The sequence below is a fragment of the Microcoleus sp. Aus8_D2 genome (assembly GCF_036702665.1).
Taxonomy (GTDB): domain Bacteria; phylum Cyanobacteriota; class Cyanobacteriia; order Cyanobacteriales; family Microcoleaceae; genus Microcoleus.
This window is the reverse complement of record NZ_JAUBUN010000050.1, coordinates 1-50,656: the sequence shown is the minus strand read 5'-3', so window position 1 is coordinate 50,656 and position 50,656 is coordinate 1. Positions and strand designations below refer to the sequence as shown.

Here is a 50,656-nt window from a genome sequence, read left to right as displayed (position 1 = left end):
GCCGCTAAAGCTGTTAAATTGTTGTTTAAAGAGTTGGTTCGAGAGCTGAGTTCGGTTAAGGGATTGCTAGAGTGAAAGTCTTGTTGCTTTCTGAGTCAGGATGCCCGCCGATGCGTTAGTTTAGATTGTCTCGCGAGGTTCAGTATGCAGGCCAGAAATCGGAAATTAGTCAGCTTGGGATTGATGGCTGGCTTGAGTTGTTATCTTGTCTTGGGTTCGGCAACACCGGCCTGGGCTATGCACATTTCGGAAGGTTTTTTGCCGGTGCAATGGGCTGTGTTTTGGTGGATGGTGGCGTTGCCTTTTTTTGTATTCGGTTTGCGATCGATCGCCCGTATCACAAAAGAACACCCGGAACTTAAATTATTGCTTGCTTTGGCGGGTGCGTTTACTTTTGTGCTTTCTGCTTTGAAAATTCCTTCGGTAACGGGGAGTTGTTCTCACCCGACGGGGACGGGTTTGGGTGCGATTTTGTTCGGCCCTTCGGTGATGGCGGTACTCGGCGCTTTAGTGCTGCTTTTTCAAGCGGTTTTGTTAGCCCACGGCGGCTTGACAACGCTGGGCGCGAATATGTTTTCGATGGCTATTGTTGGCCCTTTCGCCGCGTATTTTATCTATCATTTGCTGTTGCGAACTGGCAGCCAACGGGCGGCAATCTTTTGCGCGGCGGCTTTGGCTGATTTGCTGACTTATGTGACGACTTCGATTCAATTAGCGTTAGCTTTTCCGGCAGCAAGCGGCGGTTTTATGGCTTCGTTTCTCAAGTTTGCGGGCATCTTTGCAATTACTCAAGTGCCTCTGGCTATCAGTGAGGGATTGCTGACTGTGTTGGTCTGGAATTGGCTGCATTCTTACGGGAAGCCGGAGTTGGAAACTTTGAAATTATTGAGACAGGAGTCATAAAGTCGTGAATCAAAAACCTACTAAAAATCATCAAGCTACTTCGCGGCAAAATTGGATTTTGGCTGGTGCAGTGATTATTCTGGCTGTGATTCCCCTAGCATTTGTGCGGGGTGAATACGGCGGTTCCGATGACCAAGCTGAAAAAGCAATTACCGAAATTCAACCGGGGTATGAACCTTGGTTCAAGCACTTCTTTGAACCTGCTAGCGGCGAAATTGAAAGTTTGCTGTTTGCGTCTCAAGCGGCGATGGGGGCTGGCGTAATTGGCTACGTGATTGGGTTGTATAAAGGCAGATCGCAATCTCAGCAACAATCTGACAAGAAATCTTCGGAATGAACCATCAGATTGATAGTCTGGCTTATACAAATCGCTTGCGGGGGTTGCCGCCAACTCACAAACTATCCTTTGCGATCGCCCTATTAATCCTGTCTCTAGTTTCCCATGTCGCGGTGCAGTTGGCGATCGCCCTTTGGTTGACAATCTGGATCGTTGTTTATGCAGGAATTCCGGCGAAACTCTATCTGCGCTTGCTGTTGCTACCTTTGATATTTTTGCTGACGAGTTTGCCGGCGTTGGCTGTGAGTGCGGTTGCGGGCGATCGAATCTCGGCAATTCAATGGGATATTTGGCAAGGTTGGGGCATTCGCACCGGCAGTTTTTATCTGTATGTGAGTCGCACTGGCATATATCAAGTGAGCTTTCTATTTGCCCGCGCCTTCGCATCGACAAGCTGTATGTACTTCATCCTGTTGACAGTACCGTTTACCGAAATCTTGCAAATCCTCCGAAAATTAAGGTGTCCAGAGTTAGTCACAGAACTGCTATTACTAATGTATCGCTTTATTTTTAGCTTATTGGCGATCGCCGATGAAATTTGGATCGCCCAAAACTCGCGCGGCGGCTACCGCACTTGGAAATTAGGAATGCGCAGTTTAGGTATTTTAATCGGACAATTGCTGCAACGAACCTTGGAAAACTACCGTCAAGTTTCCCTGAGTTTAGCATCGCGCGGCTTTAATGGAGAACTGCGCGTTTGGCATTCTTCCCCTTACAAACCTTCACGAAGATACACATTTGAAGCCGTGTTTGGTTGCACAGTTTTAATACTGTTAAGTGTGGTATTTTACTGCTAATTTTATGCTATTAGATGCCAGACTTACTCGTCCCCAGGCAGAGTGCGAGCGACAGTCAACCAGTCAAATAAATGTCGCTTATTGTCAAGTTTAGAGCCCCCTCGCATCCCCCTGGTGGGAGGGGGACTTTGATAAGAATAACGCATAGCTTAATAAAGGGGACTTTAAGAAGAATCTTGTTCCCCCCTTATTAAGGGGGGCTAGGGGGGATCTAGACTTTGATGCAAACAAGAGAGACTGAAGGGCTTTCCGCTATAAATATGACTTTTATGAATATAATTAAGGATTTTTATGAATTGACTCCAAAAGAAACCTGTTGAATAATTGTAGTCAACAGTTATCTTGTGGAAATCCTATGATAAATAAACGACTCCTCAAAAAAATAGTCTTTTCATTGATGGCTTCATTAAGCCTATTTTTAGTCACAGTCACTCATGCAACAGCGCAACAACTACCATTCTACTGGGATAACATCAACGTCGCGATCGACGTTCAGACAAATGGAGATATGTTAGTTACGGAAACCCAAAAATATGTATTTACAGCAGCATACAACAACGAACGCTACCGCTATATTCCTTTAGATAAAGTCGATGCAATTAAAGATGTCACCGTCGCCGAAAATAATCAGATAATTCCGAGTAGCACTGGAACTGAAAATAATCAACTTTGGATTCGTTGGCAACATGAATTAAAACCGCCAGACACACATACTTTTGTCATCAAATATCGCGTAGTAGGTGGATTGCAGTTAGATGGTGGAAATACTCTAGTTTATTGGAAAGCGATTGCAGCGGGTCGGAAAGCGCCCGTTAATACTGGAAAAGTTACGGTGAAATTACCAGAAGCTTTGTCAGGAAAAGTTCTCTCATTTACAAATTTTGGTGCAGCAGCAGTTCCCCGTCAAGTAGATCCGAAAACTTTTGAATTTGTGGCAAGTCAGCCTGTTCAACCGGAACAAGAATTAGAAGTGCAGATTGCATTTCCCCAGGCGATTTTGAATGTGCCTCAACCTGGTTGGCAACAAAGTGGAAACCAATCTCAATCTGCTTCGGGATGGCTAGACCTTTTGCTTTCCCTAATGGGTTCATTGTTGTCAATAATTTTCTTACTTATAGCATTCATAATATTTGCGATTATTGTGATTGTGCCTTGTTCCATTTTAGTGTGGATTTACTGGCATCTTATACACTTCTGTTTTAGATGTAAAAAATTTACACTAGACACCAATAGAGAAGTAATCTCTACAGCTACTCCAAAGACTAAAGGGAGGAATAAAGTTATCCGTCACTGTAGTAATTGCGGTTATCACCATGAAAAAATAGTTGTGACTCATTACGTAGATCCGAGTAGTGATGGCGGTGGCGGTGGTGGCGGTGGCGGCGGCGGTGGCGGCGGTGGCGGTGGTGGCGGTGGCGGTGGTGGCGGTGGCGGTGGCGGTGGTTGATATCAACGAGACTTACGCATCACAATCAAAGAAACCGGGTTTTTACTGAATCTGTGGACTATGGCGAAGTATTGTCGCAAAAACCCGGTTTCTGACCATTCGTTGGACGCATCACAATCAAAGAAACCGGGTTTTTACTGAATCTGTGGACTATAGCAAAGTATTGTCGCAAAAACCCGGTTTCTGACTATTTTCATGGACAATCGATCGCACTCGCTACAAAATCATCTTCCAAATATGACTTTTATGAACATAATTCATGACTTTAATGAATTGACCTTCAAAGAAATCTATTGAATACTGATTGTAGTAAACAAATTTCCCGTACATTTTCGCTTAAAGCAGGTTAAAAACTATGACTAAATCACGTTGGCTTCGCAAGCTTTTACCCTTAGCAGTATCTGTAGCAACCACGATCGCACTAGCAGGCGCGATCGCACCACCAACTTCAGCCCAAGTCAAATCGCCACCTCCGCAACCCCAAGAAGTCCAACCAGCGCCAGCAGAAGGGTTTAGCATCCCGATTTGGATTTATCCCGTAGGCGCAATGTTCCTTGTGTTCATCTTTATACCCAAAATTGGTTGGACTTTGGGCTTAATTGCGATCGGCGAACGAGAAGTCGGAATTGTTGTCAAGAAGTTCTCCAGCAAAAACTTGCCATCCAGTAGATTGATTGCACTCGATGGCGAAGGAGGTTTGCAAGCAGATACCCTTCCTCCCGGCTGGCATTTTGGTTATTTTCCCTGGCAATATAGCGTTCGCAAAGAACCTGTTGTCGTGGTTCCTCAAGATGAAATTGGGTTAATTATTGCCAATGATGGAGCCACTATTCCCTCCGATCGCATTTTAGGCAAAGTCGTCGATTGTGACAACTTCCAAAATGCCCGCAAATTCCTCACTGACGGTGGCGAAAAAGGACGGCAACTAGCAATCATCACAACTGGTACTTATCGGATCAATACGGCTGTATTTGAGGTTATTACTTCAGCCAATGCTGCGGCAAAAGGTATGCAGCCATCAGAACTTCACTTATACAAACTTGCTCCCGATCGCGTGGGAATTGCCAACGTGCTCGACGGAGTTCCGATTGATGAAGGTGAAATCGCTGGGCCGATTATTCCCGGTCACGACAATTTCCAGAAAGCGCAATCTTTCATCAAAGGTGGCGGGCGCAGGGGCTTGCAAGAACAGGTAATTTTATCCGGTTCTTGGAACCTCAATCCCTGGTTTGTGCAAGTTGAAGAAGTGAAAATGACCGAAGTGCCGATCGGCTATGTTGGCGTAGTCATTTCCTATGTAGGGGAATCGCACAAAGATGTAAGTGGTGTGGCTTTCACCCACGGAAATCTAGTCAACAAAGGCGATAAAGGTGTGTGGGTAGAACCGCTTTATCCCGGTAAACATCCGATCAATACAAAAGTGATGAAAGTCGAACTTGTTCCCACTACTGATGTAGTTTTAAACTTCACATCGCGGTTCAGTGGAGAACACGGCTACGACTCAAAATTAAGCGCTATGAAATTACTTTCTTTTGACGGATTTACCTTTGAGTTGGAAATTTTTCAAATCATTCATGTCGGTACTTTGGATGCACCGAGAGTCATTTCGCGGCAAGGTTCGATGCAAAATCTGATCGACCAAGTGTTGCGTCCAATTGTCGGCAATTACTTTCGGAATTCCGCTCAAGAATATACGATCCTCGACTTTTTGATCGCACGCAGCGAACGCCAAGCAGAGGCCGCCGAACACGTCCGTCAAGCCCTACGCGCCTATGATGTGCAGGCTGTAGACACGCTGATCGGTTTGATTTCGCCGCCAGCAGAGTTGATGCAAACATTGACCGATCGCAAAATTGCCCAGGAACAGGAAAAAACCTACGAAGTACAGATGATTTCAGAGTCGCAGCGTCAAGAATTGGTGCGCGCAACTGCGATCGCAAATATTCAAAATCAGGTGGTGGCGGCGGAACAAGGGGTGAAAATTGCCCAATTGAGTGCAACTGCTGCGATCGAACACGCAAGTGGTGAAGCAGAAGGGATTCGGCTGATGGGACAAGCAAAAGCGGATGCTTATCAAGTTGGTGTAAACGCTCTCGGTACGCAGAGTTACACGCTACTGCAATTGATGCAGGCTGTCTCAGATGGTAGCGTTCGCGTTGTTCCCGATGTCACAGTCAATGGTAACGGCGGTAGTGGGGGTTTGCTGGACGGTTTGATGGCAATGTTGCTGCGGAATGAAACCAGTAAAAATGGAGAAAATGGAGTACATTCACCTGTAATTAATGTCAAGAAATCTAAATCTATTGTTGTGGAACCTGTGGCAGAATCACCAGTAGTAAACGTGCGATCGGTGGAGTCTCCTAATCATTCACCAGTTGCTCAGTCTGTGGCTGTTGCTGAAACTGATATTGATTCTGCCTTTGGTGAATTGTCTGACGATATTTGAGCTGAGTGCAATTTGTAGAGAGGACGACTGTCCTCTCTAAAGGCTTTTTGTCTAAAACTTTACTGTTCATAAAATCACAGGTGCAAAATTATGAAATTTATGGTTATGCAGAAATACGTGAATTTGTCAAGATTGATGGTGGTAGTTGCTTTTAGTGCGATCGCCCTTACACTATCTGGAAATGGACTTTCAGTTTGAGCAGCAGAAACGCAACCCGCAAACAAAACATTTGGTGATTGGTGTCGCGAAAAAGCTGCTTTGAGTCCTGGAGCTAAACATACTGTTGAAGTGCTTTTGAAGGAAGCAGGGACTACTGAGTGCGATGCAGCTAATCAAAAAATTTCGAGTATAACAGAACTCACCCTCGATCACAATCAAATCAGCGATATCACACCCTTACAATCCTTGACTAACCTGACTATGCTCGGTCTCAATAATAATGAAATTACCGATATCAAACCCTTGCAATCCTTGACTAACTTGATTGCGCTCAGTTTCGGAAATAATAAAGTCAGTGACATTAAACCGCTAGAATCATTGACACAACTGATGTCGCTCGGTCTCAGCGAAAATCAAATCAGCGATCTCACACCATTGCAATCCTTGACCAACCTAAATCTGCTCTTTCTCGACAACAATCAAATCAGCGACATCAAACCATTGCAATCCTTGACTAAACTGGGTGTACTCTTTGCCAGCAACAATAAAATTAGCGATATCAAACCGCTAGAATCTTTAATTAACCTGGGCTGGCTCGCCCTCAACAACAATCAAATCAGTGACATCCAACCCTTGGAGTCTTTGACTAAACTGACTGATCTCTTCCTCAGCGAAAATCCGATCGATCCCAAAACTTGCCGTCTCAAGCCAGAGTCTCGCTGTAACTGGGAACCAGTATTTGTCTACTAAAACTTTATAGATCTCAAAATTAGAGGCACAAGATGATGACACTTATAGTTGCACAAAAAGCACGGTAATTGACCAAAGTCGATCGCAATTACTTGTAGTGTCATCATCGCCCTAGTATTATTGTGAATTGGATGGCTTTATTAAATGCGATCGATTAATAGTTGGTAAAAGTCGTCCACAGACATTACAGTGAGTTGAGCGGCTTGATCGAGACGGAGGCTGTGTTGCTGATAAAGTACGATCGCAAGTTCGAGTCGCACATCGGCTTCAGTCAGGGGGAGATTGTCGGGAAGGTCGATCGTAAGAAGCATGACTTAAGGTTTAATTTCAGAGATATAAGACGATCGAACTTATAGCTGTACAGAAACACATCAATCCACCAAGGTCGATCGCACTTACTTGTTCTACGACTCTAGCATTATCGGAAAATGTACTGTGTGCGATCGCACCAGAAACGCGATCGTCCAAGAGTGGACGAAAATTTGGTGATGGGTGTCGCGAACAAGCTGATTGCAACAATTCTGCAAAATATGACTTTTATGAACTAGAATATTATGACTTTTATGAAATCAATCAATGAATTATATGAATTGACTTTTACCAATAATTTGACTAGGTTAATAGTATTATTCATCTCTCTCTTCTCTAACTCTGCGTCCTCTGCGCCCTCTGCGGTTAAATCATTCATTCAGAAACAAGCGTCAACGATATTACTCATGAAGGAGAATACAAAATGACTCAACAAAAATCAAATAAAAATAGTTCCAACCCAACGGCTTTTATTGTCTTAGGCGTAGTCGCACTGGCCGCCATCAAATTAATTCACGGACTGTTCGGCGATCGCAACAGTTACAAACTTAAAGCCGTGTGGAGTTGGCTGTGGGGATTGCCCATTGAAGCTGACAACAAAATTGCCGTGCAAGTTGCCCAAGAATCGCTGCAATCCATGCAGAAGTCCGTGCTTAAGTTAACTGAATCTGTTGCCCAAATTTCTGCAAGTTATCAACAAACAAAACAGAAATATGATAGCAAAAAGCAAGAATTTATCCAACTAGAACAGCAGGCAAGTCTAGCTAATTATCACGGTAATCAAGCAGCGGCACGTTTAGCAATGGGAAAAGCGATCGCCCTTGAAAGATTGCTGCCAACACTAGCAGGACAAGTTGCTCAATCCGAACAAATTTTGACTGCCAATAAGGATAAATTGAATCGGGAACGCGAGCGTTTAGAAACTTACAAAATGGAACTGCAAAACCTCAAAGATTTGTCAGAGGTAAATGAGGCATTAGCGAATATAGCCAAAGTCAACAGCAGTGTCAATACAGATTCAGCGCAATCGCAATTTGAAGAGGCACAGTCATCTATCCACAAGCACTACTTGAAAACCAATGCCTTGGTAGAATTATCCGAAAATCCGGCTGAAAAACTGACAGCAGACCTCGACAACATGATGCTGGACGACGAGATTTCTCGCCGACTGCTAGAACTAAATTCGTACAATCAATCGCACGTTTTACCCGTTGACGAGAAGAGGCACTGAGCCAATAATTCTAGATGTTTTTTATCGTCCCAGGATCTCCCTAGGAATACCCTGACCCTCTGCCTCTAAACAGTAAACAATATCGCAATAAGGAGAACAAATTATGGCTCAAGATACTAACAAAATCCCAAGTCCGCCGCCCATTGTTTTTATTATTCTGTTCGGCTTAATTGCGTTGGGCGGATACAAGTTTATTCCCGGTTTATTCAAGGGCAAAAGTTCAGAAATCTCGGGTGCGATCGCAACTCGCATCAGTTTAGGAAATCAGATCTTAGTGACATCCCAAACCACAGCCGAAAAGCAAGCAGGCGTTACAGCTTTTGCCAAAGGAGATTATAAAGAAGCCGTGCAAAAATTTCAGGCTTCGTTGCAAAGAAATCGCAACGATCCAGAAACAGTCATTTATTTGAATAATGCGAAAGTAAGCGATCGCACTTTCCTGAAAATTGCCGTCAGCGTGCCCAGCGGCAGCAACCCCAACATCGCCCAAGAAATTCTCCGAGGTGTCGCCCAAGCTCAAGATGAAATCAACACTAGGGGAGGAATTAACGGTGCCGGTTTGCAAGTTGAAATTGTCAATGACAACAACCTTCCAGAAGTCGCCAAAGAAGTTGCAGCAGCATTAGCAAATGACCCGAAAATTCTAGCGGTAATCGGACACAATGACAGCACTGCGTCTTTAGCAGCCGCTCCAATTTATCAGGAAAAGAAACTGGTGATGGTGACACCTACCAGCAGTACGAATAATTTGTCAGGTTTTGGCAGCTATATTTTTCGGACTGTCCTAAATAGTGGCTCGACGACTGCTCCTTTAGCAGAGTATATCGTCAAACAAGCAGGCAAAGCCAATATTGCCTTCTGCTATGACTCTCAAGCTGCTGGCAGCGCTTCATTTAAGGATGAATTTATTGCCTCTCTTTCAGCATCAGCCGGCAGATTAGTTCCTATTGTCTGCGACTTGTCAGCGCCAACATTTAATCCCAACAATGCCCTTGCCGATGCTGTTAGCAAAGGAGCAGAAGGATTGATGCTAGCACCCTACATCGAGCGCCTCGATCGCGCGATCGATCTAGCCCGTGCCAATCAAGGCAAATTAGCGCTCTACAGCAGTTCAACTCTTTACACCTTTCAAACGCTAAAAGATGGACAAAAGAGCGTTGACGGGCTTGTTTTGCCTGTTCCCTGGCATCCTGACACTAATTCCAACAATCCATTTCCTAAGAATGCCAGTCAGCGCTGGGGAGGAGTAGTAAATTGGCGAACCGCAACGAGTTATGATGCGGCTCAAGCTGTCATCGCGGGCTTGCAGCAAAGTAATACGCGGTTCGGGTTACAACAAGCACTGAAAAGCCCTAATTTCTCGGCACCGGGAGCTAGCGAGGATGTGAAGTTTTTACCAAGTGGCGATCGGGCGGGTTCGCCGATTTTAGTGCAGGTTAAAGCAGTAGGAAAAACTGGCTATAACTTTTCCCTGTTGCGGTAAATTTATTCGGACTGTAGGGGCTCCCCTCACCAACAATATTTGCCAAAAACCGACAATCTCATAAACCCGCCCCGGCCTGTTTTTAAGCGATTTTTAAGATAAACTGAAATAAGTAGATTAAAGGAGAGCCTTGTATATGATCGCGCAAGTTGAAACCAAAACCTACACTGCCCAGGAATATCTAGAATTGGAAGTCAATTCTCAGGATCGACATGAATTTATTAATGGGGAGATTGTTCTGATGGCTGGCGGCACACCGGATCACAATGAAATTACTACTAATTTAGTTGTTACGCTGAAACTGGTGTTAAAAGGGAAACCATATCGGACTTTTAGTTCCGATCAGCGGCTTTGGGTTCCCCAGCTTAATAATTATACTTATCCAGATGTAATGGTGGTTGCGAAACCGATCGAACTCCAATCTGGACGGACGGATACAATTACCAATCCTCTGCTGATTGCTGAGGTGCTATCTAAGGGTACTAGAGCTTACGATCGAGATGACAAGTTTGCGGCTTATCGCAGTATTCCGAGCTTTCAGGAGTATTTATTAATCGATCAATATCGGTTACAGGTGCAACAGTATTCTAAAACTGATGCGAATAAGTGGATTTTTTCGGAATATAGCTGTGCGGGCGATCGGCTGATGTTAAGCTCTATTTCTGTAGAAATTTCCGTAGCAGATTTGTATGAAAATATTGAGTTTATTGAATAATTTGTTTCCTCTTTATCACTCGGCGGTTGAAACCGCTACTACACAAACTTTCGTCCGCGCGGACTAAGAAATAAAGATAATTAATTGATTCCTGTTTTATTCGCTAATAGTTTGGGAATTTCTCGCCCTAACCAACAAACCATATTTCGGGGCAAAAACCATCGCCAACACAAACAGCAGCGTTTGCAGCACAACAATACATCCGCCTGTCGAACCATCAATGTGATAGCTGATATAAGTTCCCATTACGCTAGAAAATACTCCCGAAGTCATCGCAATTAGCATCATATGGTCAAAATTATCGCTCAACAAATAGGCGGTTGCTCCCGGAGTTACCAACATTGCTACTACTAAAATAATCCCGACTGTCTGAAGTCCCGCAACTGCTGTCAGCGATAGTAAAGACAGCAACACGTAATAAAGGAAAGTGATGTTTAAACCGATCGATCGCGCGTGAGTCGAGTCAAAACAAAACAGAATTAAATCTTTGCGTAAAATTGCCAGCGTCACTAGGGTAACGACACTAATAATCACAGTTTGAACAATATCCGAATCGGAAATACCTAAGACATTGCCAAATAAGATATGCGTGAGATCGATCGAACTTCTGACTTGAGAAATTAACACCAAACCAAAGGCAAAAAATCCGGTAAACACTAAACCGATCACCGTATCTTCTTTAACGCGAGTTTTGGCTTTGATAAAGCCGATCGCAATTACCGAACCCACCCCAAACACAAAAGCCCCCACAGCCAAAGGAATATTCAAGATATAAGCGATCGCAACCCCCGGCATCACCGCATGAGAAACCGCATCGCCCATCAATGCCCATCCTTTCAAAGTCATGTAACACGAAAGCGCCGAACAAACAATCCCTACTAAGGCGCTGACTAAAATCGCCTTCACCATGAATTCATGCTGCAAGGGTTCCACAAACAACGAAATTAAATCCATTATCTTTGCTCCCGATTCACTTTAGTCAACCCACTTTTAGCAGACGAAAAATCACCCACCGAACCGCCAAAAGTGCGGGAAAGATTTTCCTCTGTAAACACTTCTGAAGTGTTGCCGTAGGCGAGAATGCTGCGATTAATTAAGACTACTTGATCGCAAAATGTAGTAATCGATTCTAAATCGTGAGTAGAAACTAGAATTGTATGTCCTGTTTGCCGCAATTCCATCAGCAAATCAATCATCATTTTCTCAGTTTTAATATCAACTCCGGCAAAGGGTTCATCCAGCAGCAAAACCGTGCCCTGTTGCGCCAAAGCCCGCGCAAAAAAGGTGCGTTTCTTTTGCCCGCCCGATAATTCTCCGATTTGCCGATCGCCCATGGGCCACATTTCCACCCTTTCCAAGCTTTCTCGCACCGCTTGTTTGTCGATCGATCCTGGAATCCGCAACAGATTCATGTAGCCGTAGCGCCCCATCATCACCGCATCATACACGTTAATCGGAAAATTCCAATCTACCTCTTCCGACTGAGGCACATAGGCAACCAGATTGCTTTTTTGCACTTGACGGATCGGCAAGCCATTAATTAAAATTCGTCCGGTGTTTGGCTTCACAAACCCCATAATTGCCTTAAACAGAGTCGATTTTCCCGCACCATTCATCCCCACCAAACCGCAAATCGTCCCCGCTTTAAGTTGCAGAGAGGCGCTGTGCAAGGCTACTTTACCGTGATAAGCAACCGTGACATTTTCAAGATCGATGCCGATTTCCTTCATCTGATTTTCTCCCAATTATCAATTACCTAAAGAACTTATTACGCACGAGGCTCAAAACCCATTACCATTCCCCATTTGTGTCAACTTAACGTCAAACCTACTACCAGTCTTTTGTCTGACGATTAGGGTTCGATCACCCAGGCGCCCCCCGATCGAAGGGCTACCCTGTACACACAAGTCGAGTTGGAAATCAAATGACCCAAAAAAACGGAAATTTATTTTTTTAATCCTTGATTTCCCGTCAACCATTATCAATAATTTAAAACTATTGATAAAAACTTCGCTCATCTCAAAACCTTGCCTAAATGCGGGTTGTGTCAGACACAGCCAGGTTTGTAGGAGTTGTGTGTACACCGTAGTTCTTAAGGGGGGAACAGGAGTCTTCTCTTTCGTCCCCGCAACGATTCGGGGGAGTAGGGGGTATGCGAGGGGGATCTAAACTTTGCCTAAAAGCGACATTTATATGGATTCAGGCTTAACTTGACACCAATACCAATTCCCCATTCCCCGTTCCCCATTACCTATTACCGATTGCCCTGTAAACCTTTTATCAAAGTATTGACGTTGTATTCAAGCATCTTAAGGTAGGTTGATGCAGGGCCTTCCGGTGGAGAGAGGGAATCGACATAAAACACCCCGGCAAATTTAGCCCCGGTTTCCTTTGCTACCTGAAGCTGTGCTTCGTTGCTGACGGTACTTTCGCAAAATACGGCGGGTATTTTGTTTGCTTTGACTGTATTAATCACCCGTTCAACTTGTTTCGGTGTAGATTGCTGTTCGGCATTTACAGGCCAAATATACACTTCTTTCAAGCCGTAGTCGCGCGCAATGTAAGAAAATGCGCCTTCACAACTTACTATGTAGCGTTTGTCTGGCGGAATCGCTGAGATAGCTTGTTTGAGCTTTTCATCGATCGCCTGAATTTCGTCACTGTATTTTGTCGAATTGGCTTCATAGGTTGCAGCATTAGCTGGATCGAGATTTGACAAAGATCTGCGAATATTTTTCACGTAAATTAAAGCATTTTTAGGGGACATCCAAGCATGAGGATTCGGTTTACCTTTGTAGGAATCTTCGGCAATATTAATCGGTTTAATTCCTTCAGTTAAGGTAATGCGGGTAACTTTGGGAAAACTGTTATAAAAACGAGTTGCCCAGCGTTCTAAATTCAATCCGTTATCCAAAATTAGACTGGCATTTTGCCCTCGTTTTAAGTCGCTGGGAGTGACTTCATAGCCGTGAATTTCCGCCCCAGGCTTTGTGATGGATTGAACAGTTAGCTTGTCACCAGCGACATTCTGCGCCATGTCTGCCAACACCGTAAAGGTGGTGAGAACGACTTTTTTGTCTTTTCGGAACCCATCGGTGGCAGTAGGGCTAGAAGCTCGGATTTGATTGGTTTGAGGCTCCGCCGTTGTCTGAGTGTTGCACCCGGTGACGCAAACTCCCAGCAACAGCCCCAATCCAATTATCTGATACAGTTTCCAAACGGGAGAGGAGAGGAGAGATAGGGGGAAAGGGCGAGATAGAGGGAGAATTTGACGCTTTTTGAGCATATATTCCAAAATTCTAGCTAAATTTGCCACAGATTACGGCAGACAGCCCGATCGACTATCGCTAATTTTCATAATATTTTCATTATTTAAATTTATCACAGAATCGGAGAAAATGAAAGAATCACGAACAGCGAGGCTAAATGGGCGATCGTCCCAGCAGAATCAGTATTTTGTGAAGATCTCCAATAGTGGTAATATCTCGGCAGATCGATCGGCTCTGATGCAGAAGAGCGATCGGACGTAAGGGGGAAAGTTCGGTGCGAATCCGGCGCTGTCCCGCAACTGTAATGAGATTATTCCATCTCTGAGTCAGGATGCCCGCCGATTTGTTTACCTGTTGTTTTCATCTGCGAGGTATGGATGATGGTTAGTTCAGTATTTTTACAGTTAATCTGCTGTTGGGTTCCCTTGGGCGATCGACAAAAACGCAATTTTGAGTTAAAACCGCTTTTCGTCGGCGCCACGGGAAACTAAAACAAATGCGAATCAAAGATAGTGTTTGGTGTTTGGCAGTTTTGGCTACTGGCAGAACTTGTTTATTCACCAGAATATTTTGTCCATCGGATATACTGCTTGGAATGGCTTTTGGCATCTAGGACGAGGTATTGTTGTTTGCAAAATAGATACTCAAATTAATGGCTCTATCAATTGGAGTGTGGATCATGTACAGTATGATTTGCAGTTTATTTCCCGCTCGCACGCAACTGCTTATTTCCAACAATTAGAACTAGAGGAAAATACTGTTGCCAATCTGCTGGGAGTTATTGATAGCTATGAACCTGAAAAAGCAATTATTTTTCTACTGCTTGCCAACGGTCAAATCGATATCAATTTATTGCAAAACTTGGCAATTTCGCCCGTTGAGTGCTACGAACAGGTATGCAAGCGCTGGGAAGAATTTCAACTCTACCCGAAATCCTAAAATTTACTAAATTTATCCAATGTCGCAGCCAAAATCAATCGAAATTTCCCAAGTAACTCGTTACCAAAACGCAGCGCTTAATTACTATTTGGGGCTGACAGAATCTCCCTATCTTCACTATGGCTATTGGGAAACCTTACCTGTACCCGCTGATGAATTAACTCTGGCGCGGCTACGAATCGCCCAGCAAGCTTATACGGATAAGTTGTTAGATTTTATCCCGAAAGACATCAAGACTGTCCTGGATGTAGGATGCGGGATTGGGGGAAATGCGGCTTATTTGCTCGATCGCGCTTTTGGAGTCGAAGGCCTCGCGCCCGATCCGTTCCAACAACAGCGCTTTCTCAAGTGTACAGGCGATCGCGCCATCTTCCACCTCACCAAATTTGAAGACTTCCAAGCCACCCATTCCTACGATTTAGTCCTTTTTAGCGAAAGCAGTCAATATATGTCTGCTGTCGATATTGCTAAAGGTGCGGCGGCGGCGATCAATCCCGGAGGCTACGTACTACTTGCTGATATGTTGCGCTCTAATCCTGATTATACAGAAGGAATGTTTTCTAATTGTCATGTTGTGGAAGAACTGGAAGCTGCATTGATGCAAGCGGGATTTAATTTAGTAAAAGCTGAGGATATTTCTGCTCATATTGTACCAACAATTGATTTATATGTCGATACTTTCCGCAGGTATGGACTGAACACAATGATTTATGTTGCGGATTTAATTTCGATCGCGGTTCCGCCGATTCATAAAATTCTGCGTTGGATATTTCGCCGCTGGTTTAAGAAATTGGTGGTTGAAGGATTGGAAGCTAGTCAACTTTTTGAGCAGCATCTTTGTTATGAGATTCAACTTTGGCAGTTGACCTGTGACCTGTGACAGTTGATAGTTGACCTGTGACAGTTGAGAGTTGACCTGTGACAGTTGATAGTTGATAGTTGATAGTTCCCACCAATAACCAATAACCAATAACCAATAACCAATAACTAATGCCCTATGCCCCATGCCCAATTCTAGAATTCGATCGCACTTTTTACTCATATCCCTGCACTTCGCGAGTAGCCATCCACGATTTAAGCCTAAAAATCCCCGCTGGTAAACGCTGCGGGCTCATCGGTCAAAACGGCTGCGGCAAAACCACCTTATTTCTGCTAGCTAACGGCTTGTACCAACCGCAACAGGGGACGATTAGCTGGGAAGGTGAACCCTTTCGCTACGATCGCAAATCTATCATGAAACTGCGCCAACAAATCGGACTCGTCTTTCAAAATCCCGAACATCAGTTAGTTGCTTCCACAGTCGAAGAGGATATCTCCTACGGATTGTACAATCTAGGATTGCCAGAATCCGAAATTGCTCAACAGGTGCAACAGGCGATCGAGCAATTCGAATTAAACGAGCTCGCCCGCGAACCAATCCACAACCTCAGTTTAGGACAAAAGAAGCGCGTTTCGATCGCCGATATCATGGTGCTCAAACCCAAACTGCTGCTGCTAGACGAACCTACCGCCTATCTCGATCCGCGCCACACCCGACAACTCATCGGTTTATTGCAACAAATTCACAGCAGTGGAACCACCATACTTTTAGCAAGTCACGACCTCGATTTTATCTATCGCTGGGCCGATTGGGTGTTTGTGATGGATGGCGGAAAGCTGATTCTAGAAGGAACACCGGAAACCGTTTTTGCCCAGCGGGATGTATTGGAACAATTGCAGCTTGGCGTACCGCTGGCGATCGAGCTAATCGACCAAATAAAGGATCTCGTTGAGAAAAATGATAACTCAAAAATGCCCGCTTTCGAGGAATTGCAACAACAAATTTTAGACGCGCGCCGACAGCTTTAATAAGCTGATGAATTACGCACTTCTACTCCAGAAACCGGGTTTTTACCAAATTTACCGACTCCGACGAATAATTTCGCAAAAACCCGGTTTCTCGCCACATCCCAGAAACCGGGTTTTTACCAAATTTACCGACTCCGACGAAGTATTTCGCCAAAAACCCGGTTTCTCGCCACATCCCAGAAACCGGGTTTTTACCAAATTTACCGACTCCGACGAAGGATTTCGCCAAAAACCCGGTTTCTCGCCACGAAGTAATTAAGTGCGATCGTACCAAATTTGCAGCGCCAACCGATGAACTTCGCGCCAACTAACATTTTTAAGTCTGGCAATTTCCGCACAATCTTCGTATTCCGGCTGCACGTTAACAATCGTTTCTCCTGACTTAGCAACTTTTATTTGCACTTCGCCGTACTCTGTTTGAACTTTCTGGATTTCTCGATCCAAAATAGTTCTCTGTTGAGTCGATCGCCTAATTCCCAGAGTAGTAGTCTCTCGAAACATTACAGCTTCGCAACAATCCTGAAATTCGGGATGACAAATCACACTTAACAAAACCCCCAAGCGCGACTTTTTCATCACAATTGGTGTCGTAAAAACATCCAGAGCTCCAGCGAGAAACAAAGCATCAAAAACATAACCGATCGCCTGCGGGTTTAAATCATCAATTTGCGTTTCCAAAACACAGACTGTTTCCTGCGAATTGGCGATCGGTAACGAGTAATTACTTACATCTCCCCTCTTTCTTACATCCGCTACATCCGTTACAAAATCCGCTGCCGAACCTTCCTTCTCCCCAATCCAGAGGCGCAAAATATTAGGAATTGCCAGATTGCGCGAACCTGCACCCAAACCAATTAGCTGAACTTGCATCGATGGTGGCGGGCCAAAAGCAGAGGCGAGAGTACAGGCGATCGCAGTACCCGTAGGAGTGCACAACTCGCGATCGATCCCATTGCTATAAACCGGCACTCGGTGCGTTTCCCACAACCGCATCACAGCAGGCGTGGGCACAGCTAACCTACCGTGAGCCGCCTTCACCGTACCCCCACCAGTCGGCATCGGCGAAAAGTAAAACTCCTGAATATCCAACCAATCCAAACCCAAACAAGTACCGACAATATCAATAATTGCATCCGTAGCCCCCACCTCGTGAAAGTGAACCTCGCTGGGGGGGATACCGTGTACGGCACCCTCTGCATCTGCTAAGGAGCGAAATACCGCCAAACTCCACGCTTCCACGCGCGCAGGCAATTTTGCAGCGATGATAATCTGCTCAATTTCCGGCAAATGGCGGTGATGAGTGTGGCTAATTTGGGCATCTGCTTCGCCGTGACTGTGAGAATGTTCTTCCCCATCATGATGATGGTGATGGTAGTGGCGCCTGTCGAAAGTTGGGGATTCCGTTTCCAAGGGATCGAGGGCGGAGTCAGCAGCCAGATTGTTTAATTTTAAAGGCAAATCTCCTGTTAAATCGACATAAAATTTAGTTGCTTGTTGAGTATTGCGGTGGACTAATTCGGCCCGCAATTGGTATTCTGTCGAAATGCCGAGTAAATGGAGTTTTTCGATTAGGTAGTCTAAGGGAACACCAGCGTGTACAAGAGCTCCTAGGCACATATCGCCAGCAATGCCGGTGGGACAGTCAAAATAAGCTATTTTATTCATTATTAGCAATTAATTTTCAACATTGATTGTTTTAGCACATTTGTCGATCGCCCACTTAGCCTGCAATATCTTAACATGGCAATTATTTACGGAATCCATCCAGTTGCACCCCAGAAAGACCGGATCGAGAAGATTACAAAAGCTCTCAAAGATGGGGCAGTGATGCTTTATCCCACAGATACAGTTTACGCGATCGGCTGCGATCTCAACTCCAAATCTGCCGTAGAACGAGTCAGGCGGATCAAGCAACTATCCAATGATAAGCCCTTAACCTTTCTGTGTTCCTCATTGTCAAATATCACCGAATATGCTGCCGTCACCGATGAAGCATACAGAATCATCAAGCGGTTAATCCCCGGGCCCTACACATTTCTGCTACCAGCTAGCAAGTTAGTGCCCAAATTGGTAATGAACCCAAAACGCAAAACCACGGGAATTCGCGTTCCCAACCACCCGCTTTGTTTTACACTGCTAGAATCTTTGGGAAATCCGATTATTTCCACATCTGCTCACATTACCACAGATGATGAAGGTGCAGCACCAGTGCCGGAATCTAAAGCAGAAAGCTTTGGCAAGGCTGAACTATTTGACTGTTTTTTAAAGTTAGTAGATATCATTGTCGATGATGATTCAGATCCGGGCTATCAAGTTTCTACCATTCTTGATTTAACAGAAAGCGAGCCGATTGTGGTTCGTCGCGGTTTGGGATGGGAAGCAGCCGCCGCTTGGGAAAAAGATTAAAATTGCAGGCTTCTTCCGCTCATCCATAAGTCCGCCGGGGGTTCAAAACCCCCGTCTCATAGCGAAAGTCCTCTTAAAGAGGACTGCTAAATATAGCGGTTATGCTGTTAAATTTAATTTATATATAGCGGTTCTCAAAAACATGAGGATAGCCCGGTTTGGCCTATGCCCGGTTTGGCCTATGCCTTATGCCCTATGCCCGGTTTGGCCTATGCCCGACATACCTCACCTTTTTGAGAAAGGCTATAAATCCTGTATTTTAACTGGTTCCAAGGCTCTGCCTGGGAACCTATATCCAGAGGCTCTGCCTCGCCTGGAAAAATGGAGGCTCTTCCTCCGGATCTGCGTTACCAGGCTAAGCCTGGTAACGAGTTGTGAGGTGAACCCACGGAGGTGGGTTTTGTTTGTATCGACGCGGTTTCAACCGCCCGGTATTCTATCCATTCTTCAACCCACGGAGGTGGGTTTTGTTTGTATCGACGCGGTTTCAACCGCCCGGTTGCCTAAAATTAATTAAACTTAAATAACCCGTAGGGACACAACACTGTTGTGTCCTCTATCTTGACAGGCGGCCTGTCAGAATCGCCACCTAACAAACCTGGGAAAACAAATTAAGCTTCTACCTTAACTCCTTTCCAAAAAGCAACATATCCTGCAATATTTTTAGCAGCATCTTTCGGAGTAGGATAGTACCAAGCAGCATCCTTATTGACTTGTCCGCCGACTTCAACACTGTAGTAACTAGCAACACCTTTCCAAGGGCAAGTAGTGTGAGTGCTGCTGTCCTTGAAATACTCGCGATTGATGGCATCCGCCGGGAAATAATAGTTGTTTTCTACAACTTCGCACTTATCGCTCTCGGCCAAAACGGCACCATTCCAAATTGCTTTCGGCATCGGTTTATCTGCTTAAATTGAGATTCTCAAATATTGTAACTGTATTTGTGCTCAAAAGACCTAGAATAAGGTAGAAGTCAACAACCAATTACTGCAAATGTCAGGGTCGAATCCGCCAACATCTCTCGCGCCCTCATCCCTCGAACAATCCCTCAAACATTTCTTTGGCTATGACTCTTTCCGCCCGGGGCAGCGGGAAATTGTCGAAGCTGCTCTCCAACAACGCGATATGATGATTGTCATGCCGACTGGCGGTGGCAAGTCTTTGTGCTTTCAATTACCGGCTTTGTTGAAACCGGGATTGACTGTGGTGGTTTCGCCGCTGATTGCCCTGATGCAAGACCAGGTGGAAGCTTTGCAGGATAATGGGATTGGGGCGACTTTTCTCAACAGCACTTTGAGCGCGATGGAAACCCGATCGCGCGAAACAGCAATTCTCGAAGGTAAAATTAAACTGCTGTACGTTGCCCCGGAACGGTTGCTGGGCGAGAGATTTTTACCGTTTTTAGATATAGTAGCAAGTAGATTGGGAATTTCGGCATTTGCGATCGACGAAGCCCACTGCGTTTCGGAATGGGGGCACGACTTTCGACCAGAATACAGGCAAATGCAGCGAGTGCGCGATCGATATCCCGACATCCCCATTATGGGACTAACCGCCACCGCCACCGAGCGCGTCCGCCAAGACATCATCCAGCAGCTAAACCTGCGAAATCCCTACATCCACGTCGCCAGCTTCAACCGCCCCAACCTATACTACGAAGTCCGCCAAAAAACCAAGCACAGTTTTGCCGAAGTCTTGCAAATCATCCAAAAAAAAGGCGGTTCAGGAATCATCTACTGCCTCAGCCGGAAAAAAGTTGACGAAGTTGCCTACAAATTGCAGCAAAGTGGCATCCAAGCCCTACCATACCATGCCGGAATGAGCGATGTAGATCGATCGACCAATCAAACCCGCTTCATTCGCGACGACGTGCAAATAATGGTAGCAACAGTCGCCTTCGGTATGGGAATCAACAAACCCGACGTAAGATTTGTAATTCACCACGACTTACCCAAAAACCTAGAAGGATACTATCAAGAATCCGGCCGCGCCGGCAGAGACAACGAACCATCCCACTGCACCTTATTTTTTGGATTCGGCGATGTCAAAACCATCGAATACATCATCGAACAAAAACCCGACGAACAAGAACAAAGAATAGCCCGCCAACAGTTAAGGCGAGTAATCAACTATGCAGAATCCAGCGATTGCCGCCGCACAGTCCAGCTAAGTTATTTCGGCGATTCATTTCCCGGCGATTGCGGCAACTGCGACAACTGTTGCAACAAAAAACCCGTAGAAGACTGGACGCTTGAAGCCATGAAATTTCTTTCCTGCATCGCCAGATGTCAAGAGAAATTCGGGATGAATCATATTATAGACGTGCTGCGGGGTTCAAAAAGTCAAAAAATATTGCAATACCAGCACAACCAACTTTCCACCTACGGCATTGGCAAAGATAGAAGTGCAGACGAGTGGAAAAAGTTAAGTCGTTCGCTGATCAACCAAGGTTTGTTAGACGAAAAAACAGACGGCTTTCCCATTTTAAAACTCAACGAGAAAAGTTGGGAAATCATGAAACGCCAGCGCACAGTCGAAATTGCCATTGAAGCGCCGCGAGAAGTACAGGGAAGAACTCGCTCTTTGGCAGTAGAAGTCGAAGGTTTATTTGCCATCCTGCGGACACTTCGCAAACAAATTGCCGACGAACAATTTGTACCGCCTTACGTAGTTTTTGCTGATAGAAGCTTGCGAGACATGGCAGAAAAACGCCCGCAAAATCTCACCGAATTTGAAGAAGTTTACGGCGTCGGCAGCAACAAACGAGATAAGTACGGCAAAGTTTTCTTAGAGGCAATTCAGGCTTTTTGCAAAGAACAAGGATTGCCAACAGGTGCAGCATCTTCTGCTGCCGCCAATCTTCCCACTCTTGCTAACGTTCCATCTTATTCGCAGATGCAAACCTGGGAATTGTACCGCCAAGGTTTGACAGTTCAAGGTATAGCCAATGCGCGGGGCATGAGTCCGACTACTATTGCGGGACATCTGGTAGAATTGATGGATATGGGCAAGGAAGTTGATCTAAATTTGTTGGTAGAATCGGAACGCCAGCAGGCTATTGTCCAAGCAATTGAAGTGATTGGAGATGAAAGGCTGAGAGCAATTTACGAGTATTTGCAAGAACGTTATACGTTTGAGGAAATTAAGTTTGTGCGCGCTTGGTGGCGGCAAAATTATGTCAGTTTTTAACCGCATATGTTGGCGGATTAACGCTGAGGGACGCCGATGATTAATGGATAGGAGGGGTAAATGAGAATTAAGAAAGTGAGAGGGAGAAATATTTAAATCAACGCGCCAACGATATTAGGCTTCTCTGCGCGCAGTGCGCAGCCTACACTTTTGAATTGTGCAATAAATAGTTCACCTCATTAGCCAGCCATTCGTTAAACATATTGTGCAATATTTCTTGATACCTTTCTGGGGTTAATTCCGCCGGGATAAACTTTTCAACCATGCACAAGTGATATCCTCCCTCGGTTTCAATTGGACGAATCACTTCTCCGGGTTTAGCGCCAAATACGGCGACGGCTAAGTCTGGTTTTAAACCCCACCGATAAACTTTGCCTTCGCAACCGCATAAATGCCGACGATTTTCGTCGATGTCGTAAAGGTGGGCGGCATCAAAAAAGCTGATTTCTCCTTCTTGAATTTCATAAAATATTTCTCGCGCAAGCTGTAGGTTGGCAACAATTATTTGATAAAAAATTATTTGATCGAATTGCAATTTGTTTTGCACGAAATTCTTTTCTACTTCTTTGGCAAATAAGTGTTCGGCTAGTTTTTGGGCGAGGAGCCGATCGCAAATTCCGGCCTCTAAGTCTTCTACGGAAATCATCTGATCCGCCAGCCAAGCAATCGTATCCGCCGCTTTTTCCAAACGCTTCTCGCGCCGCAGCTTGTCGCCTGCAACTTGAATTTCTGCGGGAGTGACACTTAACCCCCGTTCCTCGGCTGCTTTGTCAATAACTTTTTTCTGCAAAACTTTTTGACAAAATGGCTTTAATTGCAGCTCTTGTCTGAGTAGTTCGGTGATTTCAGTTGATTCAACCAATGGCTGGGACAAGTCTTTCATCTTTCTCTCTCAAGCTATATAAGTTTATTAAGCTCCTCCCCCTCAGCTTCCTGCGGGGGAGTTCGCGTTAACGGTTAACGGTTAGCTAAAATATGTTATGCAAGCAAACTCATAAAATCAGCATTGCTCAAAGTTGTTGCACCCGCTGCGTTAACTGTTCCCAAAACAACGGCTAAAATTCGATCGCCATTATTTGAACTAAACTTGACCAGAGTCGCGTCTGCCGTACCGTTACTGTCAGTATCAAACGCGACGAGTACAATGTCTCTGGCAGAAACTCCCCCTGTCAGACCAATTTTATCACCTTCAGCGGCATGGAAATCAACGACTCGATCTGCTAAAAATGGATTAGTCGCAGAACTCGCGCTCTCACGTCTAAATCCAAAGGTATCAGCGCTGCTACCTCCAATCAATGTATCGGTGCCTAATTCGCCACAAAGAAAATCGTCGCCGTTGCCGCCAATCAGCAAATCTTGACCTCTTCCTCCCCGCAAAGTGTCGTTGCCATCGCCTCCTTCGATCGTATCATCACCTCCGTCACCTTTGACAATATCATCGCCGCCTCCTGCAAAAACTCGATCGAACCCGCTACCGCAAGTAATCACATCGCTGCCGCTGGTGCCGAGCCAATATCCGCCGCCGTTGAGATAGTCGTAAGTGACAGTTAATTCCGCAGGATTGTTGGCTGGGGCGGTAACTTTTGGAGCTGGCGTTGTGTCTAGTATTGGTGCTGCTGGGGCCGAAGCTAGCGAATATCCGCCGCCGTTGAGATAGTCGTAAGTGACAGTTAATTCCGCAGGATTGTTGGCTGGGGCGGTAACTTTTGGAGCTGGGGTTGTGTCTAGTATTGGCGATCCTGTGGCCCAAGCTGTGGCGCTACTGGTTGGGGGCGCGAGTGTAGAAGCACTCGCTGACGCGCTGCCACTGCTAGATGTAGCCCCCGCAGCGTAAGCAGTCTCACTGCTGCTACTGCTTCCCGTCGGGGAAGTCGCTGTCACGCTGCTGCTACTGCCCGCACCGCTGCTATTTGCAAAGGAACTGAAATTGCCGGAAATGCTGCTGCTCGCACCGCTGCTGTCTCCTAACGGTGCAAGTGTTGGCGCAGGTATTGGCGCAAGTGTTGGTGCAAGTGTTGGCGCAGGTATTGGCGCAGGTGCTGCTGCTGGAACCCAAGCTATGCCGCTAGTGGTTGGGGGCGCGAGTGTAGAAGCACTCGCTGACGCGCTGCCACTGCTAGATGTAGCCCCCGCAGCGTAAGCAGTCTCACTGCTGCTACTGCTTCCCGTCGGGGAAGTCGCTGTCACGCTGCTGCTACTGCCCGCACCGCTGCTATTTGCAAAGGAACTGAAATTGCCGGAAATGCTGCTGCTCGCACCAGGGTTATTCGTCGCCAACGAATTCAAGGTGTTTAAAATATTGCTGTTTCCAACAATATTATTTAAGCTCTGAGGAGCTAATGAATCTAAGGAAGGCATAGCGATTTATCTCCTTTTACCTGTAGGGCTGTCCAGCCTGATTTTTAGTGAATTTGATTTAGCCATCATAATCATCATCAAAACGCCTTTGAAAATTTGCAACGAACCTGACTCTCGCCGGCACTGTAGCAGTTTTCAATTGGGTGAGTATATAGCCTGACAATTACCTTTTTTCCCATTACCATTTCTGATTCAACTGCCAACCGCGATCGCAAATCATTAGGGCTGACCGATACAGATGAACAAAGATCTGCTATGGTTCAAGGACACAGAATAACTGTTTCCAGTGCCAGCGTAAGAGTTAGCTGTAGCTGAGGCTTCAGTAAAAGCCATATAAGGGCGAACATAGACCTTGGTGTAAGTGTTAACCAGAGTCGAGGTATTTTCGCCAATAGCAACAGCATTAGCATCAGCACTACCAAATCCATAGGTGGCAAAAGTGTGAGCGCTACCAGTCGCGATCGTAGAACCAGCACCTACAAGCTTGCTCGATCCTAAAACTGCCTCTACATAATCTAAATTATCAATAATCATGTTTTTTTTTCCGGCATAATTTTTACTTGCTGCTTAACTGATGTCATACCATTTTTCACAACTTATGCAACAGTATTCGTAGGTGCGGAGCCATTCTTTAATCCCTAAATTAACTTGAAAAGCTCATGCATCCGCAACTTACACAAGAGTCTAGGAAACAAACCCAACAATTTTTGTGTAGCACGATTTTTGATAAATGGTATTAGAAAGCGAGCCAGCCAACGCCATTAAGTATGTTGGCACAGTTCAAAACAGCTATGTAAAGTTTGGCAAGCATTTGTTACTTACCTATCTAGAGTTCAATCCAGCAATTATTGCATTGCTTGACATAGCTGGGTTTCTGACTGCTTGTCTGGGCTATTGTTAGTAACAGTAGCAGCTCAAACCAGAACTGGCCGCGATCGCAGTGCCGCTAGAGGAAGAGCTGCCTGGTGTGTTCTCTGCATTGTTGAAGGTATGAGTCATAGTCCCAGAACCTAGGGCTAACACGCCAGATTTAGCAGCCGCAGGGCGGTACTACTACTACTGGTACATAACATGGAGGTGGGGTGTAGCAGCCGCCGTATCCCTTCGGCTCGTGAGACTTGTCCTCTTTGTCGTGTTTGTCGTGTTTGTCTTTGTCTTCGTGTTCGTCTTTGCAGCCACTACCACCGAGGACGCTGGTTGCTTCGGAAACGAATTCGACATAGTTCAGGTCTGATAAAATCATGATTTTTGTGCTTTTAATTTAGTGGTCGATCGCAGCAATCTTGTTTGCTTTCGATGTGCCTAATATATCTAGATTAATTAGAGCTATGTTGCCAATTTGGCAGATTTGTTGGCAAAGAAAGTTTAAATGTAACTTCATAAATATGTTAACTCTTGGCTCGCAAACTACAGAATATATCTCTACTATTCCTGGAGGAGTCACCTGGGTTTGATGGACGAGAATACTTGCTTTTAGGCCTCGACAAAAGTTGAAAAACCCGGCTGACGAGAGTATTGAATGCGTCCAAGGCAGTCTGCATTTAAACACAAAAATCAGCCTCGTTTTATACTTGATGAACGAGACTGGTATTAGATTTTAGTATTGGGATCGATCGATCGCCTGTACAGACAAACACTGCTCTGGCTAAACAGCATGAATTGCCGATCGCTTGGTCTTTTTTGAGTCGCCAACAAATTATCAGGTACGATCGCACAACAGTGTTGCCATTTTGGCAGAAAACTCCCTTTCACCCGATCGCCCGCAGCAAGTCAACCAAAAACACGTACACTCAACGCTCACAACCGGGTGATCGATCGACTAATTTACTTTCCCGCACAATTAAACCAGCCCGTCTTAAATCCAGCAAAAAATCCTGGATTTGGAACATCAACCCCGGGCGCCGAGATATTTAAACCTGCGCCGCCGAGTTGGGCGACAAAACCTGCGGTATCTGAGTGCAACTCGCTCAAAGCCTCAATTGCACAACCACCTCGAACTCCGGCTCGTTTTTCCCTCGCCACTTCCACATAATCTAAATCCGCAATTTTGCTCAGCACCGACTGAGTTTCCGATTTCCTCGTTTGGGTATTTTCCTTAAGCAAGCGGTTAGAAGTGCGGTAGGGAATATAGTCGAGAGGGTTGTAACCCGTGCACCGCAAAAGTAAAAAACAAGCCCAAGAATACTTTCCTGCCAAAATCGCTGAAATTATCTCATCCAATTGTTCGGGTTTGATTCCAACTTGGGAATGATTGGCAGAATGGTGAAATTGCGAATTCATGGTTTTATCCTGTTTTGTGTAAATTAGTTGGCTGTTGACTCTTGAGTGGAGAGGGGAAGAGGGGGAGAGGGGGAGAGGGGGAGAATTGTGCTTGCTCCCTCGAACTAATAACTAATGACTACTGACGTTGGACGTTCGCTCGGGGGGGGACAGCACTATGACAACTGACAACTGACAACTGACAACTGACAACTGACAACTGTCAACTGTCAACTGACTACAAACTCATGCCGCCTTTTTGTAGTTGCTTGAGCGGATCGAGCAAAACGTCAGCTATGGAGCGCTGGCGGATGACAATTTCCGCACTAGCTGTCTGGCCCGCTTTGAGTTTCCAGGTTTGATTGTTGGCTTTAACTGAGTCTCGATCGAGACTCACTTCCACCCGGTAAAAAACACCCAATCGCTCGTCTGTTTTGGCATCCGGCGAAATCGATACAACTTTTCCCGGCATCACGCCGTAATTTTGATAGGGAAAAGCATCGAATTTGACTTGTACCGGCATTCCGGTTTTGACAAAACCCGCTTCTCGGTTCGGTAAACTGACTTCCAGCACTAGCGGAGCCTGATTCGGAGTCATTTCTGCAATAGTTTGACCCGGTTGCACGACTTCGCCGGTGTTGCGAATGTTGAGCGCGGAAATCACTCCGCTGACCGGTGCGTAGAGAAATCTTTGTTTGAGCTTATTTTTGGCTTGAGCGAGCATGGTTTGGGTTTCGGCAATTTTGGATTTGATTTGATTTAATTCCATTTCCAACTGCTGAACTTTTTGCTCTTTTTGTAACTGTATTTCCCGCGCTGCGGCTTGTTTGCTGGCGGCTTCGGCTTGCAGCCGATCGACTTCTGCCATTTGTTCGGTTAATTGGCCTTCCATTTTGCCGATCGAATTAATGCGATCGCGCACACCTTGCTCGACTTCAAACAGCCTTTCCTTAACCTGAGTTGTCTCAGAAAGTTGACTCCTGATCGCAGCACTTTGCCTGTCGCGCACGGTTTGCTCGACTTCAAATGCTCGATCGTCAGCCTGAGTTTTCTCCCCCAACTGGCTTCTAATCAAGGCATTTTCGCTTTCCCGCAGAGCTTCTTCAGCTTGAAACAAAACATCTTTTGACAGCGCTCCCTCATCTACCAAAGGTTTGAGCCGCCCTACCCGCTCTTTGTGAGCCGCCACTTTTGCTTGCAATTGTCCCAGCAACTCTTGAGTGATATTTTGCAGCGGTTTTACCCGATCGCGCCTAGTCTCTTGAGAAGTGATATCAGTTTTCAGTTGCGACAACAGATTTTGTGCCTGCTTTTCCAGAGGTTTGAGCTGTTCCTGCCGCGCTTTCTGAGACACTACATCTGCGTGCAATTGCTCGATTTGAGACTGCGTGGTGGCCGCTGAAGCGCGAGCTCGGTCGATCGCAGCTTGGGCCCCTCGCTTGTCCGCCGCAGCAATCGCGAGGCTCGCTTCAGCTTCCAGTCGAGTTCTCTCGATCGAACTAATCTGCTGCACCAATTGAATCCGATCGGCCCCCAGCATTTGATCGAGACGATCCACCTCGCTCCTAGCCGTTTCCGGGTCTAATTCCGCCACTAATTGTCCAGCTTGGATTTTTTGACCTTCTTTGATCGCGAGGTTGATAATTTTTCCCGTCTCCGTCGGATGAATTTTGTAAACAGCACCTTTGGGAACTAATTTGCCCTGAGCGTGACCAACTTGGTCAATTTTGCCCAAAGTTGCCCACGCTCCAAAAGCTGCAAAAAAAACCATTCCTCCTAAGATCAACCGCTGGGGAAAAGATACTGGCGGCTGGTCGAGTACCGAGTGCAAAGAAGTAGACCAATTATCAGCATCAGGCTGCCGGAACTTTCCAATATTTATACCGTCATTAGTTTGAGAAGAGCGATTTTTGGCTTCGACTACTTCTAAAGAGCGGTCTTTTTTTCTGGCTTCGTTTTCTTGCCTTAAAGCTACGCCCCCATAGATTTCACCTATCTCGTCAGGAGCGGCGCTTAATTCTGTGCTATCTTGTGAAACCATGATAGTTACTCCTAATTGGTAATTGGTAATTGGCAATTGGTAATCGGCAATTGGTAATTGGCAATTGGTAATCGGTCATTGGCAATCGGTAATTGGCAATCGGTCATTGGCAATCAGTCATTGGCAATCGGTCATTGGCAATTGGAAATTATCTCATTTCTTGTGTTGGTTGCTAATGACGGCAGGACGGCAGGACTACTGTTCGCTCGGGGGGGACAGCACTAATGTCAAGCGGTCAACTGACAACAGTCAACTGACAACTGACTTTAAAGATCGAGCTGTTGCTGAGCGAGGTGATAGTAAAGTCCGCGTTCGGCCATCAATTGGTCGTGGTTGCCTTGTTCAGCTAAAATGCCTTTGTCTAGAACCAAAATGCGATCGGCACTGCGCACCGTAGACAACCGGTGAGCGATGATAAACACAGTGCGATCGCGGCCGATGCGAGCCAGATTTTGCTGGAACCTGCGCTCCGACTCGGTATCCAGCGAAGAAGTTGCTTCGTCCAAAATCAAAACTCGGGGATCGCCCAACAGAGCACGGGCGATCGCAATTCGCTGCCGCTGGCCCCCAGACAAACTCGTTCCCCTCTCCCCCACAGGAGTTTGATACCCCAGCGGCATATCTTGAATAAAAGCGTGAGCTTCTGCTAACTTCGCCACTTCTATCGCCTGTTCCAAACTTGCAGAATCAGCATCCTTTCCGTTTTTATACAGGGTAATATTTTCCAAAATCGTTCCCGAAAACAAGAAACAATCTTGAGGAACAACACCCAACTGAATTCGCAGCGAGTTTGGAGAAATGTGGCGAATATCGTGGCCGTCGATAGTCAGCCGCCCTTTTTCAGGATAATAGAAACCTTGCAGCAGCTTCACCAAAGTGCTCTTACCGGAACCGCTGCGCCCGACAATTGCCACCGTTTCTCCAGCTTGCACCTCAAAGCAAAGATTTTGCAGCGTATTGCGTTCCTCATCCTGAGAATAGCGGAAAGAAACATTCTCAAACTTGACACTTCCCTGAATGCGAGGCAGCACCAGCATTGGTGTGTAAGGACTTTCTTCAGGTTCGGCCGAGAATACATCATCCAAACGCTCTATCGAAACCAGCACTTCTTGAAACTCATCCCAAAGTCCCACCACCGAAAGCACAGGAGAAATTACGCTCCCAATCATCATATTAAAAGCCACAAATTGACCGATCGTCAACTCATCTTGAATCACCAGCATTACCCCGTACCACAGCAAAACCGTGCTGCCCACAGTATTAATCGTACCCCCAACTACCTGCAAAGAATTCCCCAACTTCTGCCCCCGAAATTTAGTATTAATCAAGAAGGTTAATTGGTCTTCCCAGCGCCAGCGCATTTCTCGCTCAGCAGCAGTTGCCTTAATCGTCGCCACCCCAGTAATCATCTCCACCAAAGATGAACTTTGCTTAGCACCAGCGTTAAAAATATCCCGCGACACTTGGCGCAGAAACGGAGTTGCAACTACAGTCAAAATCACAATCGGCGGAATCAAAGCCAGCACCAACAAAGCCAGACGCCAGTTATAGTAAACCATCAGTCCGATGTAAACCACAGCCATCAAAGCATCCAACCAAGCAGTCATAGCTCGGCGAGTCAAAAACGACTGAATTTTTTGATTTTCCTGAACCCGAGTCAAGATATCGCCCACCTGACGAGATTCAAAAAACTTGATCGGCAAACTGAGAGTATGACTGATAAAGCCGCTAATTAAAGTCACGTCAATCCGGTTCGACAAATAATCCAGCAAATACTGTCTCGTTGCCCCCAACAGCGACCGCCAAATACTAAACATCAGCAGTCCGATCACGAAAACGTTCAGAGTTACCATGCTTTTGCTGACAACTACTTGGTCGAGAATTACTTGGGTAAATAGGGGACTAACTAGGCCAAAAATTTGGAGCAAAAAAGATAGTACCAGGATTTGGATCATCGTAGCGCGGTAGGGCCAGATTATGCCAAGAAAATTTTGAATTTTGATGCCTTTATGTTCGGCACTGTGATTGCGGTATAGTTCCGCTGTCGGATCTAAAACTAGGGCGTACCCAGTCCAATTTTCGGTAAAATTTTTAATACTCATCCACCGCTTGCCCGCCGCCGGATCGGCAACTAAAACCTGTTGATTTTTAAAGCGGTAAACTGCAACGTAGTGATTGCCTTGCCAGTGAGCGATCCAGGGATTTTGATTGCGGAGCGGAGTTAAAGAAGCTCGCACGGGACGGGTTTGAAATCCCATGCTTTCCGCTGCTTTTGCCAGATTTTTGAGCGAGGCACCGCTGCGGCCAACTTCTGCCAGTTCGCGCAAGTAATTCAGACTGAATTTCTTACCCCAATATTCGCTAATCATAGCTAAGCAGGTGGCGCCGCAATCTGCTGCGCTCTGTTGTTCAATGAAGGGGTATCCGGTGCTAAACCAGCGGCGCCGCTTGGGTTTGGGAAAGCCAATGATTCCGGTTGCCTGTTTTTTCCGATCGACTGCCGTTAATTTTGATGGCTCACTTTTTGAGGTGGACGTGGCATCTTTTAGCGGCGTTACTAAGCTTAAAATCGGAGGTTTGCGGATATTTTTAGGGCGGGAATTGCTGTCGGAAACAATTGTGGATGAGGCGATTTCCCACTGTTCGGCGCCAAGCTGGTAAATTAGCAGGTCTGTTGCAGCTTTCCAGTCGCTCGGTACGTCTGAATGCCCCCAGTTACTGCCGATAATTGGCGCTGCTTGACCTTGAATTGTGCCGCTGCGGAGCCAAAAATGATTGGTGGTTTTTTTGCAGTACCCAGCGAGGGAAACTCCGGCAGTAATTCGACTTTCTTCTAGGTAAGGAAGTAACTGCGGCCACAGAAGTTGTTGTTGGTGGGAAGGGAGCGATCGCAAATCTGTTTGCGTCTTGAAAAATATTAACTGCTGCCGCTGTTGGAATTCTTGCTGCAAGTGCTGTTGCAGTTGGGGGAATTCCTCTAAAATAACCTGCAATTTGGCGCAGTTAATTCGAGCGATTTGGCAAGTACCGGCCGCAACTGCCTTGTAAGGCAGTCCGCTGTCAATAAATAGGTTGTCTGTCCCAAACACTGCTCCGAGTTCCAGTACCACCGCCGAAACTTCGTGCTGTTGAGACGCTTCTACCGCTAGCAGCCTGACTCTTCCCTGGCAAACTAAATAAAAATTGCGATCGCTCTGTGCTTTTTCAACTAAATTGTTTGTACTATCTGGTATTTGATATTGGGTGATTTCATCTCCGAGCTGAAACTCGCAAATTTCACAGGCTGTATTTAATTTGGCAAATAATGTCTGTTCTGCACCGATTTCTTCCAATAGTTTCTGAAGAGCTGGATCGGTTGGCAATGAGGCTTGGGAGCGATCGACGTAATTCTGTACCCCTAAAGTTTTTTTCATTGATTTCCCTGCTTTCCCTGTTGAATTATTCTGTGATTTTTTGGTAACAAATATTAACCAAATTATGTCATTTCTGGGTTGTTATACTACAACTTAGCAGGCTTAAAAAGCTCTTTGAGTTGTGCGGCGAAAACCCGTTATTTCCAACATTTTTGATTTGAAAAGACAATTTTGGGGATTTCGGAATGCGTTTTTTTCGGTCAATTCTGGTTATTGCGTAAGTGTTGTTTTTGCTGTCTCCAATCATAGCTTACAAGATGGCTAGTATGGCTACAGTCAAAGGGTCAGCTTTACAGAGTCTTTATAATTTAGCGGTAGTGTCCGCAGAATTGTGAAGTTACTGTGAAGTTAATTCGGTATGGCTTGTGCCTGAGACTCGTGAATACACGTAGATACCTTAATTAAACATTAAAACCTTTCAATTATCGATAATTTGTGCATTGCAGAAGAATTAATGTAAAGAAATATTGCTGATTTGTAGCAGGAATTAAACGAATTAATTGAGAATTGAGCCTGGGTATTTATAGGGATTAAAGCCAAGAAGTTGGAGTTCTAATTCAGGGGGAAACTAATCGCTGGGGCACCAACTTTGCAGCGGACGAAGAAACTGGGTTTTTTATTAAAACCTCTCAGGGAGCCCGATCGCCAAGAAACACGGTGGTTAAGCTGATGCTTAATCTAGGCTTGCAGCCTCTTCTCATATCTCACATGGGTTCTATAAAGCGATCGCCCTCTCTCGATCGTAAAATAATACATCTTAAGAATGTTGACAAACTTGAGAATGTGTGTGTGTTAAATCTCAAATTTCTGTGAAACTAGCTATTAGTCCGATCGCCCTTAAATCGCATACAGTCATATAATCCAGACTATAATATCAACTTGATATAAATGCTTGAATTATCAGCCTTAGGACTGCTACAGTGGCAACCCCTGCACGGCTATCGGCTAAAGCAACAACTGGAGCTATTTATGAGCAGTTGCATCAGCGTCAACTACGGAGCAATTTACCCACTTCTGAAACGCTTGCAAGAGCGAGGCGAGATTTCGGTAATTGCCGAAGCTGCCGGAGATGCCGGCAACCCGCGCAAAATCTACGAAATTACAGCCCTAGGGCGCGATCGCTGGCGAGAAAAAATGCTCGAACACCCTCAAGAAAGCTGGGTTAACAGTCGATCGCGCTTCCAAATCAAATTTTTCTTTTTTGGTGACTTAGAACCCCAAGAAAGAATCAAGTTGCTCGAACAACGCTTGAGAGTCTGTTACCTGCGCCAAGACTATCTAGAAAGCCAACAAGCTGAACATGACAATGCTGTTGACTCGTATCAAGCAGCATCCTGGCAAAGGTGTACAGACACCCTCCAGTTAGAAATTCAGTGGTTGACAGAGCAACTAGCCCAAGAGCAAAGCGCGATCGGTTCGTAGTGCGGAATTCATTCCGCTCTGAAATTGCGGACGCTCAGTCCGCACGCTCGATCGGTGTTTGTTTGTAGTGCGGAATTCATTCCGCTCTGAAACTGCGGACGCTCAGTCCGCACGCTCGATCGGTATTTGTTTGTAGTGCGGAATTCATTCCGCTCTGAAACTGCGGACGCTCAGTCCGCACGCTCGATCGGTGAATCCGCCGACTCCCAGGCAAAATCCCTCCAACGGAGCTATTTAAGTGAGTCATAAGGAGGATTTATAGTCCTTCGTGCACGTGATAAATTTTGAGGGCTTGCAAACAACTTCCTACAAATAATCGCCGCCAGGCTTGGCTGACGCCAATCACACTACAGCCAAGCACATCTCCCCCATTAAAAAATCTACTTTCTAGATTGCCTTCTGTTTGAGGGCTTGTCCTTATTCCACTGGTATGAGCGGGGGAGCGAAGATTGGCCCTAACTCTACGTAAGTCAGGTGTTAAAAAAATCTAACTGGTGCTGCCAATGAGTTATTCTAAATCCCCAGAATCCGTCGTTGAAACTGAAGAGCAAAAATCTACTACACCGGAACTGCACCCAATCGATGCAGATAGCTATCAACCCCAGGATTTTCCCGCCGTTCCCGATCGCCCCCGCCCTGTTAAACGGCGATCGCGCTGGCCCCTAATTGCTGCGATCGCGATCGTCACAGCAGGCGCAGGTTACGGCTTGTACTCGTGGCAATTGAGTCACAATCGCGCGCCACAAGCAGCAGCAGCCCAACCCAAAGCCACACCAGTCAAGCTCGCAACCGTTGCAACCAGCTCTGTTCAAGATACCTCGGAATTTGTCAGCAGCTTGGAGGCAAAACGTTCGGTACAAATCAAACCGGAAACAGAAGGGCTAGTCACGCAGATTTTTGTCAAATCCGGAGATGCGATCGACCAAGGACAAGCCATCGCCCGGATCAAAAGCGACAGCGCCGAAGCTCAATTAAGACAATCCCAAGCCAATTTGAGGGCTGCTGAATCGAATTTAGCCGAATTGCAAGCCGGAAGCAGGCCAGAAGAAATCGCCCAAGCTCAAGCCCAAGTCGCCCAAGCAATCGCCAACCTAGCTCAACTGCGATCGGGAAATCGGCCAGAACAAATTGGCCAAGCTCAAGCCCAAGTCGCCCAAGCAATCGCCAACCTAGCCGACGCCCAAAGCGGCAGTCTTTTAGAAGAGATCGCCCAAGCCAGAGCGCAAATAGAAGCCAGCAAAGCCCAAGCACAATTAGCCAGCCAGCAGTTGGCCAGATATCAGGCTTTGGCACAAGAAGGCGCCGAGTCACAAAACACGCTCCAGCAATACATCCAAAAACAAACCAGCGCCCAAGCCAACCTTCTAGAAGCTCAAAGGCGTTTGGAACAACGGCAAAAAAACAGGCAAACCCAGATCCAGCAGCGCACAGCAGCCTTGCAACAGCAGCGGGAAGCTTTGCGGCAACAGCAAAACGGCGCGCGCCCAGAAGAAATAGCCGCATCCGAAGCCGAAGTCGCCCAAGCCAAGGCCAGATTAGCCCAGTTAGCCAACGGTACCCGCCAAGAGCAGATCGATCGAGCCCAAGCGCAAGTTGCCCAGGCTGCTGCTCAAGCCCGCGGCTTTGAAATCCAACTGCAAGAAACTGCTGTCATCGCGCCCTTCGCCGGAGTCATCGGCGACATACCAGTGAAAGTCGGCGATTACTTGAAAAAAGGCGACCCGATCGCTACTTTGACAGAGAACAAATTGCTCGACTTGCGGTTATCAATTCCTTTAGAGCGTCAGCCTCAATTGCGGTTGGGGCTGCCAGTAGAAATGCTGGACGATCGAGGAAAGGCGATCGCGATCGGTCAAATCAGTTTTATCTCCCCAAACGTCAGCGCCAATTCCCAAACAATCTTAGCTAAAGCCACATTTCCCAATCCCAACGGCGAACTGCTCAACCTCCAATTTGTCAAAGCCAAAGTCATCTGGAAAGAGCAGCCGGGAATTTTAGTTCCCGTCATCGCAGTCACCCGCTTGGGCGGTCAAACCTTTGTCTTCACAGCTCAAAAGCCGGAACAGCAAAAACCAGGAATGCCACCTTTAATCGCGCGGCAAAAACCAGTGAAATTAGGCACCATTCAGGGGAACAATTATCAAGTTATCGAAGGTTTGCAAGCCGGAGAAAAAGTCATTGTGGCAGGCATTCTCAACTTGACAGACGGCGCTCCGATTACAGCTCAAGAGCCAACAGTTGGGGGAGCTGATAAATTACCAACGAGTGCAAAAAATTAAGGTATGAATCCAATACGCGATTGTCAACGCTTGTTTGTCCGCAGCCAGTTAATATTAACCCCAATAAAAAAGGTTCGTAGTGCGTCCTGGCGTCCGCTCTCAGCCCCAAGAGCCAATGGAGCACTATACAGGATAGTACCGTATTAAGTCTAAATCAGGATTTATATCGTGTCAGATCGATTAACCGTAGTAAGAATATTAGTTCGTAGTGCGGACGCCAGGACGCAGCATGAAAGCGGACGCCAGGACGCACTACAGTAAGAATATTAGTTCGTAGTGTGGACTTCAGTCCGCAGCATGAAAGCGGACTCGCATTCCGCACTACAGTAAGAATATTAGTTCGTAGTGTGGACTTCAGTCCGCAGCATGAAAGCGGACGCCAGGACGCACTACGAACCTTTTTTTTATGGTAATCGACAGGACATGATATTACCAATTACCAATTACCAATTACCCAAATAATGTTTGCAGATTTCTTTATCAAACGGCCCGTCTTTGCTAGCGTCTGCGCCTTAATTATCATTTTGGTAGGCGCTATCAGCATTCCCACACTGCCGATCGAACGCTTCCCCGACATCAGTCCCACGCAAATTAGCGTCACAGCCAACTATAGCGGGGCGAGTGCCGAAATTGTCGAAAATGCCGTTACGAACATCCTAGAGAGGCAAATCAACGGCGTAGAAGGGCTAAAATACCTGACTTCTAGCAGCAGTAATGATGGCACCAGCACCATTACGGCCACCTTTGAACCCTCGCGCAACAAAGATGTTGCCGCCGTCGATGTCCAAAATCGAGTCGCAGTCGCCGAACCGCAACTACCAGATACGGTACAGCGCACGGGTGTCAGAGTTACTAAACAATCTAGCAGTCTCTTGCTGGCGATCGGCTTATTTACCGAAAAAAAACAATACGACACCACATTTTTAAGCAACTACGCCGACTTGTATTTAACAGATGCTCTCAAGCGGATTAAAGGTGTTGGCGACGTGCGAATTTTTGGGGAACGCCGCTATGCTATGCGCCTGTGGATCGACCCCAATAAGTTAGCAGCTCGCGGTTTGACAATGCAAGATATAACGAGAGCGCTTAACGAACAAAACTTACAAGTTGGTGCTGGGAGAGTTGGTCAAGAACCCGCTCCCGACGGGCAAATGTATCAAATTGATTTACGGGCAGAAAGCCGTCTGAAAGAACCAGCAGAATTTGAAGAAATTGTTCTCAAAACAGAAGCCAATGGTACCATAGTTAAGTTAAAAGAAGTCGGCAAAGCAGAGCTGGGAGCAGAGAACTACAACTCTTTTCTGCGATTTCGAGGCAATGATGCTGTAGGTTTGGGGATTTATCAATTGCCGGGAAGCAATGCTTTGAATGTGGCTCATGCCGTCAAAGCCGAAATGGAAAAACTCGCTACAAGTTTTCCTCCTGGGTTGATACATCGAGTCGCGCTAGATACGACTTTGTTTGTCGAAGAGTCGATGGCAGAAGTAGTCAAGACGCTATTTGAATCAGTCCTGCTAGTGGTGATAGTAATTTTTGTTTTCTTGCAAGACTGGCGGACTACTATTATCCCCGCGATCGCGATTCCGATTTCTTTGATTGGAACCTTTGCTTTTATCAAGATTTTCGGATTTACAATTAACAGCTTATCTCTGTTTGGTCTCACCTTAGCGACGGGGTTGGTGGTGGATGACGCCATTATCGTGGTAGAAAATATCGATCGCCTGATCCGCCAAGGGATGAATCCCCGCCAAGCTGCTTCCGAGTCAATGCGGGAGCTTTTTAGTGCTGTAATTGCGACTTCCTTAGTGTTGATGGCCGTGTTCGTACCCGTGGCATTTTTTCCCGGAACTACGGGAGCGCTTTACAAACAATTTGCGCTGACAATTGCCTTTTCGGTAACGCTTTCTACGTTTATTGCGATTTCCCTGACACCCTCACTTTCGGCTCTTTTGCTGCGGCGGGGGCAGAAGTTTGGCGGCCCGTTGGGTTGGATATTCGATCGCGTTAATGCCGTCATTGATTGGACGCGCCGGCAATATCGCGAGTTTTTGATATTTTTAGTAGGAATTAAAACACTTGTAACTCTGGTGTTCATCGCTTCTCTGGGAGTCACAGCTTGGCTTTATCTATCAGTGCCCACGGCATTTATCCCGGAAGAAGATCAGGGCTATTTTCTGACAATTATTCAAGGCCCCCAAGGAGTTTCGCTGCAATATACTCGCAAAGTGATGGATGAAGTTGAACAAGAAATTCTGAAACTTCCCGAGGTTGTCGGAACTTTCTCTGTGGGTGGCTTTGGTTTTAGCGGTAGCACTTCTAATCAGGGTATTATCTTTACGACGCTTAAATCCTGGAGCGAACGTCACGGAGAAGGTCAAACTGTACAAGCGATTATTGGTAAGTTGCGAGGTCAGCTTGGGGCGATTCCAGAAGCGAGAATTTTCCCCGTGAATCCGCCCGCAATTCAAGGTTTAGGTCAATTTGGAGGCTTCCAATTTCAATTGCAAGATCGCAAAGGTAACAGCGGTTTAGATGCTCTGGTTCAGGCGATGGGTGGGATTTTGAAGCAGGCGAATCAGACGCCGGGATTGCAGGCGGTGTTTAGTACGTTTGCTGCGAATACGCCTCAGTTAATTGTGGAAGTTGACCGCAATCGGGCTAAGGCTTTGGATATTTCTCTTAGTGATATCTTCAGTACGCTACAAACAGCTCTGGGTTCGCAGTATGTAAACGATTTTACTCTCCAGCAGCGCAATTATCGGGTGTACGTGCAAGCAGATAAACAGTTCCGTGCTAATCCTGAAGATATTGGTAAATTGTATGTCCGCTCTGCAAAGAATGAAATGATTTCTTTGAGCAATTTGGTGAAGCTGACTCCGGTGGTGGGAGCCCAAACTGTCAACCACTACAATTTATTTAGGTCAATTGAAATTAATGGCTCTCCGGCTCCGGGTGCGAGTTCTGGACAGGCGATTAAATCGATGGAAAAGGTGTCGGCTCAAGTTTTACCAGCAGGTTTTGGCTATGAATGGTCGGGGAGTTCTTTAGAAGAAATTGAGTCTGGGGGTCAAGCGCCGATTATTTTTGGTTTGGGGCTGGTTTTTGTGTTCTTGGTTTTGGCTGCTCAGTACGAAAATTATGTCGATCCTTTTATTATTTTGCTGTCGGTTCCTCTGGCGATTTTAGGTGCGCTTTTGGCTCAGTCGTTGCGGGGTTTGGCGAATGATGTTTATTGCCAAATTGGTTTGGTGATGTTGATTGGATTGTCGAGTAAAAATGCGATTTTAATCGTGGAGTTTGCTAACCAGTTGCGGGAGCGGGGATATCCAATTGCTAAGGCAGCAGTTGAGGCTTCTCAAGAGCGTTTGCGACCGATTTTGATGACTTCTTTGGCGTTTGTTTTGGGAATTTTGCCTTTGGTTAATCCAGAAGGTGCAGGTGCGGCCAGCCGCCGATCGCTCGGGAATGCGATCGCGGGGGGGATGGTTGTTTCTACTGTCTTGAGTTTGTTTTTGGTGCCGGTGCTGTATGTGGTGATTGTCTCGGCTCGCGATCGCTTTACAAAACGCGATCGCCCGCAACATCCGCCCCACGATGATGACACAAGTTTGGATGGGAAAACTGCTCCCCGCTCAGAGGTTGAGCGCGATCGAGTAGCGCCGCTTTAACCGCCCGATCGGCCATGAGAGGAGTGTTCCAAATGGTGAAGGGAATCACGCAGCAAACAAACGCTACTTTTCCTTTCACACTTGGCAACATTTGGCAGATTTAGCTAATAATTGCGCTCTGGTAGGATTGCCAAATTGTGAAACTTAAAGATAAACTAGAAATTAAAAAGTACCTTAAATCACAATACGGTTCACGATCGATTCCTTATACCCGGAGATCCCCCTCGCATCCCCCTTAAGAAGGGGAGTAGGGGTTGACTTTAAGGGCTTTCTTCTTCCCCCCTTTTTAAGGGGAGTAGGGGTCGAGTAGGGGGCAAGTTAAGGGGGGATCGGTCTTAAGTAAACCGTATTGCCTTAAATCATGCAAATTACGCTCGACCTTCCAGATAACTTGTCACTAACAGAAGCTGATGTGCGAAGAGAACTCGCGATCGTACTTTATCAGCAACACAGCCTCAGTTTAGATAAAGCCGCTCAACTCACTAAAATTTCAGCGGACAATTTCTACCAAATATTAATCGATCGCAATATCGTCACCCCGCCAGCAGATCCCGATGACGAACCTGCCGAACTCATACTAGCCAGCCTCCGCAACTCTATGCAGCAAGTTAAAGAAGGCAAAGTTCATCCTATTTCTGAACTCTGGGCTGGCATTGATGACTGACGAGATACCCGAAATTCAGCTTCTTTTTTCCGATGACTTCTAAACACGCCTTCGCACTCTAAATAAACGCTACCGCAGTATCCGCAGTGACCTACAACCGCTACTTGATGAACTTCTGTCTGGCAACTTCATTGGCGACCAAATCCTCGGAACTGGTTACACTGTATTCAAAGTTCGCCTCAAAAATAGTGACATCCAAAAGGGCAAAAGTGGCGGCTACCGAGTTATCTATCAACTCAGGGGCGATACCTACATCTTACTGGTCGTTATCTACTCCAAGTCAGACCAAAATGACATCCCAGCTAATCAAATAAGAGAGATTATCGATGGCGTTTGAAAAACTCAATCAATTTAAAACTCAAATTGCAAAGTTAATCGATCGCCAGTTAAATAAAATTAAAACAAACAAGTAAAAGATCGTGCAAATTACGATCGCCCTTCCCGACAATCTCCCCCTGACTGAAGCCGATGTGCGGATAGAATTGGCGATCGGACTCGATCGGCACCACAGCCATCGCGACTAAAGCATTTAAGTGCGATCGGGCGTCATTGTAAAGTTTTATGGTTTAGGTGGTGGTTCCCACTTACAGATAGACGCTGGTTTGAGAGGACAAGTTTTGGGAGCGATCGGATTTCCGCTGAGGTAGAGATCGGTCAGTTTAGTCAAGGATTGCAAGGGTTTGATGTCGCTGATTTGATTGTTGATGAGGCCGAGCCAAGTCAGGTTACTCAAGGATGCTAGCGGTTTGATGTCGTTGATTTGATTGTTATCGAGGAAGAGAGCAGTCAGGTTAGTCAAAGATGCTAGCGGTTTGATGTCCCTGATTTGATTGTTATGGAGGTCGAGAATAATCAGGTTAGTCAAGGATGCTAGCGGTTTAATGTCGTTGATTTGATTTTCGCCGAGGCCGAGCCCAGTCAGGTTAGTCAAGGATGCTAGCGGTTTGATGTCGTTGATTTGATTGTTGTTGAGGCCGAGCGTAGCCAGGTTAGTCAAGGATGCTAACGGTTTGATGTCGCTGATTTGATTTTTGGTGAGCCCCAGTTCAGTCAGTTTAGTCAAAGATTCTAGCGGTTTGATATCGCTGATTTGATTTTTGAGGAGGCCGAGATCAGTCAGGTGAGTCAAGGATGCTAGCGGTTGGATGTCCCTGATTTGATTGTTTTCGAGTTGGAGCCTAATCAGGTGAGTCAAGGATGCTAGGGGTTGGATGTCCTTGATTTGATTGTTGTAGAGGAAGAGATCGGTCAGGTGAGTCAAGGATGCTAGGGGTTGGATGTCCTTGATTTGATTGTTGTGGAGGTAGAGCCGAGTCAATGTAGTCAAGGATGCTAGGGGTTTGAGATCGCTAATTTGATTGTTCCAGAGTTCGATCGCAGTCAGTTTAGTCAAAGATGCTAGCGGTTTGATGTCACTGATGTTATTGTTTTGGAGGTCGAGTTTAGTCAGTTTAGTCAAAGATGCTAGCGGTTTGATGTCACTGATTTGATTTTTGTAGAGGTTTAGTTCCGTGAGAAGAGAAAGTTTCCGATCGGCCGCATCGCAATCATTAGTCCCTGCTTTCTCCAACAGCACATCAACAGTATATTTGGTTTCAGGATTCAAATCAGCTTTTTGGCGGCACCAATGAGCAAATGTTCGTCTACTATCTTCTGGTTGCGTCTGTGCAACTTCGGCTCTAAGTACATTTCCACATGATGCTAGCCAGATCGCACTCAAAGCAAATACTATCAACCTTGATAAATTCATGTATTTCTGTCCAACTATAAATCTCATCATCTGATATCCCTAATTTTCTGAATAAACAACGGCAGGTTTCCAAACTGTCACGAGACTGCCACAAAGTTCTAAAATAGCTCTGATATTAAACTTGTACCCAATAACTTTATCTCCCAAAACCCCGGAAAATACCTTATGAACGGCTCAGAATCTTATACATCATCTCAAATCTCCGACATCGAACGCGCTAACCTCAGCCGGACGATCGACTATACTGGCATTCGATCGATACCGGAAATTTGGGCGATCGTCAAACAGCGATTTCCCCAAACCGTCGCCCTCCACGATCCCCACAGCAAGCCGGAAATCAAACTTACCTACACCGAACTCCACCAACAAATCCAGCAATTCGCCGCCGGCTTGCAGGCCCTGGGCATCAACGCCAACCCAGCAGAAACAATTCCTCCCCGCGTCGCCCTCTTCGCCGACAACAGCCCCCGCTGGCTGATAGCCGACCAAGGAATCATGACCGCTGGGGCCGCCAACGCCGTTCGAGGCGCCACCGCCGACCCCGAAGAACTCCTCTACATCATCCAAGACAGCGGCAGTACGGCCTTAGTAGTCGAAAACCTGGCTTTACTCAAAAAACTGCAAGCCCGCCTCCCCGATTTGCCGATCGAACTTATCGTCCTCCTCTCCGACGAAGAACCAGAAACCAGCCCCACCCTAACCACAGTCAAATTTTCCCAAGTCATGGCCACAGGCGCTAACCGCCCCTTAAAAGCTGCCAACCACAACCACCAAACCCTCGCCACCCTCCTCTACACCAGCGGCACCACCGGCAAACCCAAAGGCGTGATGCTGACCCACGGCAACCTGCTGCACCAAATCACCACCTTCGGCACAATTTTGCAACCCGAACCGGGCGATCGCGCCCTCAGCATTCTGCCCAGTTGGCACGCCTACGAACGCACAGTCGAATACTTCCTGCTTTCCCAAGGATGCACGCAAATTTACACCAGCATTCGCTATTTCAAACAAGACTTTAAAACTTGCAAACCCCAGTACATGGTTAGCGTTCCGCGCATCTGGGAATCGATTTACGAGGCCGTACAAAAGCAATTTAGGGAACAGCCGCCCAACAAACAAAAATTAGTGAATTTCCTGTTATCTGCCAGCCAGCAATACATCGAGGCCCGCCGCATTTTCCAAGGATTAACTCTCAATTTAAAACCTGCTTCTGCTTCCGAAAAACTGATCGCCCGCATTAAAAGCATTCTGTTGTCTCCCGTACACGCGATCGCCGAAAAACTCGTTTACCAAAAAGTCCGGGAAGCTACGGGAGGGCGTTTTAAGTGGGCGATTAGCGGCGGAGGTTCTTTGGCCGCGCATTTAGACAATTTCTTTGAAATAGCAAATATCGGTTTGTTGGTGGGATACGGTTTAACCGAAACATCCCCGGTTTTAACAGTCCGCCGCCCTTGGCACAATCTTAAAGGTTCTGCCGGACAACCGATCGCCCATACCGAAATAAAAATAGTTGACCCCGAAACTAAACAGCAACTGCCAACAGGCCAGCGCGGTTTAGTTTTGGGACGCGGGCCGCAAATCATGCAGGGCTACTATCTCAATCCCCAAGCTACCTCAAAGGCGATCGACTCTGAAGGCTGGTTTGACACCGGCGATTTGGGTTGGCTGACTCCCGGAAACGACTTAATCTTGACGGGGCGGGCCAAAGATACGATCGTCCTCAGCAACGGCGAAAACATCGAACCGCAGCCGATCGAAGACGCCTGTGTCCGCAGCCCCTACATCGACCAAATTATGGTTGTAGGCCAAGACCAAAAATCGATCGGCGCCTTAATTGTCCCCAATTCAGAAGCCGTCCAGAAATGGGCAGAAACTCAGAATCCGCCAATACACGAAATTGACTGGAATAGCAAGAAAATTCAAGACTTATTCCGTCAAGAATTGAACCGGGAGGTGCAAAATCGCCCCGGATATCGCGCGGACGATCGCATCGGCCCGTTCCGGTTGATTCAGGAGCCATTTTCGATGGAAAATGGAATGTTGACCCAGACCCTGAAAATTAAGCGTCCGGTTGTGACGGAACACTACCGCGATATGATTGACGGGATGTTTTGAAAATATTCGCTGGACTTGGGGAATGGAAAAGCAAAAATTGTTCCAACACCCGAGTCGCCATTGATGTCAACAACCAGCCTGAAAACCTTTGTATCTCTCGTTTATAGCAGAGCGTCGAGCCCCCTAAATCCCCCTTAAGAAGGGGGACTTTGAGAAGATTCTTATTCCCCCCTTCTTAAGGGGAGTAGGGGTCGAGTAGGGGGCAAGCTAAGGGGGGATCTGGCCTAAATCGCCAGACACAAGAGTGATAAGAGGTTTGACGTTAAGTTGACACCAACACCCGAGTCCTGAGTCCTCAGTCCTCAGTCGTTAGGAAATGTTTACCAACTAATGACTAATGACTAATGACTAATGACTAATGACTAATTCCTAATTCGCAATAGACAAGCAACAAATTTATGGAACCACAATTACTCTTGAAGCGATCGATTAACGTTAAAGTCGTCGTTACTCCCCGCTGGAAAGAAGAAGCTCAACAGCAACTCCAAGCCCAAATCAATCAAATAGATTCTCAGCTACAACAGCTAGAAATGCAAGGGCAGCGGATGGTTTCAGAAATCCAAAAGCAAAGCCTGCAACCCCCCGGCCCGCAAGTAATGCAGCAAATAGAAAACATTCAAGTCCAGGTGAATCAAAGAAAGAGCGAACTGCTAGAACAGAAAAACCAAAACCTGCAACAGCTTCAGCAAGTGCAGGTGCTAGACCTCGAACAAGAAGTGAGTCAAGGTCAAATTGACGGCACTTTCACCGTCGGGCTGGGAGAAAACTTGATTCAAAAAATGCAAGTAGAAGTTCTGCTCCGCGACGGTATAGTCGAAGAAATTCGAGGTGATATTTAGAACTTAGCCATTGGTAATTGGTAATTGGTAATTGGCAATTAATTTGAAGTCATTAGTCACCCATCTTCGGACTAGAGACTGGCATAATAATCATTATTGCCGATCGCCGATCGCTAATTACCAATTGCCAAACAACCTGTTGTGTATTGAACTTGTGTCTTTGGGGCGGACAGGATGCCCAAGGGGTGTCAACAACAGCCTAAAACCACGTCTAAATAAGGGTTGTAGCCGAGACTCGATCCCCCTCGCATCCCCCTGATTGTTGGGGGACTTTGAACGCTCTTGTCCCCATCCCTCTAAATCCCCCCCTTAAAAAGGGAGGACTTTGAACGCTCTTGTCCCATCCCTTTAAATCCCCCCTTAAAAAGGGAGAACTTTGAACGCTCTTGTCCCCCCGCAACGATTCGGGGGGGCTAGGGGGGATCGAAACTAGACTAAAAGCGACATCGATCGTGGGTTTAAGCCTGTTGTTGACACAAATGGCTCTCCTGCCCACCCCACAAAAGTTTAACTGTTTTCGATCGTGCAATTTGAATGCCTCGGAGCTTACCGATCGCCAATTACCAACTCACAAGGACTTTTTACAGATGATTCGCGAAGTTTTCATGCCAGCCCTAAGCTCTACCATGACAGAGGGCAAAATTGTTTCCTGGGTCAAATCCGCTGGGGACAAAGTAGAAAAGGGCGAAACGGTAGTCGTAGTTGAATCCGACAAAGCCGACATGGATGTCGAGTCTTTCTACGAAGGCTATCTAGCAATAATTATTGTACCAGCAGGCGAAGTTGCTCCGGTCGGAGCTGCGATCGCCCTAGTAGCAGAAACAGAAGCCGAAATCGCAGAAGCCCAGAAACAAGGAGCCGGCGCCCCAGCAGCCGCAGCCCCAGCAGCCGCAGCCGCAGCCCCCGCTCCTGTCGCAGCTACAGCATCAGTGGGTTTGCAGCAAAACGTCAGCCGCCAAAACGGGCGCAGCGTCGTTTCTCCCCGCGCTCGCAAATTAGCCAAAGAATTTAAAGTAGATTTAAATTCAATCAAAGGCAGCGGCCCCAACGGTCGGATTGTTGCAGAAGATGTGGAAGCAGCAGCCGGTAAAGCCCAACCAGCTCCGCTTCAGCAGCCAGTAACAGTTCCCGCAGCACCCGCACCCGCACCCGCAGCAGCCAAACCCGCACCCGCACCAATCCCAGCGGTAGCGCTTTCCGGTAACAGAGTACCGATGAATGCGCTGCAAAATGCGGTAGTGCGCAATATGGAAGCAAGTTTGAGCGTGCCCTGTTTCCGCGTCGGCTATACAATTACTACTGACAATCTCGACAAACTCTACAAACAAATTAAGTCGAAAGGCGTCACGATGACGGCTATGCTGGCAAAAGCAGTAGCAGTAACTTTACAAAAACATCCTCTGCTAAATGCTTGTTATGTGGAGTCGGGAATTCAACACCGTGCTGATATTAATGTGGCGGTAGCGGTGGCGATGGACGGCGGCGGTTTGATTACGCCGGTGTTGCAAAATGCCGATCGCCTGGATATCTATTCTCTCTCCCGCAGTTGGAAGGATTTAGTCGATCGCGCCCGCGCCAAGCAGTTAAAGCCTGACGAATACAGCACGGGAACTTTTACTCTTTCCAATTTGGGAATGTATGGAGTAGACAAGTTTGACGCGATTTTGCCGCCGAATCAAGGCTCGATTTTGGCGATCGGCTCTTCGCGGCCGCAAGTAGTGGCGAATGAAGAAGGTTTGATGGGAGTGAAGCGGCAAATGCAGGTGAATATTACCTGCGATCACCGAATTATTTACGGTGCTGACGCTGCGTCTTTCTTGCAGGATTTAGCTAAATTGATCGAGACAAATCCTCAGTCTTTGACGCTTTAATATGGGCGGGGGCGGGTTTATGAGATTGTAGATTATTGGCAATTATTGTTAGTGGACCCGCCCCTACAACATTGAATATCGTACAAAACCGATGCAGTTAGAGAATCGATTTGAGCTAGTAGTTTTTTTGTATTGTTACAATAGGGGCGAACGCGTTTTTGGAGATTAAGGACGAGTGCATTGCTACAATTTAAACAACAATACTTTGTTCAAACTCGCACCGAATTTCATCTACAACTTTGCGCTCGCTCAGATCGCGATGCCACCAGTGGCTACAGCCATCTTGACAATATTTATCGTACCTGCGGGCATCAGCAATTGCTAATAAACTGATTAACAGAAAAAAGGTTTTGATAGATTCTGAGGACGGCAGTTTCAAAAGCTTTGCCATTTGTTCTTTTAATCGCCCTTTACTGAGCAATACGCAAGGGGTGTAAGTTGCGCGAAGTTTTGATTTAGAAATAGCTAGGCAAACATCTTCTTCTCGCGCCCCTGCTTGGATGGTCATGTAGGATAGCCGCTGCAATATTTCCTGCTGGCCTGCGGTTGGGAAGCTTAAAAACCAGTTTTTTGCATCTTCTTGGCTAATTAGGGCTTGTTGAATTTGATTGATTGTAATTTCATCAGTTAGATTCATTTGCCTCTCCTAAGTTTGGTTCAAATATAACGTGAGGTTCTCCTGATATCAGGGGGCCTGTAAAAATATCAATTCCTGTTTCTCGGCCTAAACTATTAATTTCGCCACCACTCGTACCGCGAGGGACGGAACTGCAAGCGGAATGTCGCTGGCGAGAGTTACCTAACATTATATAGTCCCAGTCAGAAGTTGGCGTACTTGTCCCTTTGCTCTACTGCCAACAACGATGATAGTTTGTTTTGTGCGATCGGCTGCGTTCTGAATTCTTCTGGCAGCTTCTGGAGATATGCCTGCTTCTTGCCATGTTTTTACACCTCTCATTTAATGAATATTAGCATAGTAGTAGGCGATTTTTTTCGCACTTCCAGATTAAAAGTTTAAGCAAGATAAATCAAGTTTTAGTTTCAATCATCTATTGATTTGAGCTTGCCGGATGCTTTGGCTCGATCGATCGCATCTTGAATCAGAAGGTAGACAAAGTTGGAGATCGATCGCTTTTCGATATCGCACAACTTTTCGAGATCCTTTTTAGCCTGTGTTGGCAAAACCACTGAAATCCGCTCGCTGTCACTCATGCCCTGCAATCTGTTGGAAGTTTCCCCTATTGTGCCATTGTTCAGTCCAGGATGCACCATCGACCGATCTAGGGGCAACCACGGGGGGGAAGAGCCCTTACTTTCACTATAGGTGGGTTCTGCCTAAGTCCTGTGTTGTTTCGGCAACGAGTGCCCAACATCCGATTTGAAGTAGTGTTTGATTTACCGCATCCTCAAGGATAATTTTCTTGAGGGAGGGTGTTTGATAAGTTGACAGTTAATTAAGTGCGATCGTACTTTTGGACATTAAGGGCGATCGGTCTTGACCGAAGAAATTGGTTTAGCTAAACTAAAACCTAGTATAAATTGCTTATAATAGATGCACGTAATCAGCTACCGACGGGTGCGTGAATACAGCGAAACTCATGCCGATTGCCGGGAAGCCTTGGATAACTGGTTTAAAATTGCTAGCAAGGCTAAATGGTCTAACTTAATTGAGGTACAATCTGTTTTTCCGAAAGCAGAAGCTGTTGGGGGGTTTACAGTTTTTAATATCAAAGGTAATAATTATCGATTAATAGTTAGTATTGATTATGAAAGCCAATTAGTTTATATCAAATATATTCTCACCCATGCTGAGTATGATAAGGAGAAATGGAAAAATGACCCTTACTTTTAATCCAGATAAATACAAAGAGTTATTGTCTCAGTACCAGCCGAAAATAATTAGAACTGAAGCGGATAATGAAAAGGCTCTGATTATTGTGGAAGAGTTGATGCACCGACGCGATCGCACTCCTGAAGAAGACGAACTATATCAATTGCTGATTGCATTAATTGAAAAATTCGAGCAAGAGTCCTACGCACCAGCAGCCACAGCAACGCCTCATTCAATATTGCTGTTTTTGATGGAACAAAGAGAGTTACAGCCTGCGGATTTGGTGGGAGTTATGGGCTCTGAAAAAAGAGTGTATGAAGTCGTTAATGGCGATCGAGATATTGGTAAAGAATTGGCATTGATTCTGGGGAGTTTTTTTCATGTAGAGCCGAGTTTGTTTTGTAATTGAGGGAAGTGACATGAAGGGCGATCGCCTTTATGAGGAGATAATCGAAGAGAGCTACTTGAAAAGGTCATCCAGATAGCTCATAGGATTGCTGCTCGGCACTAATACAATTCCAAAGAAACCTAATGCTGGTACGATTAGTAAAAGCAGGCTAAACAAAAACAATTTTGGCGACAAGAATAAAACCCCTACATAAAATACTAGCCATCCTACAACAGGCCAACGAATCCAATTGCTTGCTTGTTGGTTAAGGCTATGCCATTTTTCATTGACGATATAACCTTCTTGTGATGCCTCCTCTTTGACTTTTTTAAGAGCTTTTTTTGTCTCTATTCCTTGCCGAACAGAGACTCCCGTTTGCCCTAACATATACAAAACTGCAATGCCTAGTAAAGAAACAACTATTCCGAAAATCCATGATGCTAACTTGCTTAATAAACCGAGAAAAAAAGACATGATTGTTCCGATTGTTTATATGTCTCAACAATATTTGTTTTTGACACCTGAACGATTTGTTGGAAAACACTCTGTAAAATTAAGTTATGGAGATATATTAATCTCTCCAAATACAGTAAACTTTACTATTTAATTGACTGGACTGCCACAATTTGAACAAAAGCGATCGCCCTCGATTAAAGAATTACCGCACTGGCTGCAAAACTTCGGTTGAGACAAAAGCTGATTGACAGGTTCACTCTTATTTGTAGGCGGTTTACTTGCAGAATCTTCCGGTGGGACACTAAATCCAAAATAGGAATTAGGAGACACATTGAGATTGGAGTTATCTAGATTTATTTTTGATCCCAGCTTCTGCTCAGCAATAAACTCTTGAATGATGGTTCTTTCCTGCAAATAGCGAGGATCATCTTGACCAATCTTGCGAAATTCTGAACGGAGTCTTTCAGTCAAGAAAGCATCAAGCCTTGTCCGAAGTTGCTGCTTTTGCAGGTCTGTTTCGGCTTGTTCCAACAGTTCATCTAGCTGTTTCTGTACTTCTCGCCTGTCATCTCGGCAGTCGGGCAACTCCAGAATTTGTACCGCGTCTTCCCAAGTGCTTGCCAGTGTCACAATATCTTCACCGAGTTCGCTGTTTTTGCGATAACGAATCACATCTTTCTTCGTTTTTTGATTCATTTCCTGTTGCAAAATGCCAAAGGCGCGAGCAATCAAAACTAACTTCTCGACTTCGGGATCGGAAGGCATAAAATCCCAGAACACCATGTCTTTCTGGATGTGAACTGGAATCGGCAAGTCTGCCTTGCCTCCTTTGAGGATTGCTCGCTCTGCTCGGATGCGTTCACCGCGCCATTTTTGGTAAGAGCTACGCAGAATAGTTGTTCCTGAAATGCAGCGCAAAGAGAATCCTCCAACTTCTTGCACAGCTAGAATTTTGTGACGTTCTCGCTCAGTTAGAGGAGCGATCGCACTGTCTGCCTTGACATACTCCCCTGCCTGAAGGCAAGGGGATTCTGAATTCAAGCAGTGATTGCAGGCAAAGCCCGTCTTACATCA

Annotated in this window: 48 protein-coding genes and 1 riboswitch; of the genes, 25 read left to right on the top strand and 23 right to left on the bottom strand. The window is 46.1% G+C overall.

Going from position 1 to position 50,656, the window contains the following annotated elements:
• Positions 1–144 precede the first annotated feature (144 nt).
• From QUB64_RS27975 to QUB64_RS27950, 6 genes are all read left to right on the top strand, one after another.
• Entirely contained in the window at positions 145–903 is a 759-nt protein-coding gene (locus tag QUB64_RS27975) for an energy-coupling factor ABC transporter permease (RefSeq protein WP_333276955.1), read from the top strand.
• A gap of 4 nt (positions 904–907) precedes the next feature.
• Positions 908–1,240, top strand: coding sequence for an energy-coupling factor ABC transporter substrate-binding protein (locus QUB64_RS27970; protein WP_333276953.1), 333 nt, complete (start codon positions 908–910; stop codon positions 1,238–1,240).
• On the top strand, positions 1,237–2,037 hold the full coding sequence (gene cbiQ, locus QUB64_RS27965) for a cobalt ECF transporter T component CbiQ (RefSeq protein WP_333276951.1): 801 nt from the start codon (positions 1,237–1,239) through the stop codon (positions 2,035–2,037). The genes QUB64_RS27970 and cbiQ overlap by 4 nt, the downstream gene beginning before the upstream one ends.
• A gap of 355 nt (positions 2,038–2,392) precedes the next feature.
• Positions 2,393–3,484, top strand: coding sequence for a DUF2207 domain-containing protein (locus QUB64_RS27960; RefSeq protein WP_333276949.1), 1,092 nt, complete (start codon positions 2,393–2,395; stop codon positions 3,482–3,484).
• Positions 3,485–3,839: 355 nt separating this feature from the next.
• Complete coding sequence (locus QUB64_RS27955; protein ID WP_333276947.1) at positions 3,840–5,930, top strand: SPFH domain-containing protein; 2,091 nt, start codon at positions 3,840–3,842, stop codon at positions 5,928–5,930.
• A gap of 258 nt (positions 5,931–6,188) precedes the next feature.
• The gene (locus tag QUB64_RS27950; RefSeq protein WP_333276945.1) at positions 6,189–6,839 is read left to right on the top strand and encodes a leucine-rich repeat domain-containing protein; all 651 of its coding nucleotides are present in this window, start codon (positions 6,189–6,191) and stop codon (positions 6,837–6,839) included.
• Between the two features lie 140 nt (positions 6,840–6,979).
• Here the strand turns inward: QUB64_RS27950 and QUB64_RS27945 are convergent, their stop codons facing one another.
• Together QUB64_RS27945 and QUB64_RS27940 are read right to left on the bottom strand one after the other, a co-directional pair.
• A complete protein-coding gene (locus tag QUB64_RS27945) occupies positions 6,980–7,150 on the bottom strand; it encodes a UPF0175 family protein (protein WP_333276943.1) in 171 nt (56 codons plus the stop codon).
• Between the two features lie 16 nt (positions 7,151–7,166).
• Positions 7,167–7,355: a hypothetical protein gene (locus QUB64_RS27940; RefSeq protein ID WP_333276941.1), complete on the bottom strand. Its 189-nt coding sequence runs from the start codon at positions 7,353–7,355 to the stop codon at positions 7,167–7,169.
• Between the two features lie 217 nt (positions 7,356–7,572).
• On the opposite strand from QUB64_RS27940, the gene QUB64_RS27935 reads away from it, so the two are divergent.
• The 3 genes from QUB64_RS27935 to QUB64_RS27925 all read left to right on the top strand — a co-directional run bounded on the left by QUB64_RS27935 (position 7,573) and on the right by QUB64_RS27925 (position 10,577).
• Positions 7,573–8,379: a PspA/IM30 family protein gene (locus QUB64_RS27935; protein WP_333276939.1), complete on the top strand. Its 807-nt coding sequence runs from the start codon at positions 7,573–7,575 to the stop codon at positions 8,377–8,379.
• A 103-nt stretch (positions 8,380–8,482) separates the two neighbouring features.
• Complete coding sequence (locus QUB64_RS27930; RefSeq protein ID WP_333276937.1) at positions 8,483–9,862, top strand: ABC transporter substrate-binding protein; 1,380 nt, start codon at positions 8,483–8,485, stop codon at positions 9,860–9,862.
• A gap of 136 nt (positions 9,863–9,998) precedes the next feature.
• Entirely contained in the window at positions 9,999–10,577 is a 579-nt protein-coding gene (locus QUB64_RS27925) for a Uma2 family endonuclease (RefSeq protein ID WP_333276935.1), read from the top strand.
• Between the two features lie 96 nt (positions 10,578–10,673).
• On the opposite strand, the gene QUB64_RS27920 is transcribed toward QUB64_RS27925, so the two are convergent.
• From QUB64_RS27920 to QUB64_RS27910, 3 genes are all read right to left on the bottom strand, one after another.
• Positions 10,674–11,531, bottom strand: coding sequence for a metal ABC transporter permease (locus QUB64_RS27920; protein ID WP_333276933.1), 858 nt, complete (start codon positions 11,529–11,531; stop codon positions 10,674–10,676).
• Positions 11,531–12,307: a metal ABC transporter ATP-binding protein gene (locus QUB64_RS27915; RefSeq protein ID WP_333276931.1), complete on the bottom strand. Its 777-nt coding sequence runs from the start codon at positions 12,305–12,307 to the stop codon at positions 11,531–11,533. Before QUB64_RS27915 ends, QUB64_RS27920 begins: the two co-directional genes overlap by 1 nt.
• A gap of 524 nt (positions 12,308–12,831) precedes the next feature.
• Complete coding sequence (locus QUB64_RS27910; protein WP_333276929.1) at positions 12,832–13,893, bottom strand: metal ABC transporter substrate-binding protein; 1,062 nt, start codon at positions 13,891–13,893, stop codon at positions 12,832–12,834.
• A gap of 165 nt (positions 13,894–14,058) precedes the next feature.
• A riboswitch (cobalamin riboswitch) is annotated at positions 14,059–14,203 on the top strand.
• Between the two features lie 162 nt (positions 14,204–14,365).
• On the opposite strand from QUB64_RS27910, the gene QUB64_RS27905 reads away from it, so the two are divergent.
• The 3 genes from QUB64_RS27905 (at position 14,366) to QUB64_RS27895 (ending at position 16,633) form a co-directional block, all read left to right on the top strand.
• The gene (locus QUB64_RS27905; RefSeq protein ID WP_333276927.1) at positions 14,366–14,785 is read left to right on the top strand and encodes a hypothetical protein; all 420 of its coding nucleotides are present in this window, start codon (positions 14,366–14,368) and stop codon (positions 14,783–14,785) included.
• A gap of 19 nt (positions 14,786–14,804) precedes the next feature.
• Positions 14,805–15,665 carry an SAM-dependent methyltransferase gene (locus QUB64_RS27900; RefSeq protein WP_333276925.1) on the top strand — a complete coding sequence of 287 codons (861 nt, stop codon included), beginning with the start codon at positions 14,805–14,807 and terminating at the stop codon, positions 15,663–15,665.
• A 110-nt stretch (positions 15,666–15,775) separates the two neighbouring features.
• Positions 15,776–16,633 carry an energy-coupling factor ABC transporter ATP-binding protein gene (locus tag QUB64_RS27895; RefSeq protein ID WP_333276923.1) on the top strand — a complete coding sequence of 286 codons (858 nt, stop codon included), beginning with the start codon at positions 15,776–15,778 and terminating at the stop codon, positions 16,631–16,633.
• A 22-nt stretch (positions 16,634–16,655) separates the two neighbouring features.
• Here the strand turns inward: QUB64_RS27895 and QUB64_RS27890 are convergent, their stop codons facing one another.
• Both QUB64_RS27890 and larC read right to left on the bottom strand, forming a co-directional pair.
• A complete protein-coding gene (locus tag QUB64_RS27890; RefSeq protein WP_333276921.1) occupies positions 16,656–16,907 on the bottom strand; it encodes a hypothetical protein in 252 nt (83 codons plus the stop codon).
• The gene (gene larC, locus QUB64_RS27885; protein WP_333276919.1) at positions 16,889–18,298 is read right to left on the bottom strand and encodes a nickel pincer cofactor biosynthesis protein LarC; all 1,410 of its coding nucleotides are present in this window, start codon (positions 18,296–18,298) and stop codon (positions 16,889–16,891) included. The genes QUB64_RS27890 and larC overlap by 19 nt, the downstream gene beginning before the upstream one ends.
• 75 nt (positions 18,299–18,373) lie before the next feature.
• Between larC and QUB64_RS27880 the strand changes: the two genes are divergently transcribed.
• Positions 18,374–19,039, top strand: coding sequence for an L-threonylcarbamoyladenylate synthase (locus tag QUB64_RS27880; RefSeq protein WP_333276917.1), 666 nt, complete (start codon positions 18,374–18,376; stop codon positions 19,037–19,039).
• A gap of 611 nt (positions 19,040–19,650) precedes the next feature.
• Here QUB64_RS27880 and QUB64_RS27875 read toward each other — a convergent pair.
• On the bottom strand, positions 19,651–19,935 hold the full coding sequence (locus QUB64_RS27875; RefSeq protein WP_333276915.1) for a DUF427 domain-containing protein: 285 nt from the start codon (positions 19,933–19,935) through the stop codon (positions 19,651–19,653).
• Between the two features lie 97 nt (positions 19,936–20,032).
• Between QUB64_RS27875 and recQ the strand changes: the two genes are divergently transcribed.
• The gene (gene recQ / locus QUB64_RS27870) at positions 20,033–22,228 is read left to right on the top strand and encodes a DNA helicase RecQ (RefSeq protein WP_333276913.1); all 2,196 of its coding nucleotides are present in this window, start codon (positions 20,033–20,035) and stop codon (positions 22,226–22,228) included.
• A 142-nt stretch (positions 22,229–22,370) separates the two neighbouring features.
• Here recQ and QUB64_RS27865 read toward each other — a convergent pair whose 3' ends face one another.
• The 3 genes from QUB64_RS27865 to QUB64_RS27855 all read right to left on the bottom strand — a co-directional run bounded on the left by QUB64_RS27865 (position 22,371) and on the right by QUB64_RS27855 (position 25,120).
• Positions 22,371–23,111, bottom strand: coding sequence for a peptidylprolyl isomerase (locus QUB64_RS27865; RefSeq protein ID WP_333276911.1), 741 nt, complete (start codon positions 23,109–23,111; stop codon positions 22,371–22,373).
• A gap of 95 nt (positions 23,112–23,206) precedes the next feature.
• On the bottom strand, positions 23,207–24,586 hold the full coding sequence (locus QUB64_RS27860; RefSeq protein WP_333276909.1) for a calcium-binding protein: 1,380 nt from the start codon (positions 24,584–24,586) through the stop codon (positions 23,207–23,209).
• Between the two features lie 219 nt (positions 24,587–24,805).
• Positions 24,806–25,120, bottom strand: a complete 315-nt coding sequence (locus QUB64_RS27855) for a hypothetical protein (protein WP_333276907.1) — start codon at positions 25,118–25,120, stop codon at positions 24,806–24,808.
• A 196-nt stretch (positions 25,121–25,316) separates the two neighbouring features.
• Here QUB64_RS27855 and QUB64_RS27850 point away from each other — a divergent pair, with 196 nt between their 5' ends.
• Complete coding sequence (locus tag QUB64_RS27850) at positions 25,317–25,487, top strand: hypothetical protein (protein ID WP_333276905.1); 171 nt, start codon at positions 25,317–25,319, stop codon at positions 25,485–25,487.
• A 129-nt stretch (positions 25,488–25,616) separates the two neighbouring features.
• Here the strand turns inward: QUB64_RS27850 and QUB64_RS27845 are convergent, their stop codons facing one another.
• From QUB64_RS27845 to QUB64_RS27825, 5 genes are all read right to left on the bottom strand, one after another.
• Positions 25,617–25,829 (bottom strand): hypothetical protein, encoded by a 213-nt coding sequence (locus QUB64_RS27845; protein ID WP_333276903.1) that lies wholly within the window; start codon positions 25,827–25,829, stop codon positions 25,617–25,619.
• A gap of 347 nt (positions 25,830–26,176) precedes the next feature.
• Positions 26,177–26,338: a hypothetical protein gene (locus QUB64_RS27840; protein ID WP_333276901.1), complete on the bottom strand. Its 162-nt coding sequence runs from the start codon at positions 26,336–26,338 to the stop codon at positions 26,177–26,179.
• Positions 26,339–26,410: 72 nt separating this feature from the next.
• On the bottom strand, positions 26,411–26,866 hold the full coding sequence (locus QUB64_RS27835; protein WP_333276899.1) for a HetP family heterocyst commitment protein: 456 nt from the start codon (positions 26,864–26,866) through the stop codon (positions 26,411–26,413).
• Between the two features lie 217 nt (positions 26,867–27,083).
• Positions 27,084–28,886, bottom strand: a complete 1,803-nt coding sequence (locus tag QUB64_RS27830) for an HlyD family efflux transporter periplasmic adaptor subunit (protein WP_333276897.1) — start codon at positions 28,884–28,886, stop codon at positions 27,084–27,086.
• Between the two features lie 266 nt (positions 28,887–29,152).
• Positions 29,153–32,299, bottom strand: a complete 3,147-nt coding sequence (locus QUB64_RS27825; protein WP_333276895.1) for an ABC transporter transmembrane domain-containing protein — start codon at positions 32,297–32,299, stop codon at positions 29,153–29,155.
• 888 nt (positions 32,300–33,187) lie between these two features.
• Between QUB64_RS27825 and QUB64_RS27820 the strand changes: the two genes are divergently transcribed.
• From QUB64_RS27820 to QUB64_RS27800, 5 genes are all read left to right on the top strand, one after another.
• Entirely contained in the window at positions 33,188–33,721 is a 534-nt protein-coding gene (locus tag QUB64_RS27820) for a PadR family transcriptional regulator (RefSeq protein ID WP_333276893.1), read from the top strand.
• 503 nt (positions 33,722–34,224) lie between these two features.
• Positions 34,225–36,000, top strand: coding sequence for an efflux RND transporter periplasmic adaptor subunit (locus tag QUB64_RS27815; RefSeq protein WP_333276891.1), 1,776 nt, complete (start codon positions 34,225–34,227; stop codon positions 35,998–36,000).
• A 461-nt stretch (positions 36,001–36,461) separates the two neighbouring features.
• Positions 36,462–39,668: an efflux RND transporter permease subunit gene (locus QUB64_RS27810; protein WP_333276888.1), complete on the top strand. Its 3,207-nt coding sequence runs from the start codon at positions 36,462–36,464 to the stop codon at positions 39,666–39,668.
• A gap of 361 nt (positions 39,669–40,029) precedes the next feature.
• Positions 40,030–40,332, top strand: coding sequence for a UPF0175 family protein (locus QUB64_RS27805; protein ID WP_333276885.1), 303 nt, complete (start codon positions 40,030–40,032; stop codon positions 40,330–40,332).
• Between the two features lie 79 nt (positions 40,333–40,411).
• Positions 40,412–40,669 (top strand): type II toxin-antitoxin system RelE/ParE family toxin, encoded by a 258-nt coding sequence (locus QUB64_RS27800; RefSeq protein WP_333276960.1) that lies wholly within the window; start codon positions 40,412–40,414, stop codon positions 40,667–40,669.
• Positions 40,670–40,891: 222 nt separating this feature from the next.
• On the opposite strand, the gene QUB64_RS27795 is transcribed toward QUB64_RS27800, so the two are convergent.
• Entirely contained in the window at positions 40,892–42,082 is a 1,191-nt protein-coding gene (locus QUB64_RS27795) for a leucine-rich repeat domain-containing protein (protein WP_333343434.1), read from the bottom strand.
• 165 nt (positions 42,083–42,247) lie between these two features.
• Between QUB64_RS27795 and QUB64_RS27790 the strand changes: the two genes are divergently transcribed.
• From QUB64_RS27790 to QUB64_RS27780, 3 genes are all read left to right on the top strand, one after another.
• Positions 42,248–44,197 (top strand): AMP-dependent synthetase/ligase, encoded by a 1,950-nt coding sequence (locus tag QUB64_RS27790; RefSeq protein ID WP_333276880.1) that lies wholly within the window; start codon positions 42,248–42,250, stop codon positions 44,195–44,197.
• A gap of 398 nt (positions 44,198–44,595) precedes the next feature.
• A complete protein-coding gene (locus tag QUB64_RS27785; protein ID WP_293342198.1) occupies positions 44,596–45,036 on the top strand; it encodes a YlqD family protein in 441 nt (146 codons plus the stop codon).
• A gap of 587 nt (positions 45,037–45,623) precedes the next feature.
• Entirely contained in the window at positions 45,624–46,907 is a 1,284-nt protein-coding gene (locus QUB64_RS27780) for a dihydrolipoamide acetyltransferase family protein (protein WP_333276958.1), read from the top strand.
• A 190-nt stretch (positions 46,908–47,097) separates the two neighbouring features.
• Here the strand turns inward: QUB64_RS27780 and QUB64_RS27775 are convergent, their stop codons facing one another.
• The 4 genes from QUB64_RS27775 to QUB64_RS27760 form a co-directional block, all read right to left on the bottom strand.
• Positions 47,098–47,544: a DUF5958 family protein gene (locus tag QUB64_RS27775; RefSeq protein ID WP_333276876.1), complete on the bottom strand. Its 447-nt coding sequence runs from the start codon at positions 47,542–47,544 to the stop codon at positions 47,098–47,100.
• Positions 47,531–47,713 carry a hypothetical protein gene (locus QUB64_RS27770; protein ID WP_333276874.1) on the bottom strand — a complete coding sequence of 61 codons (183 nt, stop codon included), beginning with the start codon at positions 47,711–47,713 and terminating at the stop codon, positions 47,531–47,533. Before QUB64_RS27770 ends, QUB64_RS27775 begins: the two co-directional genes overlap by 14 nt.
• Entirely contained in the window at positions 47,713–47,865 is a 153-nt protein-coding gene (locus QUB64_RS27765; protein WP_333276871.1) for a hypothetical protein, read from the bottom strand. Before QUB64_RS27765 ends, QUB64_RS27770 begins: the two co-directional genes overlap by 1 nt.
• An 83-nt stretch (positions 47,866–47,948) precedes the next feature.
• Entirely contained in the window at positions 47,949–48,179 is a 231-nt protein-coding gene (locus QUB64_RS27760) for a ribbon-helix-helix domain-containing protein (protein ID WP_333276868.1), read from the bottom strand.
• 280 nt (positions 48,180–48,459) lie between these two features.
• Here QUB64_RS27760 and QUB64_RS27755 point away from each other — a divergent pair, with 280 nt between their 5' ends.
• Positions 48,460–48,759, top strand: coding sequence for a type II toxin-antitoxin system HigB family toxin (locus QUB64_RS27755; RefSeq protein ID WP_333276865.1), 300 nt, complete (start codon positions 48,460–48,462; stop codon positions 48,757–48,759).
• Positions 48,743–49,147 carry a helix-turn-helix domain-containing protein gene (locus QUB64_RS27750; RefSeq protein WP_333276862.1) on the top strand — a complete coding sequence of 135 codons (405 nt, stop codon included), beginning with the start codon at positions 48,743–48,745 and terminating at the stop codon, positions 49,145–49,147. The genes QUB64_RS27755 and QUB64_RS27750 overlap by 17 nt, the downstream gene beginning before the upstream one ends.
• A 51-nt stretch (positions 49,148–49,198) precedes the next feature.
• On the opposite strand, the gene QUB64_RS27745 is transcribed toward QUB64_RS27750, so the two are convergent.
• Positions 49,199–49,600: a hypothetical protein gene (locus QUB64_RS27745; protein ID WP_333276860.1), complete on the bottom strand. Its 402-nt coding sequence runs from the start codon at positions 49,598–49,600 to the stop codon at positions 49,199–49,201.
• 129 nt (positions 49,601–49,729) lie between these two features.
• A complete protein-coding gene (locus QUB64_RS27740; protein ID WP_333276857.1) occupies positions 49,730–50,623 on the bottom strand; it encodes a zinc ribbon domain-containing protein in 894 nt (297 codons plus the stop codon).
• Positions 50,624–50,656: the final 33 nt, after the last annotated feature.

Coding starts and splice junctions, on each gene's coding strand:
- QUB64_RS27975 (WP_333276955.1), top strand. CDS start 145: ATGCAGGCCAGAAATCGGAAATTAGTCAGCTTGGGATTGATGGCTGGC.
- cbiQ (WP_333276951.1), top strand. CDS start 1,237: ATGAACCATCAGATTGATAGTCTGGCTTATACAAATCGCTTGCGGGGG.
- QUB64_RS27960 (WP_333276949.1), top strand. CDS start 2,393: ATGATAAATAAACGACTCCTCAAAAAAATAGTCTTTTCATTGATGGCT.
- QUB64_RS27955 (WP_333276947.1), top strand. CDS start 3,840: ATGACTAAATCACGTTGGCTTCGCAAGCTTTTACCCTTAGCAGTATCT.
- QUB64_RS27945 (WP_333276943.1), bottom strand. CDS start 7,150: ATGCTTCTTACGATCGACCTTCCCGACAATCTCCCCCTGACTGAAGCC.
- QUB64_RS27935 (WP_333276939.1), top strand. CDS start 7,573: ATGACTCAACAAAAATCAAATAAAAATAGTTCCAACCCAACGGCTTTT.
- QUB64_RS27930 (WP_333276937.1), top strand. CDS start 8,483: ATGGCTCAAGATACTAACAAAATCCCAAGTCCGCCGCCCATTGTTTTT.
- QUB64_RS27925 (WP_333276935.1), top strand. CDS start 9,999: ATGATCGCGCAAGTTGAAACCAAAACCTACACTGCCCAGGAATATCTA.
- QUB64_RS27920 (WP_333276933.1), bottom strand. CDS start 11,531: ATGGATTTAATTTCGTTGTTTGTGGAACCCTTGCAGCATGAATTCATG.
- QUB64_RS27915 (WP_333276931.1), bottom strand. CDS start 12,307: ATGAAGGAAATCGGCATCGATCTTGAAAATGTCACGGTTGCTTATCAC.
- QUB64_RS27900 (WP_333276925.1), top strand. CDS start 14,805: ATGTCGCAGCCAAAATCAATCGAAATTTCCCAAGTAACTCGTTACCAA.
- QUB64_RS27895 (WP_333276923.1), top strand. CDS start 15,776: ATGCCCTATGCCCCATGCCCAATTCTAGAATTCGATCGCACTTTTTAC.
- larC (WP_333276919.1), bottom strand. CDS start 18,298: ATGAATAAAATAGCTTATTTTGACTGTCCCACCGGCATTGCTGGCGAT.
- QUB64_RS27880 (WP_333276917.1), top strand. CDS start 18,374: ATGGCAATTATTTACGGAATCCATCCAGTTGCACCCCAGAAAGACCGG.
- QUB64_RS27875 (WP_333276915.1), bottom strand. CDS start 19,935: ATGCCGAAAGCAATTTGGAATGGTGCCGTTTTGGCCGAGAGCGATAAG.
- recQ (WP_333276913.1), top strand. CDS start 20,033: ATGTCAGGGTCGAATCCGCCAACATCTCTCGCGCCCTCATCCCTCGAA.
- QUB64_RS27865 (WP_333276911.1), bottom strand. CDS start 23,111: ATGAAAGACTTGTCCCAGCCATTGGTTGAATCAACTGAAATCACCGAA.
- QUB64_RS27860 (WP_333276909.1), bottom strand. CDS start 24,586: ATGCCTTCCTTAGATTCATTAGCTCCTCAGAGCTTAAATAATATTGTT.
- QUB64_RS27855 (WP_333276907.1), bottom strand. CDS start 25,120: ATGATTATTGATAATTTAGATTATGTAGAGGCAGTTTTAGGATCGAGC.
- QUB64_RS27850 (WP_333276905.1), top strand. CDS start 25,317: ATGGTATTAGAAAGCGAGCCAGCCAACGCCATTAAGTATGTTGGCACA.
- QUB64_RS27845 (WP_333276903.1), bottom strand. CDS start 25,829: ATGATTTTATCAGACCTGAACTATGTCGAATTCGTTTCCGAAGCAACC.
- QUB64_RS27835 (WP_333276899.1), bottom strand. CDS start 26,866: ATGAATTCGCAATTTCACCATTCTGCCAATCATTCCCAAGTTGGAATC.
- QUB64_RS27830 (WP_333276897.1), bottom strand. CDS start 28,886: ATGGTTTCACAAGATAGCACAGAATTAAGCGCCGCTCCTGACGAGATA.
- QUB64_RS27825 (WP_333276895.1), bottom strand. CDS start 32,299: ATGAAAAAAACTTTAGGGGTACAGAATTACGTCGATCGCTCCCAAGCC.
- QUB64_RS27820 (WP_333276893.1), top strand. CDS start 33,188: ATGCTTGAATTATCAGCCTTAGGACTGCTACAGTGGCAACCCCTGCAC.
- QUB64_RS27815 (WP_333276891.1), top strand. CDS start 34,225: ATGAGTTATTCTAAATCCCCAGAATCCGTCGTTGAAACTGAAGAGCAA.
- QUB64_RS27810 (WP_333276888.1), top strand. CDS start 36,462: ATGTTTGCAGATTTCTTTATCAAACGGCCCGTCTTTGCTAGCGTCTGC.
- QUB64_RS27805 (WP_333276885.1), top strand. CDS start 40,030: ATGCAAATTACGCTCGACCTTCCAGATAACTTGTCACTAACAGAAGCT.
- QUB64_RS27795 (WP_333343434.1), bottom strand. CDS start 42,082: ATGAATTTATCAAGGTTGATAGTATTTGCTTTGAGTGCGATCTGGCTA.
- QUB64_RS27790 (WP_333276880.1), top strand. CDS start 42,248: ATGAACGGCTCAGAATCTTATACATCATCTCAAATCTCCGACATCGAA.
- QUB64_RS27785 (WP_293342198.1), top strand. CDS start 44,596: ATGGAACCACAATTACTCTTGAAGCGATCGATTAACGTTAAAGTCGTC.
- QUB64_RS27780 (WP_333276958.1), top strand. CDS start 45,624: ATGATTCGCGAAGTTTTCATGCCAGCCCTAAGCTCTACCATGACAGAG.
- QUB64_RS27775 (WP_333276876.1), bottom strand. CDS start 47,544: ATGAATCTAACTGATGAAATTACAATCAATCAAATTCAACAAGCCCTA.
- QUB64_RS27770 (WP_333276874.1), bottom strand. CDS start 47,713: ATGTTAGGTAACTCTCGCCAGCGACATTCCGCTTGCAGTTCCGTCCCT.
- QUB64_RS27765 (WP_333276871.1), bottom strand. CDS start 47,865: ATGAGAGGTGTAAAAACATGGCAAGAAGCAGGCATATCTCCAGAAGCT.
- QUB64_RS27760 (WP_333276868.1), bottom strand. CDS start 48,179: ATGGTGCATCCTGGACTGAACAATGGCACAATAGGGGAAACTTCCAAC.
- QUB64_RS27755 (WP_333276865.1), top strand. CDS start 48,460: ATGCACGTAATCAGCTACCGACGGGTGCGTGAATACAGCGAAACTCAT.
- QUB64_RS27750 (WP_333276862.1), top strand. CDS start 48,743: ATGACCCTTACTTTTAATCCAGATAAATACAAAGAGTTATTGTCTCAG.
- QUB64_RS27745 (WP_333276860.1), bottom strand. CDS start 49,600: ATGTCTTTTTTTCTCGGTTTATTAAGCAAGTTAGCATCATGGATTTTC.